52 protein-coding genes and 1 pseudogene (1 of these 53 running past the window's edge) are annotated in these 57,671 nt (G+C 45.0%); 37 read left to right on the forward strand and 16 right to left on the reverse strand.

What is annotated here, in order from left to right:
* The first annotated feature begins 370 nt into the window (after nucleotides 1-370).
* The 4 genes from lon (at nucleotide 371) to dapE (ending at nucleotide 7,233) form a co-directional block, all read left to right on the forward strand.
* Complete coding sequence (gene lon, locus NO989_RS12585) at nucleotides 371-2,722, forward strand: endopeptidase La (protein WP_039228334.1); 2,352 nt, start codon at nucleotides 371-373, stop codon at nucleotides 2,720-2,722.
* Between the two features lie 322 nt (nucleotides 2,723-3,044).
* Nucleotides 3,045-3,317 carry a nucleoid-associated protein HU-beta gene (hupB, locus tag NO989_RS12590; RefSeq protein ID WP_012518978.1) on the forward strand — a complete coding sequence of 91 codons (273 nt, stop codon included), beginning with the start codon at nucleotides 3,045-3,047 and terminating at the stop codon, nucleotides 3,315-3,317.
* Between the two features lie 313 nt (nucleotides 3,318-3,630).
* On the forward strand, nucleotides 3,631-5,523 hold the full coding sequence (locus NO989_RS12595; RefSeq protein WP_049586561.1) for a SurA N-terminal domain-containing protein: 1,893 nt from the start codon (nucleotides 3,631-3,633) through the stop codon (nucleotides 5,521-5,523).
* A 534-nt stretch (nucleotides 5,524-6,057) separates the two neighbouring features.
* Nucleotides 6,058-7,233: a succinyl-diaminopimelate desuccinylase gene (gene dapE / locus NO989_RS12600; RefSeq protein WP_239300804.1), complete on the forward strand. Its 1,176-nt coding sequence runs from the start codon at nucleotides 6,058-6,060 to the stop codon at nucleotides 7,231-7,233.
* 76 nt (nucleotides 7,234-7,309) lie between these two features.
* On the opposite strand, the gene NO989_RS12605 is transcribed toward dapE, so the two are convergent.
* The 3 genes from NO989_RS12605 to NO989_RS12615 all read right to left on the reverse strand — a co-directional run bounded on the left by NO989_RS12605 (nucleotide 7,310) and on the right by NO989_RS12615 (nucleotide 11,082).
* A complete protein-coding gene (locus NO989_RS12605) occupies nucleotides 7,310-9,097 on the reverse strand; it encodes a GNAT family N-acyltransferase (protein WP_371342680.1) in 1,788 nt (595 codons plus the stop codon).
* A gap of 166 nt (nucleotides 9,098-9,263) precedes the next feature.
* Nucleotides 9,264-10,073, reverse strand: coding sequence for a UDP-2,3-diacylglucosamine diphosphatase (locus NO989_RS12610; protein WP_371342681.1), 810 nt, complete (start codon nucleotides 10,071-10,073; stop codon nucleotides 9,264-9,266).
* Nucleotides 10,074-10,176: 103 nt separating this feature from the next.
* Entirely contained in the window at nucleotides 10,177-11,082 is a 906-nt protein-coding gene (locus tag NO989_RS12615) for a LysR family transcriptional regulator (RefSeq protein WP_371342682.1), read from the reverse strand.
* Between the two features lie 119 nt (nucleotides 11,083-11,201).
* On the opposite strand from NO989_RS12615, the pseudogene NO989_RS12620 reads away from it, so the two are divergent.
* From NO989_RS12620 to NO989_RS12635, 4 genes and pseudogenes are all read left to right on the forward strand, one after another.
* Nucleotides 11,202-11,736 (forward strand): annotated as a pseudogene (locus NO989_RS12620) (bile acid:sodium symporter family protein).
* A 127-nt stretch (nucleotides 11,737-11,863) separates the two neighbouring features.
* Nucleotides 11,864-12,694: an SDR family oxidoreductase gene (locus tag NO989_RS12625; protein ID WP_371342683.1), complete on the forward strand. Its 831-nt coding sequence runs from the start codon at nucleotides 11,864-11,866 to the stop codon at nucleotides 12,692-12,694.
* A gap of 183 nt (nucleotides 12,695-12,877) precedes the next feature.
* Entirely contained in the window at nucleotides 12,878-14,008 is a 1,131-nt protein-coding gene (locus NO989_RS12630) for a phosphotransferase family protein (RefSeq protein WP_371342684.1), read from the forward strand.
* Nucleotides 14,008-14,760, forward strand: a complete 753-nt coding sequence (locus NO989_RS12635; RefSeq protein WP_039216949.1) for an SDR family oxidoreductase — start codon at nucleotides 14,008-14,010, stop codon at nucleotides 14,758-14,760. The genes NO989_RS12630 and NO989_RS12635 overlap by 1 nt, the downstream gene beginning before the upstream one ends.
* Nucleotides 14,761-14,933: 173 nt before the next feature.
* Here NO989_RS12635 and rpsT read toward each other — a convergent pair whose 3' ends face one another.
* Nucleotides 14,934-15,197, reverse strand: a complete 264-nt coding sequence (gene rpsT / locus NO989_RS12640; RefSeq protein ID WP_014950134.1) for a 30S ribosomal protein S20 — start codon at nucleotides 15,195-15,197, stop codon at nucleotides 14,934-14,936.
* A gap of 450 nt (nucleotides 15,198-15,647) precedes the next feature.
* Here rpsT and murJ point away from each other — a divergent pair, with 450 nt between their 5' ends.
* The 11 genes from murJ (at nucleotide 15,648) to NO989_RS12695 (ending at nucleotide 30,312) form a co-directional block, all read left to right on the forward strand.
* The gene (gene murJ / locus NO989_RS12645) at nucleotides 15,648-17,207 is read left to right on the forward strand and encodes a murein biosynthesis integral membrane protein MurJ (RefSeq protein ID WP_371342685.1); all 1,560 of its coding nucleotides are present in this window, start codon (nucleotides 15,648-15,650) and stop codon (nucleotides 17,205-17,207) included.
* A 120-nt stretch (nucleotides 17,208-17,327) separates the two neighbouring features.
* On the forward strand, nucleotides 17,328-18,248 hold the full coding sequence (gene ribF, locus NO989_RS12650) for a bifunctional riboflavin kinase/FAD synthetase (RefSeq protein WP_014950132.1): 921 nt from the start codon (nucleotides 17,328-17,330) through the stop codon (nucleotides 18,246-18,248).
* Nucleotides 18,249-18,517: 269 nt separating this feature from the next.
* Nucleotides 18,518-21,337 (forward strand): isoleucine--tRNA ligase, encoded by a 2,820-nt coding sequence (ileS, locus tag NO989_RS12655; protein WP_371342686.1) that lies wholly within the window; start codon nucleotides 18,518-18,520, stop codon nucleotides 21,335-21,337.
* Nucleotides 21,330-21,878, forward strand: a complete 549-nt coding sequence (lspA, locus tag NO989_RS12660) for a signal peptidase II (protein WP_136782298.1) — start codon at nucleotides 21,330-21,332, stop codon at nucleotides 21,876-21,878. Before ileS ends, lspA begins: the two co-directional genes overlap by 8 nt.
* Nucleotides 21,879-21,892: 14 nt before the next feature.
* Nucleotides 21,893-22,360: an FKBP-type peptidyl-prolyl cis-trans isomerase gene (gene fkpB / locus NO989_RS12665; RefSeq protein ID WP_014950129.1), complete on the forward strand. Its 468-nt coding sequence runs from the start codon at nucleotides 21,893-21,895 to the stop codon at nucleotides 22,358-22,360.
* A 2-nt stretch (nucleotides 22,361-22,362) separates the two neighbouring features.
* Nucleotides 22,363-23,307: a 4-hydroxy-3-methylbut-2-enyl diphosphate reductase gene (gene ispH / locus NO989_RS12670; protein ID WP_014977011.1), complete on the forward strand. Its 945-nt coding sequence runs from the start codon at nucleotides 22,363-22,365 to the stop codon at nucleotides 23,305-23,307.
* 394 nt (nucleotides 23,308-23,701) lie between these two features.
* Complete coding sequence (locus tag NO989_RS12675; RefSeq protein WP_080589202.1) at nucleotides 23,702-24,352, forward strand: pilus assembly protein PilV; 651 nt, start codon at nucleotides 23,702-23,704, stop codon at nucleotides 24,350-24,352.
* Entirely contained in the window at nucleotides 24,349-25,206 is an 858-nt protein-coding gene (locus NO989_RS12680) for a PilW family protein (protein WP_014950126.1), read from the forward strand. Before NO989_RS12675 ends, NO989_RS12680 begins: the two co-directional genes overlap by 4 nt.
* Nucleotides 25,203-25,766: a PilX N-terminal domain-containing pilus assembly protein gene (locus tag NO989_RS12685; RefSeq protein WP_371342687.1), complete on the forward strand. Its 564-nt coding sequence runs from the start codon at nucleotides 25,203-25,205 to the stop codon at nucleotides 25,764-25,766. Before NO989_RS12680 ends, NO989_RS12685 begins: the two co-directional genes overlap by 4 nt.
* Nucleotides 25,767-25,774: 8 nt before the next feature.
* Nucleotides 25,775-29,845: a PilC/PilY family type IV pilus protein gene (locus tag NO989_RS12690; protein WP_287498903.1), complete on the forward strand. Its 4,071-nt coding sequence runs from the start codon at nucleotides 25,775-25,777 to the stop codon at nucleotides 29,843-29,845.
* A 2-nt stretch (nucleotides 29,846-29,847) separates the two neighbouring features.
* Nucleotides 29,848-30,312, forward strand: a complete 465-nt coding sequence (locus tag NO989_RS12695; protein WP_014950123.1) for a type IV pilin protein — start codon at nucleotides 29,848-29,850, stop codon at nucleotides 30,310-30,312.
* Nucleotides 30,313-30,394: 82 nt separating this feature from the next.
* Here NO989_RS12695 and NO989_RS12700 read toward each other — a convergent pair whose 3' ends face one another.
* From NO989_RS12700 to NO989_RS12715, 4 genes are read right to left on the reverse strand one after another with little or no spacing between them, the layout of a single operon-like run.
* The gene (locus NO989_RS12700; RefSeq protein ID WP_039228309.1) at nucleotides 30,395-30,655 is read right to left on the reverse strand and encodes a hypothetical protein; all 261 of its coding nucleotides are present in this window, start codon (nucleotides 30,653-30,655) and stop codon (nucleotides 30,395-30,397) included.
* A 47-nt stretch (nucleotides 30,656-30,702) separates the two neighbouring features.
* A complete protein-coding gene (locus tag NO989_RS12705; protein WP_371342688.1) occupies nucleotides 30,703-31,674 on the reverse strand; it encodes a hypothetical protein in 972 nt (323 codons plus the stop codon).
* Nucleotides 31,661-32,299 carry a potassium:proton antiporter gene (locus NO989_RS12710; RefSeq protein ID WP_371342689.1) on the reverse strand — a complete coding sequence of 213 codons (639 nt, stop codon included), beginning with the start codon at nucleotides 32,297-32,299 and terminating at the stop codon, nucleotides 31,661-31,663. Before NO989_RS12710 ends, NO989_RS12705 begins: the two co-directional genes overlap by 14 nt.
* Entirely contained in the window at nucleotides 32,293-32,847 is a 555-nt protein-coding gene (locus NO989_RS12715) for a prepilin-type N-terminal cleavage/methylation domain-containing protein (protein ID WP_168463235.1), read from the reverse strand. The genes NO989_RS12710 and NO989_RS12715 overlap by 7 nt, the downstream gene beginning before the upstream one ends.
* Nucleotides 32,848-32,925: 78 nt before the next feature.
* On the opposite strand from NO989_RS12715, the gene NO989_RS12720 reads away from it, so the two are divergent.
* Nucleotides 32,926-33,318 carry a type IV pilin protein gene (locus tag NO989_RS12720; RefSeq protein WP_278347043.1) on the forward strand — a complete coding sequence of 131 codons (393 nt, stop codon included), beginning with the start codon at nucleotides 32,926-32,928 and terminating at the stop codon, nucleotides 33,316-33,318.
* 38 nt (nucleotides 33,319-33,356) lie between these two features.
* Here NO989_RS12720 and NO989_RS12725 read toward each other — a convergent pair whose 3' ends face one another.
* Complete coding sequence (locus NO989_RS12725; protein ID WP_039228301.1) at nucleotides 33,357-33,902, reverse strand: GspH/FimT family pseudopilin; 546 nt, start codon at nucleotides 33,900-33,902, stop codon at nucleotides 33,357-33,359.
* A 413-nt stretch (nucleotides 33,903-34,315) separates the two neighbouring features.
* Between NO989_RS12725 and nadE the strand changes: the two genes are divergently transcribed.
* Nucleotides 34,316-35,152, forward strand: a complete 837-nt coding sequence (gene nadE, locus NO989_RS12730; protein WP_014950116.1) for an ammonia-dependent NAD(+) synthetase — start codon at nucleotides 34,316-34,318, stop codon at nucleotides 35,150-35,152.
* A gap of 2 nt (nucleotides 35,153-35,154) precedes the next feature.
* Complete coding sequence (locus NO989_RS12735; RefSeq protein ID WP_371342690.1) at nucleotides 35,155-35,493, forward strand: P-II family nitrogen regulator; 339 nt, start codon at nucleotides 35,155-35,157, stop codon at nucleotides 35,491-35,493.
* Between the two features lie 84 nt (nucleotides 35,494-35,577).
* Here the strand turns inward: NO989_RS12735 and NO989_RS12740 are convergent, their stop codons facing one another.
* Together NO989_RS12740 and NO989_RS12745 are read right to left on the reverse strand one after the other, a co-directional pair.
* Nucleotides 35,578-36,063: a peptidylprolyl isomerase gene (locus tag NO989_RS12740; protein ID WP_014950114.1), complete on the reverse strand. Its 486-nt coding sequence runs from the start codon at nucleotides 36,061-36,063 to the stop codon at nucleotides 35,578-35,580.
* 59 nt (nucleotides 36,064-36,122) lie between these two features.
* The gene (locus NO989_RS12745) at nucleotides 36,123-37,169 is read right to left on the reverse strand and encodes a folate-binding protein YgfZ (RefSeq protein ID WP_371342691.1); all 1,047 of its coding nucleotides are present in this window, start codon (nucleotides 37,167-37,169) and stop codon (nucleotides 36,123-36,125) included.
* Between the two features lie 187 nt (nucleotides 37,170-37,356).
* Between NO989_RS12745 and NO989_RS12750 the strand changes: the two genes are divergently transcribed.
* The 3 genes from NO989_RS12750 to NO989_RS12760 all read left to right on the forward strand — a co-directional run bounded on the left by NO989_RS12750 (nucleotide 37,357) and on the right by NO989_RS12760 (nucleotide 39,011).
* On the forward strand, nucleotides 37,357-37,608 hold the full coding sequence (locus NO989_RS12750; RefSeq protein WP_014950112.1) for a succinate dehydrogenase assembly factor 2: 252 nt from the start codon (nucleotides 37,357-37,359) through the stop codon (nucleotides 37,606-37,608).
* Between the two features lie 121 nt (nucleotides 37,609-37,729).
* On the forward strand, nucleotides 37,730-38,125 hold the full coding sequence (locus tag NO989_RS12755) for a hypothetical protein (protein ID WP_014950111.1): 396 nt from the start codon (nucleotides 37,730-37,732) through the stop codon (nucleotides 38,123-38,125).
* A gap of 13 nt (nucleotides 38,126-38,138) precedes the next feature.
* A complete protein-coding gene (locus tag NO989_RS12760; RefSeq protein ID WP_039228294.1) occupies nucleotides 38,139-39,011 on the forward strand; it encodes a MaoC/PaaZ C-terminal domain-containing protein in 873 nt (290 codons plus the stop codon).
* 313 nt (nucleotides 39,012-39,324) lie between these two features.
* Here NO989_RS12760 and nadB read toward each other — a convergent pair whose 3' ends face one another.
* Nucleotides 39,325-41,010: an L-aspartate oxidase gene (nadB, locus tag NO989_RS12765; protein WP_278347039.1), complete on the reverse strand. Its 1,686-nt coding sequence runs from the start codon at nucleotides 41,008-41,010 to the stop codon at nucleotides 39,325-39,327.
* A gap of 197 nt (nucleotides 41,011-41,207) precedes the next feature.
* Between nadB and rpoE the strand changes: the two genes are divergently transcribed.
* The 10 genes from rpoE to NO989_RS12815 all read left to right on the forward strand — a co-directional run bounded on the left by rpoE (nucleotide 41,208) and on the right by NO989_RS12815 (nucleotide 50,696).
* The gene (gene rpoE / locus NO989_RS12770; RefSeq protein ID WP_012518957.1) at nucleotides 41,208-41,786 is read left to right on the forward strand and encodes an RNA polymerase sigma factor RpoE; all 579 of its coding nucleotides are present in this window, start codon (nucleotides 41,208-41,210) and stop codon (nucleotides 41,784-41,786) included.
* Nucleotides 41,787-41,885: 99 nt separating this feature from the next.
* Nucleotides 41,886-42,467, forward strand: coding sequence for a sigma-E factor negative regulatory protein (locus NO989_RS12775; protein ID WP_014976995.1), 582 nt, complete (start codon nucleotides 41,886-41,888; stop codon nucleotides 42,465-42,467).
* A 124-nt stretch (nucleotides 42,468-42,591) separates the two neighbouring features.
* A complete protein-coding gene (locus NO989_RS12780; RefSeq protein WP_014950107.1) occupies nucleotides 42,592-43,776 on the forward strand; it encodes a MucB/RseB C-terminal domain-containing protein in 1,185 nt (394 codons plus the stop codon).
* An 18-nt stretch (nucleotides 43,777-43,794) separates the two neighbouring features.
* Nucleotides 43,795-44,256, forward strand: a complete 462-nt coding sequence (locus tag NO989_RS12785) for a SoxR reducing system RseC family protein (protein WP_131137719.1) — start codon at nucleotides 43,795-43,797, stop codon at nucleotides 44,254-44,256.
* Between the two features lie 322 nt (nucleotides 44,257-44,578).
* Entirely contained in the window at nucleotides 44,579-46,375 is a 1,797-nt protein-coding gene (lepA, locus tag NO989_RS12790) for a translation elongation factor 4 (protein WP_014950105.1), read from the forward strand.
* A complete protein-coding gene (gene lepB, locus NO989_RS12795; protein ID WP_014950104.1) occupies nucleotides 46,375-47,277 on the forward strand; it encodes a signal peptidase I in 903 nt (300 codons plus the stop codon). The genes lepA and lepB overlap by 1 nt, the downstream gene beginning before the upstream one ends.
* Nucleotides 47,277-47,963, forward strand: a complete 687-nt coding sequence (gene rnc / locus NO989_RS12800; protein ID WP_318488075.1) for a ribonuclease III — start codon at nucleotides 47,277-47,279, stop codon at nucleotides 47,961-47,963. The genes lepB and rnc overlap by 1 nt, the downstream gene beginning before the upstream one ends.
* A 19-nt stretch (nucleotides 47,964-47,982) precedes the next feature.
* Complete coding sequence (gene era / locus NO989_RS12805; protein ID WP_014950102.1) at nucleotides 47,983-48,894, forward strand: GTPase Era; 912 nt, start codon at nucleotides 47,983-47,985, stop codon at nucleotides 48,892-48,894.
* A 226-nt stretch (nucleotides 48,895-49,120) separates the two neighbouring features.
* Nucleotides 49,121-49,759, forward strand: coding sequence for a pyridoxamine 5'-phosphate oxidase (pdxH, locus tag NO989_RS12810; protein WP_283626536.1), 639 nt, complete (start codon nucleotides 49,121-49,123; stop codon nucleotides 49,757-49,759).
* A 115-nt stretch (nucleotides 49,760-49,874) separates the two neighbouring features.
* Nucleotides 49,875-50,696, forward strand: coding sequence for a TatD family hydrolase (locus NO989_RS12815; protein WP_318488074.1), 822 nt, complete (start codon nucleotides 49,875-49,877; stop codon nucleotides 50,694-50,696).
* A 17-nt stretch (nucleotides 50,697-50,713) separates the two neighbouring features.
* On the opposite strand, the gene NO989_RS12820 is transcribed toward NO989_RS12815, so the two are convergent.
* Nucleotides 50,714-51,430 (reverse strand): hypothetical protein, encoded by a 717-nt coding sequence (locus NO989_RS12820; RefSeq protein ID WP_014950099.1) that lies wholly within the window; start codon nucleotides 51,428-51,430, stop codon nucleotides 50,714-50,716.
* Nucleotides 51,431-51,548: 118 nt separating this feature from the next.
* Here NO989_RS12820 and serB point away from each other — a divergent pair, with 118 nt between their 5' ends.
* Entirely contained in the window at nucleotides 51,549-52,532 is a 984-nt protein-coding gene (serB, locus tag NO989_RS12825; protein WP_318488072.1) for a phosphoserine phosphatase SerB, read from the forward strand.
* A 171-nt stretch (nucleotides 52,533-52,703) separates the two neighbouring features.
* Here the strand turns inward: serB and NO989_RS12830 are convergent, their stop codons facing one another.
* A complete protein-coding gene (locus NO989_RS12830; protein ID WP_014950097.1) occupies nucleotides 52,704-55,229 on the reverse strand; it encodes a PilZ domain-containing protein in 2,526 nt (841 codons plus the stop codon).
* Between the two features lie 190 nt (nucleotides 55,230-55,419).
* Between NO989_RS12830 and radA the strand changes: the two genes are divergently transcribed.
* Complete coding sequence (gene radA, locus NO989_RS12835; protein ID WP_014950096.1) at nucleotides 55,420-56,787, forward strand: DNA repair protein RadA; 1,368 nt, start codon at nucleotides 55,420-55,422, stop codon at nucleotides 56,785-56,787.
* 108 nt (nucleotides 56,788-56,895) lie between these two features.
* Here the strand turns inward: radA and NO989_RS12840 are convergent, their stop codons facing one another.
* Together NO989_RS12840 and ettA are read right to left on the reverse strand one after the other, a co-directional pair.
* The gene (locus NO989_RS12840; RefSeq protein WP_014950095.1) at nucleotides 56,896-57,303 is read right to left on the reverse strand and encodes a PilZ domain-containing protein; all 408 of its coding nucleotides are present in this window, start codon (nucleotides 57,301-57,303) and stop codon (nucleotides 56,896-56,898) included.
* A gap of 210 nt (nucleotides 57,304-57,513) precedes the next feature.
* A protein-coding gene (ettA, locus tag NO989_RS12845; protein WP_014950094.1) for an energy-dependent translational throttle protein EttA crosses the window boundary here: on the reverse strand, nucleotides 57,514-57,671 show its end. The gene runs 1,510 nt beyond the window's last position; 158 of the gene's 1,668 nt are visible here — the last part of the coding sequence; its start codon lies off the right edge, out of view — the gene reads right to left on this strand; the stop codon is at nucleotides 57,514-57,516.

A 57,671-nucleotide genomic window follows, 5' to 3' on the forward strand; every position in this document is an offset into this window, starting at 1 on the left:
CTTAAATACAAAACGCCCGATGAAATACATCGGGCGTTTTAACCGAAATAAGTGTCAACCTATTTCAGGACTAGTCAACAGCCAAGGTTTCAGATCTCGCAGTCTAATCTGATCTACGTTTAACCAAAGGGTATACCTTGAAAGTGGGTGATATTTGAGCGGTTAAAACAAATCTCGCTATCCTTTCTACTAGATTTTTGAGTTTAGTATTGCCATTCGAGGCAAAATCGATAATGGTTATACTAAGGTCAACAGGCCCTAGAGCAGGGAAGGTAAGGTTAAGGAATTAACGCACTTTAATAAGTTTCGATTGAACTTTGCTCTTGCATCCCCATATAAAAATGACATTTCAAACTAATTGAGAACAAGTATGACAGTTGAGCGTGAAAATCGCATTGAAATTCCTGTGCTTGCCTTGCGGGACGTGGTTGTTTACCCGCATATGGTCATACCCCTATTTGTTGGGCGTGAGAAATCAATTCGTTGTCTAGAAGCGGCAATGGATAATGACAAACAAATTTTTCTAGTAGCACAAAAAGACGCTGGCGTAGATGAGCCTGAAGCGGACGACATCTATACCGTCGGTACTATTGCTACTATCCTACAACTTCTAAAGCTACCCGACGGTACGGTTAAAGTGCTGGTAGAAGGTAGTGTACGCGGTGAAATTGAAAGCTATAAGCAATCAGAGCCGTTCTTTGTTGCTAATGTAGACAAACTAACTGATGAAGAGATTGATGAGAGCGAACAAGAAGTGCTTATTCGCTCTGCCGTTTCTCAGTTTGAAGGCTACGTAAAGTTAAACAAAAAAATTCCACCAGAAGTACTGACATCACTAAATGGCATTGAAGATGCGCCTCGTTTAGCCGACACCATGGCTGCACATATGCCTCTTAAGCTTACTGAAAAGCAAAAAGTGTTAGAGATGCAGGGCGTCAATGAGCGTCTTGAATATCTGATGGCGCTGATGGAAGGCGAAATTGATTTGCTGCAGGTCGAAAAGAAAATTCGTACCCGCGTTAAAAAGCAAATGGAAAAGAGCCAGCGCGAGTACTATTTGAACGAGCAGATGAAGGCTATTCAGAAAGAGTTGGGTGAACTGGATGACGCACCTGATGAATTTGAAGCGTTATCTAAAAAGATAGCCGACGCTAAAATGCCTAAAGAAGCGGAAGATAAAGCGAAAGCTGAACTTCAAAAGCTTAAGATGATGTCACCAATGTCTGCAGAAGCTACCGTGCTTCGAAGTTACATTGAATGGCTGACTAACGTGCCGTGGAACAAGCGCTCGCCAGTGAAGAAAGATCTTTCCCGCGCAGAAGGTGTGCTTAACGAAGATCACTACGGCCTTGAGAAAGTGAAAGAGCGCATTCTTGAGTATTTAGCCGTTCAGCAGCGTGTTAAGAAGCTAAAAGGCCCAATTCTGTGTCTTGTTGGTCCTCCAGGTGTAGGTAAAACCTCATTAGGCCAGTCGATAGCTAAAGCGACAGGTCGCAAATATGTACGTATGGCACTAGGTGGCGTGCGTGACGAAGCTGAAATTCGTGGTCACCGTCGTACTTACATTGGTTCATTACCAGGTAAGCTAGTTCAAAAAATGGCGAAAGTAGGGGTTAAAAACCCGCTCTTCCTACTTGATGAAATCGATAAGATGTCATCAGATATGCGAGGCGACCCTGCGTCAGCGCTGCTTGAAGTACTAGATCCAGAGCAAAACAATAGCTTTAGTGATCATTATCTGGAAGTCGACTACGACCTGTCAGACGTTATGTTCGTAGCCACCTCTAACAGCATGAATATTCCAGGCCCATTACTTGACCGTATGGAAGTGATTCGTCTATCTGGCTACACAGAAGATGAAAAACTCAACATTGCAAAGAACCATTTAATTGGTAAGCAAATGGAACGCAATGGGCTTAAAGCGAAGGAGTTGGAAATTACCGATTCTGCCGTTATCGGTATGATTCGATACTATACCCGTGAAGCCGGGGTTCGTAGCTTAGAGCGCGAAGTGTCGAAAGTATGCCGTAAAGCCGTGAAAGATATTTTGCTTAAGAAAAGCAAAGACAAAGTAGTAGTAACACAGGATAACCTTAAGGACTATCTTGGCGTTCAACGCTTTGACTACGGTAAAGCGGACAAAGACAATCAAATTGGCCAAGTTACAGGACTTGCTTGGACGCAGGTAGGTGGTGACTTACTGACCATTGAAACAACGTCGGTTCCGGGCAAAGGCAAAATGACATCAACGGGTTCGTTAGGTGATGTCATGCAAGAGTCTATTAAGGCTGCTATGACGGTGGTAAGAAGTCGTGCAGAAAAGCTTCGCATAAACGATGACTTCTACGAGAAACGTGATATTCACGTGCACGTACCTGAAGGTGCTACGCCGAAAGATGGCCCTAGCGCAGGTATTGCTATGTGCACTGCACTTGTCTCGTCACTTACGGGTAACCCTGTGAAGTGCGATGTAGCCATGACCGGTGAAATCACCCTACGTGGTGAGGTGCTTGCTATTGGTGGACTTAAAGAAAAACTATTAGCTGCGCATCGAGGCGGTATTAAAACTGTCGTTATTCCAAAAGATAACGAGCGTGATTTGGAAGAAATTCCAGACAACGTGAAGAAAGATTTATCAATCCATCCGGTTAAGTGGATTGATGAAGTTCTTGATATTGCACTGCAGGAACCTGTAGAAAGCGTCAAGGTGGTTAAAAAATAACTTAATCGACGGGCTACAATCCTTTGTTTTTAAAGGCGTGTAGCCGTTTTTTTGCTATAAAATTGCAATAATTGAACAAAAAATGCGCATTGAGCGAAAGAAAACCTGATTTTTTTAAAATTAGGGCTTTCAAGTCGCAAAAGTTGTGTTACCTTTAAGTGGTATTCGCTTGAAGCCTTGCCACAAAAGGGATTGCAGCGATTCATTAATAAAGTTAATTATTTGTGACTGAAGCTTGATGTTAACAATCAAGCTTGCTATAACGTTCAAGCAAAATCGTTTTGGACAAACAGTATAATAACAATCGAAGGGGATCATAATTGTGAACAAGTCTCAACTTATCGACCAAATCGCTGCTGGTGCAGACATTTCTAAAGCAGCTGCTGGCCGCGCTCTTGACGCATTCACTGACTCAGTAACTGCGGCGCTTAAAGACGGCGACCAAGTTGCACTAGTAGGCTTTGGTACTTTCTCAGTTCGCGAACGTTCAGCTCGCAGTGGCCGCAACCCACAAACTGGTGAGACTATTCAGATTTCAGCAGCGAAAGTTCCATCTTTCAAAGCTGGTAAAGCACTGAAAGACGCTTGTAACTAAGCACAAAAATTATAGAAAAAGGCGATGGCTAGTCCATCGCCTTTTTTATTTCTAAAACAAAGAATTCAATATTGGGGTCAGAGTAATGACTTTGACCCCAATATTTTAAGAGTAGAAATAACCCTACGAGGCTTGATGAGTTTTATACATGTCCTCGCAACGTTCGAACTTAACGAAAGACAGTACAAATAGTGTGTTTTGGTCGTTTATATTCGGCAGCATTGGGTTATAATCAGCGCTTATTTTATCTCGTACTCACGGATTTGTGATGGTTTGAGGTAACTGTAGTAAGCAACGGAGTTGAAGAACAATCATGCTAGAAAGAATCAGAGAAGGTTCTCAAGGCCCATGGGCGATGGCGATTATCGCGCTTATCGTTTTAAGTTTCGTATTCGCAGGTGTAGGTAGCTACCTAACATCATCAGGTACTACTGCAGTAGCTACTGTTAATGGCGAAGAAATTTCGGCACAAGAACTAGAGCGTGCATATCAGAATCAGCGTGCACAAATGGAGTCACAATACGGCGAAAGCATCGCACAGCTTTTCTCTAGTGAGCAATACCTCGCAGATTTCAGAAGAAATGTACTGGACAGACTTATTGCTGAAAAATTAATTCAGCAACAAGCGACGGACATGGGATTGCGCGTAAGTGATAAACAAATTCGCGAAACCATAACACAAATGCCTGAATTCCAGTTTGGTGGTCAGTTCGATAACGAACGTTTCCAAGCCATTCTTCGTCAAAACGGTTTTCAAGTAGCCGATTTCCGTGATTATCTGCGCGTTCAAATGACACAAAACCAGTTGGCTGCAGCGCTAACGAATTCTTCATTTGCGTTGGACGGTGAAGTACAGCAAGCGAATGCGCTACAGCGCCAAACTCGTGATGCGAAATACGTGCTAGTGAGCTCTGATGAATTTGCCGGCTCAATTGAAGTGACAGATGCGGATGTTGAAGCTTTTTATAATAACAACATCGCCTCTTTCGATACTGACGAGCAGGTTAAACTTGCTTACGTTAAGTTAAGTGTCGATGACTTGAAAGATCGCGTTTCGGTTGATGAAGAAGCGGTTCGCACGTACTACGAAAATAACCTGGGAAGCTACGGCAAAGAAGAAGAGCGCCGTGTTTCTCATATTCTTATCGAAGCGGGCGATGATGCCGATGCAGCGAAAGCAAAAGCAGAATCATTAAAAGCAGAACTCGACAACGGTGCAGACTTTGCGGCTCTTGCAGAAGCAAACTCTGATGACACATTCTCTGCCGAAAACGGTGGTGACTTAGACTTCATTACACCAGAAATGATGGACCCAGCGTTTGATGAAGCAGCTTTTGCTTTACAAAATGTTGGCGATGTATCCGACGTAGTTGAAACCGAGTTTGGTTTTCACATCATCAAGTTAACAGACTTAAAAGAAGCACAAGTTAAATCTTTCGATGAAGTAGCGGGTGAGATTCGCGATACGCTTCTTTATGACGCGGCTATGGAAAAGTACTTTGAGCTTCAAAATACGTTAGCTGAAATTGCGTTTGAAGTACCTGATACGCTAGAAGATGCAGCGAACGCGGTTGATTTGCCTGTGCAAGAGTCAGTGGTATTTAGTCGCAACACCGCACCTGCTGATCTAAGCTTCCCTGGTTTACTGGACGTTGCTTTCTCTTCTGAACTTATTGATGAAGGGCTTAATAGCGATATTATAGAACTAGACGACGAAACCGTTGTTGTTGCGCGTGTTATTGAGCATCAGCCTCAGCGTACTCAATCTCTTGAAGAAGTACGCGAAGGCATCGAAGCCTCTGTTAAGGCTGAAAAGTCAAAAGAAGCTGCAGAAGCTTGGGCGTTTGATATCGCACAAAAAGTGCGTGCTGGAGAAAGCGTTGAAAGCGAGCTAGCTGAAAAGTCTGTGTCTTGGGAGACAGCAGCTGCTGTTCCGAGAGCGGGCGGTACACTTGCACGTGCACTCGTTGACACGCTTTTCTCTCTTGCCCTTGAAGGCGAAGATAAAGTTGATGTTGCAACAACGGTAAACGGTGACGTTGCTGTTGTTATGCTTGAAAACGTTAACGCAGCACCAGAGCTTGAGAATGAGTTGGGTGAAAGCCTGAAGCAGCGCCTTGCTCAGGTACAAGGCCAGCGCGTTTATCAACAATATATTGATGCGCTTCGCGCAAATGCAGAAGTGACTATCTCACAGACGCTATAAGCACTGCTGCGTAAAAGCTGTCGCTGCGACTAGCAGTGACACCGGTAATTACTAAAAAGCCAGCCTCTTTCATAGATGCTGGCTTTTTTTATACAACACAGTGATTGGGTGTTTGTTTGAAGTGCGTTAGTTCGTTAAGAACAGCATCAGTGTATAAAATGCCGCAATAACACCAGATAACACGAATATGTACAGAAACCCTTGCTTGCCTTGCTCCAGAGTGTATTTGTTGGCTTGTAAATAGCCAAACCAGAGTAGTGACAAAATAAGGGGTATTAAAACAATGATTTTTAACACAGTAATGCCTTTCTTTAAGTTATGTTCTAGTTATAACAACGCGCGTTGATTTAGACAAATCTTAACGAGCCAGTCCTAGTCGCCAACTCACCCATTGTCGCCTTCCTTGTTATCACCCTTTATTATTTTTAGCTTCAGGTTACTTTGTCCGCTGTCATGGCATTGTCGTAAATCTGTTATTGCCGTGTCACTTTACATTTGTGTAATAGACTCACGTTTCATAAAGGTTTCTTATACATGTCAATTCAGCCTTTACCTTCCATAGCGCCAGCTCGCAGTATTTATTTTGCCGAAGTGCTTATGGCAAGAGCGTCGATTACCCCACAGGACGCTGGTTGCCAAAGTTACCTGATATACAAGCTCGAAAAACTCGGTTTCTTTTGTGAGAAATACACAATTAATGGAGTGAGCAACCTCATCGCGAGGTGGGGGCAGGGCCCGAATCACTTTGCATTTAGCGGCCATACTGATGTTGTGCCCCCAGGTCCTCTTGATAAGTGGAAGTCACCGCCTTTTAGTCCCGTAATTAGCAAAAATAAATTATATGGACGTGGTGCTGCCGATATGAAAACAGGCATCGCAGCCATGCTAGCGGCAACAGAGCGAACCATTGCCTCGTTAGATAAGGAAAAGGTCTCTTTCTGGTGGCTAATCACCAGTGATGAAGAAGGGGAGGCGGAGTGGGGCTCTAAATGGATAGCTGAGTATTTGGCATCTAAAAATGTCCAGCTTGATATGTGCCTAGTAGGTGAACCTTCTGCATCTGCATCAACCGGCGATACGATTAAGATTGGACGCAGAGGCTCACTTTCCGGCACTATCCATATTGCAGGAAAGCAAGGTCACGTGGCTTATCCAAAGACAGCGGTAAATGCTATCCACAAAGCGAGTAACGTGATTAATGCGCTAACACAGTACCCATTTGACGAGGGGAGTGATGATTTCCCTGGTACTTCGCTTCAAATAACACATATGGACACGGGAAGCTTCACTGATAACATAGTGCCTAGTGCTGTTCGTATAGAGTTTAATGTCAGATATTCGTGGCAGTTTAATCAAAACAGTTTATCGGTATTGCTGCGCAGTATTATCAATAGTATTGATACAGAAGCCGAAGTTAGCTTTTCAAGACCCTGTGAAGCTTACTTGAGCAAGCCTAACAGTAATGCGGAGCACTGCTTAATTGCCTGCGTAGAAAAAGCGATAAAGGGCGCTACAGGGCGTTACCCTGTTATCAGTACATCTGGTGGTACTTCTGACGGGCGTTTTTTTGCTAGTGAGCACACACAAGTAGTTGAAGTGGGTGTGCCAAACACCACCATTCACCAAATAAACGAACACATTCATGTGTCTGATTTGCTCACTCTTGAAGATATTTATACCGACATTCTTAAGTATGTTGGCGAGCGATAACGACTTCTGAAATTTTCAGTAAAGCGGAAGGCCGTAGAATGAGAAAGGGAGCGTTTGTCATATGCTCCCCCCTCGCTTAGGCTGTGGCTTTAAGCTGAATATCGGTTAGATAGCGTTTGCGCTTTTTCTCAGTAAGTGTTTGCATGTCAACCACCACCAGTCCGTCGATACAGTCGTTAAAATCTGGGTCGACATTAAAGCCTAAAAATGCCACCCCGCCGTCTTTAGCCACTTCAGAATACTGCTTATACAGCGTTGGTACGTTTACGCCCATGTTAGCCAGTAAATGCTTTAGCTGCGTAAATTCTGCCTTGTAATCGTTACCTGTAAATTGATGTAACGCGTCGTTCGCCACTTGATAAGGTCGCTTGCAGGTCGCTTCGCCAAACTTGGCAGGGAAGTACGTGGAATAGAATTGTACTAATAAATCTTTAGCGGGTTCAGGGTAGGCATTACTGAGTGACACCGCACCAAACAGATAGCGATACTTTGGGTAGCGGCTTAAAAATGCCCCGATACCAAACCACAAATAATCTAAACTACGCTTTCCCCAATAGCGAGGCTGGACAAAGCTTCGCCCTAGCTCTAAGCCTTCTTTGAAGAGTTTATCGTTGTCCTTACCGTAATTAAATAAGGTCGCAGAGTAGAGCCCGGTAGGGTGGTCTGGCGCTGTCAAAAGCTCAGCATCGCCAAAGCGGTAGGCACCCACAATTTCTAAATCGTTGTCATCCCAAAGTACAAGGTGATAATAGTGGGAGTCGTATTGATCGATGTCTCTACGCTTGTTGGTACCTTCGCCCACGGCTCGAAACGCCACTTCGCGCAGGCGGCCAATCTCTCGCATAATCGGTGAACAGCTTTTGTGTTGGTATAGGTAAATAGATTTTCCGTCGCCAGTTTCACCTAAATGTTCGCAGTCTCGCATAGCGCGGGCCAGTTCTTTTCTGTCTTCTGGCATGGCAATAGAAGCCTGGGTTTCAAATACGCCTTTCTTGTTACTGCCAATGCGATACAGATGGCGCTTAAACAGCTTTACCTGCTCTTTTAGCGGTATATTGGTTTGCTGGTACGCTTCAAATGGAATAAGTTCGCCAATGCGCATAGGTAAATGCTTCTTACGCTGTTTGAACATCTCTTTAACGAGCAGCGCGGTGGCTAATGGCTTGTATACCATGGACACGCCGTAAAAAAGCGGGCTATTTTTCGCGTCTATATAAACCGGCAATATCGGTGCTTTTGCTTGCTTTGCAATGCGTAAAAAACCTGTGTGCCATCTGGTGTCGCGAACACCTTGTGGGCGTAATCGAGACACTTCACCGGCAGGAAAAATCAATATGGCGCCGTCGCTGTTAAGGTGTTTTTGAATTGCCGATAAATGCTGTTTTGGTGTGCCTCCCTGCATATTGTTTACAGGTAACAGCATATCGTGAAGCGGTTCAATGGCCATAAGCATTTCATTGGCGACCACTTTCAAGTCGTGACGTACTTCACTAACCAGCTTTATAAGCGCAAGTGCGTCGAGTGAGCCAATCGGATGGTTAGCAATAATCACCACTCTACCTTCACTTGGAATGCGTTCTTTTTCTACATCGCGGGTGGAGTAGCTGATATTAAAATATTCCAGCACTTGCTCTACGAAATCGATATCTTCGTAATGCGGATAGGCTTCACCAAATTCAGTAATTTCACGTTCGTGAAGAAGGTGCCTTAAGACGAATGACAGCGACTTAAATAGAATGGGGTTATTTGCTACTTGAGGGTAATGCTTGTTCAGTACGTCGTTTACAGTAAACATAGAACCTGTTTCTCTTCCGGTTTTGGCGAACAATAGCAGGGCAATGTGACGCTTTTCACACAGTTTCATGGCAGTTATTTGACAGTGTTAAAAAGTTGTAACTATGACCTGTTAACCTATGATGTGGGGCACAGGTCAGCAGGCCCTAACCTTGATGGATGGGTTTGGAATTCACCTGTTGCTTGGTGAGTAGTAAAAGTCAGGGGCCGTTACAGCCCCATTTGTGTAATGCCAGCTATGCTGCTTCTGAGCGAGAGGTTTTGGTTGTAATTGGTGTTACGGTAGCTGACTCTAATGAATCAAGGTAATGAATAAGAGATAAATTACCGTTCACGTCTTCTGACAGTGCACTGCAGTTTTCTATCCAGTCCCCATCATTAATGTAGTGAATGCCGTTTTCAAAGCTGCTTTCAAAGCTGCTTTCAGGATGGTGAATATGGCCACACACTACACCGTCGAGTCCCATTTCATCGGCGCGCCTACAGCATGCTTCTCGATAACGAGCAATGGCTTCATTCGCACCCTTAATGTGCTTTTTAATATAGCCCGCAAGTGACCAGTATTCGCGCTTGCGCCAAGCGCGTAGGCGATTAAACTCTCTATTTAGAAAAAGCAAAAGGTCGTAACCTTTATCGCCAATCCACGCATGGAATTTGCCCATAGTCACATCGCCATCGAACTGATCGCCATGTAAGACTAAATAACGCTTTCCTTGTGCGGTGGTGTGTACCAACTCTCGCTCTATTTCTATATCACCGAAGGCCATACCAGAATAAGACTGAATTGGCTCATCATGGTTTCCGGGTAAGTACACCACACGCGTACCATCTTGGCTCATTTGCATGAATTTATGCATGACTTGATTGTGGGCCTTTGGCCAGCGAAATTGCTTGGTCATTTGCCACATATCAACAATATCACCCACCAAATAGAGGGTATCTACGGTTATGCTATCCAGAAAGGAAAGTAAGTATTCAGCTTTGCAGTCGCGATTACCCAAATGGATATCTGAAAGCCAAAGTGTTCGATAGTGTGTCTTTTTCATAGCGGTTTCCCAAAGCGATGCCTTGGATCGTCACTATAGGTTTGCAAATTGACACTACCGTGACGCTTGCTTGACCATTGTGTTACAGCAACACAAATACGCGCTATAACCCCAACTTACTCGCCACGTCTAAAAGCCTACCTCGCATCCATACATTCACTAAGTCTTCATCGGCGTGTTTGTGCCAGTACATGTGTACGGGGAGTGGGGGGACGTCAAATGGAAGGGGCAGGATTTCGATATCGAATTTATTACTGAATTGTTGGGCGAATCGCGTTGGCATGGTCAGCAAAAGATCGCATTGGCTAACTACGTTAACGGCGGCAAAGTAGTGTTCACACTGCAATGCGATGTTGCGATGTAAATTGTGCTGAGCAAGGGCTAGATCTACCGTATCTAATTTAGAGTCTTTTAAAGATACAAGCGCATGCTGTGCAACTGAGTAGCTCTTGATACTCGGGTTATCTACGTAGCTATTGCTAGGCGCGCATACCACGACAAACGTTTCTTCGCAGATAAACTGTGAACGAATGTCACGGCTGGTGGGAACTAATGCGTCAATTACGATATCAAGCTCTTTAGCGGCTAACGCGGGAGCAAGCTCGGGCCAGGTAACCTGTCTGCTATTCACCGTGATATTGGGAGTATGTTTAACAAGCTGAGGAATAAGCACGGGAAAAAATATAGATTCTAAAATATCTCTTAAGCCAAGGTTCACCTGACGGGGTTTATCACTTATATCAAAGCCCACTTTACCTTTTAACGTACTTTCAAGGGTTTCTATTGATTTCACAACCGATGCAATAATGCCTTGGCAAAATGGGGTAGGCACGACTTGTCGTCCATGACGAATAAACAGCGGATCATCAAATTTCTCTCGCAGACGACCTAAGGCGTGACTCACCGCAGGCTGAGTGATATGCAGTGCGTTGGCGGCTTTCGTAATGCTGCCCTGATCGTAGACCGCGCGCAGCACAACAAACAAATTTAGGTCTAATTTTCCATGCATATCATTTATGGGTTTCCATAATAAGGCATCATTTTTATTTATTATCAAACAGGGTACACTGGCTTAAATGTTAATAAAAGGTTTCTTTTATAGAGGCTTCTTTTGTAAGGGGCGTGTGCATGCAGGCATCTGTACTTACCGAGGTGTTGTTACCTCTAGCGTTGGCATTTGTTATGTTTGGTATGGGGCTAACGCTAACCCTTGCAGACTTTGCCCGACTACTTAAAGCACCTAAAGCAGTAATAACGGGTTTTATAGGGCAAATTATATTGCTGCCTATGTTGGCGCTAGGACTGTGCTTTGTTTTTGGTCTACCCGATTATATTGCGGTTGGTGTCATGGTTTTAGCGGCATGCCCAGGCGGCACGACCAGTAATTTAATCAGCCACATTGCAAAAGCAAATCAGGCCCTTTTAGTAAGCTTAACCGCTATTTCTACCATCGCTCACGCTGGCCATTGAAATAGGCGTGCAAAACGCGGCGCTTGCAATGCTGATATGTATTACCTTTTTAGATGCACCTGATTACGCGATTGCACCTGGTGTATATGGCGTAGCAATGTACATCGGGCCCGCACTATTGGCCCTGTGGGCAAAACGAAAAATGCGTAACGAACAGCCATCAGTGCCACTGCAAAAGACGGAATCAGTTTGATTGGATTGATAAGGCGGTCAATTCGAGAGAATAGTGAAGTACTGATTAGCGCTCAACACAATAAAGCGCAACTAAACATAAACGCCGATACAAGAATAATGAAACAAGAACAGTTAGGAAACACATCATGCGCGTATTGATTACCGGTGGCGCTACCGGCTTAGGTCAGGCCATTGCCCTTAAGTGGGCGGAAAAGTGGGCAGGCAAAGACGAGGGGTTAGATATTTGCATTGCCGACATTAACCAAGAAAGAGGCGAAGAAACAGTAAATACGCTATTCGCCCAAGGTGCCAATGCGTTTTACATCCATTGCGATATAACCTCTGAAAATGATGTTCAAGCGTTAGCGAACACTTTGGAAACTCGCTGGGGCGGTGTTGATATCGTATTTAACAATGCGGGTGTTGCTTCTGGTGGCAGCCTTTTAGATGAGAGCATTGAGCAATGGCAGTGGGTGTTTGATATTAATGTGTTAGGCATGGTGAGAGTCAGTCGTGCCCTCTTACCTATAATGCGAGAGCAAGGCGGTGGCTATTTCATTAATATTGCATCGCAAGCAGGGCTAACGCCTATCCCTTACATGGGAAGTTATAACGCGGTTAAAGCCGCAGTTGTGTCGTTTTCTGAAACCATGAAGTTGGAATTAGCACCTGACAATATTGACGTTAGTGTAGTTTGTCCAAGCTTCTTCAAAACGAATTTAGATGAGTCGATGCGAAGCAGCAACCCAGCGTCGCACAAAATGCTCAATAAGTTCTTTGCCAAAGCAGACATGACGAAAGAAGACGTGGCTGAGTCCATATTTCAGCAAGTCGATAAAAAGCAGTTTCTTATTCTTACCCATAAACTGGGTAAACGCGCTTTCCTGTTAAAGAAGCTGCTGCCAACCCAGCGTTATATCAAAAATATGCTCAATCAAACGAAGATGATGAAGCGTGCAATGGAAAAGCAAATTTAAAGCAAATTTAAAGCAAAATTAGGTAAAACGGAAACGCGCTCACCTCTGTTTGTCGCCAAGCTATCTGAAGATAATTGTCGAGCTGCTTTTGTACAGGCACAAACAGAAGTATCTTCTAGCCAAAGATTGTGAGTTAGCACTTTGAATAGGCCCTTTGTAACAGAATTAAAAGAAGAATGAGAGATGCAACAACAGGTCGTAGATAAAGCCGACAGCGTGCGTGCGGGCGAAGAGCTAGACGTGAGCGCTGTACACAATTGGCTTAAGGGAAATATTAGTGCCTCCAGTCCATCATTGGAGGCCACGATACAAAGTAGCGATAACTTGCCTCAAGTCACCCAGTATTCTGGGGGCGCTTCTAATTGGACGTACTGCTTGGACTATCAAGGCAGTAAACAAAACCAGAGCGAAAAAACGTCGTTAATTTTGCGTCGCGCACCAGCAGGTACTAAAGCGAAAGGAGCTCACGATATGGGGCGGGAGTACCGGTTACAGCATGCGTTAAAGCCTGTTTATCGCTATGTGCCAGAGATGCTTGGACTTTGTGAAGACGAGAGCGTTATAGGCACAGAGTTTTACGTAATGGAGAAGTTTACCGGCGTGATACCACGTAAGAACTTACCCAAAGGCTTAAACACGTCTGAGCAGCAAACCAAACAGCTCTGCACTAATGTACTTGATAGCTTAATCGAGCTTCATAAAGTGGATTATAAGAAAGCGGGGCTTGAGCACTTAGGTAAAGGTGCTGGCTACATAGAACGCCAAATAAGCGGGTGGAGCGAACGCTATAGTAAAGCAAAAACCTGGAATGTCCCCTCGGGTAAAAAAATAATGCGCTGGCTAGAAAACCACATGCCCGCTAATGAACGCATTTGTATTACCCACAATGACTTCCGATTCGACAACGTGGTGTTAAAGCCAGATAACTATACGCAAATTATCGGTGTGTTGGACTGGGAACTGGCGACCTTAGGCGACCCGCTTATGGACTTGGGTAATACCTTGGCGTATTGGGTACAACCGGATGATGACTTTTTGGCCCAATCAACGCGCCGCCAGCCTACTCACTTACCCGGTATGCTAACTCGAAAGCAGGTGGTTGCGTACTACTGCAAAGAGATGGAAATAGATGTAGATGATTTTACCTTTTACGAGGTATACGGGCTTTTCCGTTTAGCCGGTATTGCCCAGCAAATCTACTATCGATATCACCACAAGCAAACCAATAATCCAGCGTTTAAAAACTTTTGGATCTTCATTCATTACTTAATGTGGCGTTGTAATAAGGCCATAAAAGCATCAGGAAAACGATAATGACAACAAGACGCAATATTCTGATCACAGGCGCAAGTTCAGGCCTAGGCAAGGGAATGGCGATTGAGTTTGCCAAACAGGGTTGTAACCTAGCCCTATGCGCAAGACGCTTTGAGAATTTAGAAAAATTGAAAGACGAATTGCATTCAATTAACCCAAACATTGATGTGTATATTCGCTCGCTGGATGTCAATGATCACGATGCGGTTTTTGAAGTATTCGACGCATTCAAAGCCGACATGGGAACCCTTGATAGAGTCATTGTAAACGCAGGCATGGGCAAGGGCGCGTCTATTGGCACTGGGTATTTCCACGCTAACAAGCAAACGGCGGTGACTAACTTTGTGTCGGCGCTAGCACAATGTGAAGCGGCAATGGCTATCTTTAGGGCACAAAATAGTGGTCATCTTGTGACGATTTCATCTATAAGCGCGGTGCGCGGGTTTAGACGCGCCATGACTGTATACGCGGCAACAAAAGCAGGGCTTACATCAATGACCGAAGGCATTCGAATGGATGTAATGAATACGCCAATTAACGTCACCTGTATTCACCCCGGTTTTATTCGCAGCGAAATAAACGAAAAAGTAGAGAAAGTACCGTTTATTGTTGATACCGATGTGGGCTGTCGTGCGATGGTCAATGCAATCAATAAAGAAAAAGCGAATGCGTTTGTGCCAAGCTGGCCTTGGGCCATCCTTCACTGGATCATGCGTATTGCACCGGCAAGCTCAATAAGAAAAATGAGCTGATAAGCGGATAGCTGGGATGTGAACACACCGCAAAGACTGTAACAGAGCTCGCCTAGAGGTGGGCTTTATGCCTTTAAGTCTAAATTTGAAATCAGTAACCCATGCTAATTAGCGTCGATTACAGATACAAAAAAAGCGCCGAAGGGCGCTTTTTTAACTACTAATCGTAAAGATTAACCTAGTGCTTTGATTTGTGCAGCTAGACGGCTCTTATGACGAGCAGCTTTGTTCTTGTGAATCAAGCCTTTAGTAGCCATTCTGTCAAGTACTGGAGTAGCAGCAGTAAGTGCAGCTTGTGCCGCTTCTTTGTCACCGCTTGCAATTGCAGCGATAACTTTCTTGATGCTTGTACGAGTCATTGAACGACGGCTAGCGTTGTGCTGACGACGCTTTTCGGCTTGGATTGCACGCTTCTTAGCAGACTTAATGTTAGCCAAGGTGTAACTCCCAAAATAAATTCATGTCAAAAACGAGGGTGCGGATTGTGCCTACCAAACGCCCAAATGTCAAACGATTTAAAACTTAAATCGTTCCGCGTTAAAACGCGCAAGCTATTGAACACAAAGTATGCTCAACACGTTGCACATTCTTTGCGACATTTCTCTGCGACATTTTTTGAAAGAGATTCGTAGTGATATTCTTTCAAGACATTTCAGCGATAGACATGCATAAACGACAGCACCCCATACCGGGCGCGGATTATAACAAGAAAGTTGTTAAAGATGCACAACTATTTTGAAGAAATCGTTTCGCCTGCGATAGCCTTTGGTTATTATGGCTCGCTTGCAACCTAGCGTTGCCGCTTTGCGGTTAGCAGACGCCTTTGACTATCTTTCAAATGGCTGATGCTATTCAGCCTATTCTTTACCTCTTATTGGAAGTGTGACGTGTCACGGAAGTTAATAAAATCTGGTCTTATCGTCAGTATTATGACCTTGGTCTCGCGAATATTAGGCTTGGTACGTGATGTTGTTGTTGCCAAGCTTATGGGCGATGGGGCAGCCGCTGACGTATTTTTCTTTGCTAACAAAATTCCTAATTTTCTTCGTCGTCTATTCGCTGAAGGCGCATTTGCGCAAGCGTTTATTCCGGTATTAACCGAAGTCCACGAGAATGACGATAAAAAGCAACTCAGAGAGTTCGTTGCAAAAGTCAGCGGTACATTAGGCGCTATTGTTTTTGTAGTTTCTATTTTAGGGGTAATAGCATCTCCTGTTTTGGCGGCTTTATTTGGTACAGGCTGGTTTGTGGCGTGGCTCGAAGGGGACGAGGCCGGAGATAAGTTTGTGCTCGCGTCGACCATGTTAAAAATTACCTTTCCTTATTTGGCGTTTATCTCTTTGACTGGGTTGGCAGGGGCGATACTCAATACGCTCAATAAGTTTGCGGTTGCTGCCTTTACCCCTGTTTTACTTAACGTATGCATTATTGCATGCGCAATATACTTAGCACCTACGCTTGAGCAACCCGCATACGCGCTAGCGTGGGGTGTGTTTATCGGCGGTATTGTACAGTTCTTGTTTCAACTACCGTTTTTGTTCAGGGCAGGGCTCTTGGTAAAGCCAAAGTGGGGCTGGCATGACGAAAACGTGGTAAAAGTACGCACCCTGATGATCCCTGCCTTATTCGGTGTGTCAGTAGGGCAAATCAATTTGTTGTTTGATACTTTCATCGCCAGCTTTTTAGTTACCGGTTCTATTAGCTGGTTATACTATTCAGACAGGCTGCTTGAATTTCCCCTAGGGTTGTTTGGTATTGCCATCGCAACAGTCATTTTACCTACGCTATCCCGAAACCATGTCAGTAATAACCCCAAAGCGTTTGCTGCGAATATCGATTGGGCGTTTCGCATGGTGTGTTTATTAGGCATACCTGCTGCAGTGGGACTTGGCGTGATGGCAAGGCCTATTCTGACCGTTATTTTTCAGCGCGGCGCGTTTACCGAAGAAACCGCCATTATGGCGTCTTACTCGCTTACCGCGTACTCGTTTGGCTTGCTCAGCTTTATGCTGGTAAAAATTCTCGCGCCAGGGTTTTACTCCCGCCAAGACACCAAGACGCCAGTGAAATTTGGTATTTGGTGTATGGTCGCAAACATGGTGTTTAACCTTATTTTAGCGATTCCGTTTGGTTATGTAGGGCTTGCTGTCGCTACCAGTATGTCAGCTACGCTTAACGCCGCTTTGCTTTATATAACACTGCATAGACAAGGTGTATTTGCGTTAAGCCGCACATCGGTTTTGTTTATTGCCCGTGTGGTTATTGCAAGTGCTGCCATGGGCGGGCTTATTTATTATCGCGATCAAGGCTTAGCTTTCTTTGAATTGTCTCTTTCCGCCCAAATGGTAGAGGTAGGAATAACCATTTCGCTGTCGGTTATATTGTTTGTGACCACCATGGTGGTGCTGGGCATGCGACCCAGACATTTCAGAAGCGGCGGCGATTAGTATTCAATAGATGCGAAATAGAGCATGGAGCCAGAATGGCCCGTGTGCTTGGTATTGTGCTCGCGGTCGGCTATAATCGCGAGCTTTGATTTTCTAGCAGTTAAAAGGTAGTGGCTAACAGTGGAATTTATCCGCGGGCTAAACAATGTAAAACCGCACCATAAAGGGTGTGTGCTCACTATTGGCAAGTTCGACGGCGTACACCGTGGTCATCAAGCTGTGTTGGCTAACGTGCTTGAAAAAGCGAAATCGCTATCACTTCCTGCCACCGTAATGGTGTTCGAACCTCAGCCTGAAGAAGTCTTTATGCCTGATAAAGCACCAGCGCGTATAAGCCCTCTTCGCGAAAAGTACGAGTTGCTGCGCCAACAAGGTGTCGACAGACTGCTTGCTGTGCGATTTAACGCGGAGTTTGCTAAGCAAAGTGCCGATACCTTCGTTCACGATTTATTGGTGGACAAACTGGGTGTTAAATTTCTTGTTGTTGGCGACGATTTCCGTTTTGGCAATGGCCGCAAAGGGGATTTCGAAATGCTCGAGGCGGCAGGTCGCCAATACGGTTTCGAAGTAGTAAGCACCCACAGTTTTACCATGCATGCCCATCGAATAAGCTCTACCGCGGTGCGAGAAGCGTTGGCTGACAGCGACTTCGGTTTGTCTACCGAAATGCTAGGGCGCCCGTTTGCTATTCACGGTAGGGTGGTTCACGGCGAGAAAAAAGGTCGCACCATTGGTTTTCCCACCGCGAATGTCATGCTAAAACGCCAAAAAACGCCAATTCACGGCGTGTTCGCAGTTCGTGTCGACGTAGATGGAAAACACTATAACGGCGTTGCGAACATTGGTACCCGTCCTACTGTTAACGGGGTAAGAAACCAGTTAGAAGTCCATATTTTTGATTTGTCATCTGACCTTTACGGCAAGCCCATTACGGTGTTTCCGATGGCAAAAATAAGAGATGAAATTAAATTTGATTCTTTTGAGGCGTTGAAAGATCAAATTCAAGCAGATGCAGCACAAGCGCGTCTGTTATTAGCATAGTTAAACGTGATAAAGTCACGAAAAGTTTCTGCGCATATTAATTTTATTGAGCTTGATTTTTTAAACGTGGATCCTTGTTCGCGAAACGCGTAAGTAAGTCGCTGTGCTAGAACATATAATGTCAGCCTTGCGCTAGTAAGAACGACACACAGTTTTACGTTGAACCTTTTACATTCAGCGTTTTAATTTGAACATCGCAAAATGAATATCGCCTTCACAATGTGTTAGTGCATTGGGTGAAAATTAAGGTAACCGGATAATACAATTTTATGAGTGATTACAAAGCCACACTGAACCTTCCAGAAACTGCGTTTCCTATGCGCGGTAACCTTGCTCAGCGCGAGCCGAAAATGCTTAAAGACTGGCAGGAAAAAGGGGTATACAGCAAAATTCGTGAAGCGAAAAAAGGCAAAAAGCCATTTATTCTTCACGATGGCCCTCCTTATGCAAATGGCGATATTCACATTGGTCACGCGGTTAACAAAATTCTCAAAGACATTATTGTAAAGTCGAAAAACCTTTCTGACTTCGATTCTCCGTACGTTCCTGGATGGGACTGTCACGGTTTGCCGATTGAATTGATGGTAGAAAAGAAAGTTGGTAAGCCAGGTAAGAAAGTTACTGCGGCTGAATTTCGTCAAAAGTGTCGCGAATACGCACAAAAGCAAATTGACGGCCAAATGGCTGATTTTAAACGCTTAGGTGTGTTTGGTGAATGGGATAACCCATACAAAACGATGGACTTCAAATCTGAAGCCGACATCATTCGTGCATTAAGTAAAATTGTAGACTCTGGTCACTTAGAAAAGGGCTTCAAACCTGTTCACTGGTGTACAGATTGTGGTTCGGCACTTGCTGAAGCAGAAGTGGAATACAAAGACAAAGTATCACCGGCAATTGACGTTAAGTTCCCAGTAGCTGATGTGGCTGCTATTGCAGAAGCGTTTGGTGTGTCTGAAGATGATTTAACCACACACAAAGCAGGTGTAGTTATTTGGACTACCACACCGTGGACACTGCCAGCCAACCGTGCAATCAGCTTACACCCAGAGCTTACCTATGCGATTGTTGAAGTTCAGCCTTCAAATGAATGGCTAGTGGTAGCGCAGGACCTGCTTGAAAGCTGCATGAACCGTTACGGCGTTGAAGATTTCCGTGAAGTGGCAACCTGTACTGGTGCTGCTCTTGATAAGCTTAAAGTTAGTCACCCATTCTTAGACCTTGAAGTTCCGTTAATTCTAGGCGACCACGTTACGACTGAGTCTGGTACAGGTTGTGTACACACAGCGCCAGCTCATGGTGTTGACGATTTTAACGTGGGCAAGCAATACGATATCGAAGTGTACAATCCGGTAGGCAACAATGGCGTGTACCTTGAAAACACACCGCTGTTTGCAGGTCAGTTTGTATTTAAGGCCAACGATGAAATTATAGAAACGGTTAAAGAGAAGGGTAACCTTGTCCTAAACGTAAAATACGAGCACAGCTACCCGCATTGCTGGCGCCACAAAACGCCAATCATCTTCCGCGCTACGCCTCAGTGGTTTGTAAGCATGGATAAAAAAGGCCTTCGCGCTGAATCACTTGAACAAATTAAGCAAACCAAATGGATCCCAGACTGGGGCCAAAACCGAATTGAGAAGATGGTTGAAGGTCGTCCAGACTGGTGTATCTCACGTCAACGTACGTGGGGCGTGCCTATTCCTTTGTATGTGCACAAACTTACCGGTGAAATCCACCCAGAGTCTGCGGCGTTAATGGAAAAGGTGGCACAAGAAGTTGAAGCTAAAGGCATTCAAGCGTGGTGGGATCTTGATGATGCAGCCCTGCTTGGTAGCGAATTAGACAACTATGAAAAAGTGACCGATACCCTAGACGTTTGGTTTGACTCAGGCGTGACGCATTACTTCGTTGTAGACCGTCGCGATGATATCCCGGCCTCTGCCGATTTATATCTTGAAGGTTCAGACCAGCATCGTGGTTGGTTTATGTCTTCGCTTATGTCATCAACTGCCATGCACGGTCACGCGCCTTATAAAGAAGTGCTAACACACGGCTTTACGGTAGATGCCCACGGCAGAAAAATGTCGAAGTCGGTAGGTAACGTTGTGGCGCCTCAGGAAGTCACTAACAAATTAGGCGCAGACATCCTTCGTCTATGGGTAGCATCTACTGACTATCGCGGCGAGATTGCGGTATCGGATGAAATCTTAAAGCGTGCTGCAGATGGCTACCGCCGCGTACGTAACACTGCACGCTTCTTGCTAGCGAACCTGAACGGTTTCTCGGTTGAAGATGCGGTTGCAGAAGAAGATATGGTCGCGCTTGACCGCTGGATTGTTGCTCGTGCTAAGGCTCTTCAAGAAGAGCTTATCGAAGCGTATGACAACTACGACTTGCTGGTAGTGTCACAGAAGCTTACGCACTTCTGCTCAATTGAGCTGGGCTCATTCTATTTAGACGTGATTAAAGACCGCCAGTACACCGCTAAAGCAGATGGGCTAGCCCGTCGTTCATGCCAAACGGCCATGTATCATATCATTGAAGCATTGGTTCGCTGGATGGCGCCTATTACCAGTTTTACTGCACAAGAAATCTGGGAAACGCTACCAGGTGAGCACAGCGAGTTTGTATTTACTGAAACCTGGTACGAAGGTTTTAACAACTTCACGCAAAGCGATACGTTTAACGATGCCCTATGGCATCAAGTGCTAAGCGTAAAAGATGCCGCAAACCAGGCCATGGAACAGGCGCGTAAAGATGGCGAGCTAGGTGGCTCACTGGAAGCGAGTATTTCGCTTTATGCTACCGAGTCGTTGTACAACGTACTCGCAAAGCTTGAAGACGAGCTACGCTTCGTACTTATTACATCAGGCGTTACGCTAACGAAAGTTGACGGTGCACCGTCTGATGCGAAAGCCACAGACGTAGAAGGTTTATGGTTGAGCGTTAATAAAGCAAGCGGTGAAAAGTGTGTTCGCTGCTGGCATCACCGTGAAGATGTAGGCTCACATGAAGGCTACGAAGAGCTTTGTGGTCGCTGTGTGACAAACATTGACGGTGATGGAGAAGAGCGCCACTATGCTTAAGCTTTTTCGCGAAACAGGCTTGCGTTTTTTGTGGATAAGCGCAATTGCGTTTATCCTCGACCAATGGAGTAAGTACACGGTTATCGACAGTATGTCCTTGTATCAGTCGATACAGGTATTGCCGTTTTTTAACTTTACTTACGTACACAATTACGGCGCCGCATTTAGCTTTTTAGAAAATGCAGGTGGCTGGCAGCGCTGGTTCTTTACTGCCATTGCTGTTGTAGTAAGTGTAGTGATTTTGTGGTGGCTGAAGCAGTCACCCCGTTCGCAAAAAATGCTGCCCGTTGCGTTTGCCTTTATTCTAGGTGGTGCATTAGGCAATGTTTACGACCGTTTAGTCCATGGTTATGTCATCGACTTTTTAGATTTTTACGTAAACAATTACCACTGGCCAGCGTTTAACATTGCCGACAGCGCAATATTTATAGGCGCGGCTTTACTTATTATCGACATGTTTAAAAATGGCGATAAAAAAAGCGAAGGCAACGGTGCAGACGCGCAAACAAGTGCGGCAGACAGTAGCGAAACCATTAAGTAGTATTCGGAAAGGTTATGACAGACTCATTGATAATTGGTGCTGATAACGAAGTTATTCTTCACTTTGATTTAAAGCTAGAAGATGGCTCTGCCGCTGACAGTACTCGTGTAAATAACAAACCTGCCAAAATGGTGATGGGTGACGGTAGCCTTACGCCGAATTTTGAAGCGTGTTTACTAGGGCTTAAAAAAGGTGACAAAAAGTCATTTAAATTAGGCCCTGAAGATGCATTTGGCCAGTCTGATCCGAATAATATTCACTATATGGATAGAAGCCGCTTTGGTGCAGATTTGCAGGTTGAGGAAGGCATGATTTTAGCGTTTGCTCAGCCTGACGGTTCAGAGATTCCGGGGATTATTCGAAGTGCTGCTGGAGACTCTGTTACGGTAGACTTCAATCACCCGCTAGCAGGGCAAACGGTTATCTTTGACGTTGAAATTATTGATGTTAAACCTGGCGTGTCAGCACAAGGTGGAAACTAGTTATGCAAATTCATTTAGCTAACCCTCGTGGCTTCTGCGCGGGCGTTGATAGAGCTATCACCATCGTTGAACGCGCGCTTGAAATGTTCGAGCCGCCCATTTATGTACGCCACGAAGTGGTACACAATAAATTTGTGGTAGATGGGCTACGTGAGCGTGGTGCGCTATTTGTTGATGAGCTTCACGAAGTACCAGACGACAGCATAGTAATATTTTCTGCCCATGGCGTATCGCAAGCGGTAAGAAAAGAAGCGGAAAATCGCGGTTTAAAGGTCTTTGATGCCACGTGCCCCTTAGTGACGAAAGTACATATGGAAGTTACCCGCGCTAGCAAAACGGGCACTGAATGTATCTTGATTGGTCATGCTGGTCACCCTGAAGTAGAGGGCACCATGGGTCAGTACAGCAACGAAGATGGCGGTATTTATTTAGTTGAATCTGAAGCTGATGTGGCAACGCTTGAAGTTAAAGATCCGACCAATCTTTATTATTGTAGCCAAACTACGCTGTCTGTTGATGATACCGCCGATGTTATTGACGCACTTCGCGCTAAGTTCCCCAAAATCAATGGTCCGAGAAAAGACGACATTTGCTATGCCACGCAGAATCGCCAAGACGCGGTGCGTGACCTAGCCCAAGATTGTCAGGTTTTACTGGTTGTTGGGGCACAGAATAGCTCAAACTCGAACCGTCTTCGCGAGTTGGCTGAAAAAATTGGCGCAAAAGCGTATTTGATTGCTGACGCTAATTGCATTCAAGAGGAATGGCTAGAAGGTGTAGAGCATATTGGCGTTACTGCAGGCGCGTCTGCACCGGAAGTGTTAGTGCAAGGTGTGGTAAACAAGCTCAAAGCGTGGGGTGCTGTTTCAGCTTCTGAGCGTGCTGGACGCGAAGAGAATGTGGAATTTGCTGTACCTAAAGAGCTGCGTGTTAAGCAGGTCGTTTAATTTATCCGCACTATCAAAATAAAAAAACACCGCACTTAGTTGCGGTGTTTTTTTATGCTTTTGTCTACTGGAAATTCAACAAGTTGCGAATGGATAATAATACCTTTAGAACAGGGTATTTTAACATGAACAGGCTACACGGTTCGGCTTTAAGGTAGCGCCTTTTATACCGTAAACGTACATTGTAAAGCGGTGTTATAGCTCGCTTACCTTTTAGAGCCGGTTACTTTAAAGATAAAATGGTTGAACAGTCTGCCCTGTACTTGCTTGCTAGAACAGGTCACAGAAAATTATACGTTTTAATAACCATTGATACCCAGTGTTATACGCTTTTGTCTTACTATACTACATTGGTGATAACACCAATTTGAATGTTAGGTATATGGCAAAAAAGATGATTGCTGAAAAGGTGATAATGAAGCGAGTGAAGGGAAGTCATATTCGCGCACAACACGGTGCAGGTCTTATAGAGATCTTAATCACCTTATTTATATTAGCTGTGGGCTTACTGGGTGTTGCTGCGCTCCAGTTTACGGGCTCTTTTGCCAATAAAGACGCAATAAGCCGAACTCAGGCCGAGATGGTGGCAGCACAAGTTGCAGAACGATTGAGAGCCGCTGCTCGCCCAGCAACAGTGGGAGACGGCATGGTAGTCAACAATGCGTACTTCTCTAGCGATACCTATAATTTTGCCACGTTAAGTTGTTCTGGCTCGTCTCACCCTTATCACTGCTACTGTCTGGCAAGGCCGGCAGGGATCCCAAATTGCGAAGGCCAGGCCTGTACTGAAGCACAGATGGCTGAGTACGATGGTTGGGCGCTATCGTGCTCAGCAGTACAAACCAATCCTCAAACTAAAGTGTCGGTATCGTGTGACGACAACAATACGGCAGATATTTACAGCTGTAGTGCAGGTTCTCGTGTAGAAGTGTTGTTGACGTGGCCTGTCGCTTCTTCGGGAAATCAGACCTATACCCTTAATGCGCGATGTAACGAATCTGAAGGTGACAGTAACGCATGTGTGTTTAAGGACATTACATTATGAATGCACGTCGCCACCGCCCACAGCAGGGTTTCTCCCTTGTCGAGTTAATGATTACGTTAACGCTGGGGTTAGTGATATCAGGCGCGATTATTCAAGTGCTCGTCAGTAGTAGCGTGACGAATAAGCTCAATCAAGCCGTGGCTCAAGTACAAGAGTCAGGCCGCTTTATCATGGCTCGCCTCTCTGCAGAATTCTATGAAGTCGGCCGTTATGATCAGATAGTCGCGGATGTGGATACATCCGTTGATATCGTTGCCGAAGCGGCCTATGTGGAAAATCACCCCATCGCTGTAGCAGGGGATTTCGCTACCAACGCGACACTAGGCAGTATACAAACCTCTAGTGGCGGCAGTGATAAGCTGGTTGTGAGCCTACTAAGTGACGAAGATTGTACTGGAAACCAGCACGGCTATGGTGGTCTCGAGTTTCACGTTGTTAATCACTACTTTGTAAGCGGCAGTACACTTAAGTGCACGGGATATGATGGTCGGGTACTTCGTGGCCTAAAGGTGCAGACAGTGTCGCCCCTTACCGTAACATTGCTCGATAACGTCGAAAGTTTCCAAGTGCAGTTCGGCGTTTCAAGCAGCATTACCAATTCTCAAGGGCAAGCTGTTTCGTATGTAACCGCAGATGAAATTGAAGATTTAAGGGCGCTTAATCAACAAGTTGTGTCACTGCGCTGGGCGCTAATGCTTAAAAGCTATCAAAATGAAGTGAGACAAACACAGTCTCAGAAATATGCGCTGTTAAACGAAGCATCTAAAACGATGGACACGGCCCATTATTATCAAGTGTTCTCAAAAACGTTGGCACTTCGAAATATGAAAAATTTTGTCAGGAGTTCGCGATGAAACAACAAGGCTTAGTGATGGTATTCGCACTTCTTGTGTTGCTTTCAATCACTGTTTTAGGGGTAAGCGCGGTAACCAGTAGCTTGTCTCAGTCTAAAATGGCAGTGTCTATGCAGCAAAGTGGTTTGGCTTTTGATGCTGCTGAAGCAGCGATCGCGGGCGTTTTCTTTGAATCTGAAGATGAAACTTTACTTACCGACCCGAATAAGACAGACCCGCTCTCGGAAGCTCGGCAGGGTAACGTGTTTGACCCTGAAGCAGATTCAATGAGCTGTTTCGATGACGGGGAGTGGACTGAAAGATATATGACTGAAGGCGGCCTTGCTGTTGGTGACAGACATGTTGTGGATGGCACGTATCAAAGTGAGGCCTCGTCAAAGAGTTGGTCGCGCACTGCCTTTATCAGAGAGCAGGCTTGTCGAGGCTCGAGTAACGTGATTGGTGGAAGCAACGTCAATTGCCATGTATTCATTATCAGAGGATGTGGGAAAGTGGCGGGTAAATCTTCTGTTGTGGCGAACAGCTTGGCTGCCTCTGTATTTGGCCCTGCGTCTCAATAGGTATTAATATGAAGAAACTCTCGACTTACCTTGCCTCAATTACACTATTTAGCTGTATCGGTTTCTCTGCGTTTGGTGACGACCTTGATATTTACCTAGGCAACGCAAATAACGCCGTAACCTATAACCCGAATGTGCTGTTTATCATGGACTCATCGGGAAGTATGGGATCTTACGATAACACCAGCCAAACTCGAATGTTGCGCGTACAGAATGCACTAAAAGAAGCGCTCGGTTCGGCGACTAATATTAACGCAGGTTTGATGCGTTTTTCGGATTACGGTGGCCCAATCCTCTATCCGGTTCGCAATATAGATGAAGCGGTAAGACCTGAAATTATCATTTCAACCAACGACGACGATCACGACGCACATGAAATAGACGGTAGCGTTACCACTGACAGCAATGACCTTGTATTAAGCAGCGGTACCCAAACCGTAACCTCTGGTCTGCGTTTTACCGAGTTAAACATACCTCAAGGCGCGACAATCGTTAATGCCAGTATTAGGTTTACTTCAGAAAAATTCAATGTGGCGGGTACATCCCTTGTTATATCAGCTGAAGCATCGGCATCAAGTACAGCCTTTGCTTCGTCTTCGAACAATTTGAGTGCGCGAACGAAGACCGCGGCTAACGTTGAGTGGGCAACCGACAATAGCTTTCCCGCCTCAGGCGAGGTGATAACCACACCTGACATAAGTGCAGTCATTCAAGAAGTCGTCGATTTATCGGCATGGTGTGGCGGCAAGAACCTTAATATTTTAATAGAAGGCTCTAGCACCGATTCAGCAAGCTCTCGTGAGGTAAGAGCCAGTGACGTAGGCCAAAGTGGTGCGCCACAGTTGGTGGTAACTTATGATGACTCTACCGCTACGGGCTGTGTTCAAGGCGAAGCAATTTATCAAGTAGCCAGTTCACGAGATAACTTGGAAGAGAACGTAAACGGCTACCCGAATACCGGTAGTGAACTGACCTTCCACCCATCTTACAATGATTACATAGGCGTTCGATTTCGCAATGTGAACATTCCTCAAGGGGCTGTAGTAACAGAAGCGTATCTTGAGTTTACTGCTTACAGTACGGTGACCTATGGTAACCCGAGTATGCGTATTAGGGGCGTAGCTGATGATGATGCGTCTGATTTTCATCCAGACCGTCGTAACCGCTTACGAAATTTGCCTAAAACATCGGGTATTACTTGGTCCATGCCTGATTTTTACAACAATTATACCTACCGTACGCCTGACGTGAGCAACATTGTTAAGCAAATTGTTGATCGTTCAGGGTGGCAGTCAGGTAACGATATGGCATTTGTTCTTGATGATTTTGTGTCGTACCGCGGTGCGCATACGTATAACAACTCGCCATCTAAAGCACCGAAGCTTATTGTGAAGTTTAACGGCTCGGCGACACCTGGCGCTTCAGCAACGGTCCGTGAACATTTGATCAGCAAAATAGATGAGCTTAGCGCCAACGGTCTAACCCCTATAGTAGACACATTGTTGGAAGCGGCTAACTATTATGGCGGTAGAGACGTAGATTATGGGCGAAAACGTGGGGAAAGTGACGTTAGCAGCTCTGTGCGAAGAAGTACTCGTGTGAGCCACAGAAGCTCTTATATAGGTGCAGATTCAATTTTGCCTTCGGGCTGCTCGGAAGACAACTTGTCAGACAGCGACTGTATCACTGAGCAGATCCCAACACCGGCAAGTTACATTTCGCCAGTGTCTGACCTACAGTGCCAAACGAACAACCACATTGTTTTATTGTCCGACGGTGAAGCGAACAACAACCACAGTGTTTCGAAAATTCAGACGTTACTTGGTAAAAGCTGTACCGGAAGTAGCGGTGAGAAGTGCGGCCTAGATTTAGTGAGAAATATCAGTGAAGCGTCAACGTCAGTAATAGGCCCAAGGGTTATTACACACACCATCGGGTTTGCGGCGAACAATAACGCCAACAACTTCCTTAATCAGCTTGCTTTGCAAAGTGGTGGTGGTTTCTATCAGGCAGATAACAGTACGGATTTGCTCGAGGCGTTTAATACTATTTTGCGTTCTGTAAAAGATATTAATGCAACCTTTGTGTCGCCTGGTGTGGCGGTTAACCAGCTAAACCGTCTAACCCATAGAGATGAATTATACTTCGCATTGTTTAAGCCGAGCGAAGGGGCGATTTGGCCTGGGAACCTTAAACGTTATCGCTTAAGTGGTGATGAAATTCTCGATAAAAACAGCCTAAATGCGGTGGATAGCGTTACGGGATTCTTCGCTGAAAATGCACACAGCTATTGGTCAACCCTTGCTGACGGCAGCGAGGTGAGTGAAGGTGGAGCAGCCAGTCGCTTGGGCGGGAACCGAAATATATACGTGTTCAATGATACGGGTAGCATTGTAAGAAGTGCCAATGAATTACACGAAAACAATACGAATATAACGAATGCTGACCTTGCCATTCAGGATGAAACTGACGCGAATGCACTAAGAGATGCCATCTTAAAGTGGACTCGAGGCGTGGACGTAAAAGACAGTAACGGCGATGGAAGTACAACTGACTATCGCTCTCAAATGGGCGATCCCATTCACTCTCAGCCTATAATTGTTAACTACGGTACTGACGACTCGGCCATTTTTGTCGCCACCAACCAAGGAATGTTGCATTCATTCGACACTTCAACAGGCGAAGAGAACTTTGCCATCATGCCTAAAACATTGCTGCAGAATCTACATCATTTTTATAAAGACACATCATCGCTAGAGCACAAATATGGCTTAGATGGTGACATGATTCTAAGAACAGTTGGAGACAACAAGTACCTTTATGTTGGTATGCGCAGGGGGGGACGTAATTATTATGTCTTTGATGTGACGCAAAAGACCTCACCCACGCTGAAATTCAAAATTGAAGGCGGGGCGGGGACGCTGACAAAGTTGGGCCAGACGTGGTCGAGACCAACAATCACTAAAGTGAACATGGGCGGACAAGTTAAAAATGTCATGATTGTTGGCGGTGGCTACGATGACGCACAAGATGATCGTGCTATTCGAGCAAATGATGTCGTTGGCAATGCTGTGTTTATGTTCGACGCTGATACTGGCAGCCTTTTGTGGCATGCAAGTAATGAAGATGCGGATTTAAACTTAACGAATATGACATACAGCGTTCCAGGGCGAATTTCAGTTATTGATAGGGATAACGATGGGTTTGCGGACCATATGTATGTGGCCGATATGGGCGGCCAGTTATTCAGGTTAGACATCTATAATGGAAATTCAGGTACGAATTTTATAAAAGGCGCGCGCATTGCCGACTTCGGTGGCGACACAGCAGAAACCAACCGACATTTCTACTATGGGCCAGACGTAACAGAGATAGCGCTAGGCGATGAGTTGTATTATGGCATAGCCCTTGGCAGTGGATGGCGTGCATCTCCGCTAGATACCGTAGTTGAAGACAACTTTTATATGCTTAAAGACAGCGGCGTATTTAACCGTGATGTAAATGGGAATTACACATTTATGCAAACGGTTTATGAGAGTGGAATGTACAACGCCACGAGTCATGCCTTAAATAGTAGTGACGAGGGGGAGCGTGAGTTGGCTTCACAGGACTTTGCTAACAAGGCTGGGTGGTATTTGAATTTAACCACTAACGGTGAAAAGGTACTGTCTTCTCCGCTAATTATCGATTACAAGGTGTTCTTTACGACCTATGTTCCGGCGGTGAGTAGTACCAGTGCATGTGCTCCGCCCACGGGTAATAGTCGCGCTTATTTAGTCAGTATGTTTAATGGCAACGCCGTCACAGATGTAAATAATGACGGAGAAGTTAACGACGCTGACCGCTCAGCAGAATTAAAACAAACTGGCATCGCACCAGAGACCAAAATTCTTATAGAAGATATTGTGAGTCCAGTGGTTTGCTTGGGTACTGAATGTGTCTCAGCAGTGATTGACGTTGATGAAGATGGCAACGACGAGGCATGTACTAACGCATTTGAGTGTTTAGCTGAAAATATTTACGGAAGATTCGAGCGAATTCAGCGTGGTAGTTGGCACTCAGAAACAGAGAGGGAATAATTGTGAAGCATAAAAAAACAGAGAGCGGATTTTCATTAATTGAGCTTATGATAGTTGTGGCGATAGTGGGCATTATTGCCGCCATTGCATACCCTTCTTACCAAGGTGTTATTGCCGATGGATACCGCGGCACAGGGCAGGCTGACTTGTTGGGGTTCGCATCTGCAATGGAACGTCATCACAGTGGTTCTTTCAGTTATGAAGGTGCGGCAAGTGGTGGCGCAAACACCGGCGCGCCAGCCGTTTTTTCTACTTATTCTCCGTCTTCTGAGCCCCAAGCAAATCGCCGTTATAATTTAACTATACAAGCGGCCAGCGCAACAGCTTATGAGTTGAGGGCAACGCCAGTCAGCGGCACAGGTCAAGCATCAGATGGCACGTTGTTTTACTTCAGTGATGGGAGAAAGGGTTGGGATAAAAATAACAATGGATCCCTTGAGTCCGATGAATATTGCTGGTCATGCTAATTATTAATACTGGTAGATATTCGTTAAGCGATTAATGCCACAGGTCGTTTTGACGCCTTAAAAAAAACGTGGCGTTGATGTGCTATTGGGCTGAAATTACCAGTAATGACGGTTCACCAAATATTGCGATGTCATCCCAACGTTGGTCAACCGGGTCGTTAACTAGAGCGAGTCGATCCGAATTCAATGAGCCATTGTGCTCAGCGTTTTCATCCAAAGTCACTTGAAAAAGAAGCCTAGAATCAATGCGAGTGGCAAGTAGATAGGTGGTAGTGCTTGTTAAAATAAGCAGTGCCAGCAACACTTCAATTAAAATACTTCCTGTATTTTTCAATTTAGGCATCTTTGAGGATCCTCTATTTCTGGTTTTTCGTTTACCTAATATTCAGCTCAATCGTTTGTTGAGTTATTCCTATACCATGAACCCGGGATAGGGATAATTTTAGCGAGTGTAGTGTGCGATTGAAGGTTTTTTAGCACCGTGGTGGACGGTGTTAATGGCCCATCAAGATTCGTGTTCAAGGGGTGGTTGGATACGTAAGCGCCTTTTATAGATGCCTCAGGCGAAACATGCAAAGTGTGCGTATATGGCGTGGTGGAAAGCATAACTATCAAACCATGGAATTGCGTATCAGCGTGAAGTGAAAGGTCGCCATCCACTATCAGTAGCATTAAAGGCTGGTTTTCGTCTGAGTGTGCTATATCTTCGTTATCCAATTGGCAATCTCCCTCTATCCAGAATATACTGGCAGGCGGAAGGTCCACACAATCCTGTTTGGCAACGCTTTGAGGAAAATACGTCGCGCTCAGGTGCTCTATGCTTCGATTAAAAAGCCATTCGGTAAGCTGATTGTCCCATGATAATTGTTGAGTTGAAGTAGGTAGCCTTAACAGTGACGGATAGCGCAGAAATTTAGCTGTGTAAATCATATTACTTTCGTCTTGGGAAACCCGCACGTCAAAGTGTTGCAAAGGCTGCTGTTCTTCACCAACTAAATCGGTCTGCTCAATAAGTATCGTTGCATTGGATGTGTCTATCCTATTCAACGTTTGCGAGGCCGAATGACTTCGTAACAACGTGGCGATTTCTTTGACTTGCTGCATGTGTGTAACATGTGCCTTCTCGGTATCCCGCTTTGTCTTTTCAATCGTATAAAATTGTTGAACCTGCTGTGATGTACTTATAGCTGAGAAGGTAATAGCGCTTAATAATATGGCCACAATTCCCAACACGGCGATGCCTTGCTGAAAACGAAGCGGTGCAGTAGCGCGTGTAGGTACAACCCCTACATGGCTTGTTCTAAACTCAGTTTTTCTGTTGCCTCTTTGAGGCCACTGCAATTCGGTATTAGTCGTAGGCATTGACAGCCTCAACTATGAACGTTCTGGCGCTTTTGACGGTAGGATCAACTTTACTGTGCAACTCTATTTCAATTTCATAGGCACTTCCCCAGCTACTGCTGTGCCTTCGGTTAACCGTGAATTTGGTGGCAACGGTAGTTTGCGTATCGGTTAAGTCGTACCAACCCCTTTGTATACAGGAATGTCCTGCTACTCGGTACTCGATGGCATTGTCGTGCAATCGGTATCCAAAAAACTCCCCCTGAGCCTGCGATACCACGCCGTCCTTGTTCTTATCATAAGAAAAGGTAACACAGCTATTTTCAGGTTCATTTGCGCGGTGGCCAGTGGTTATTTCGAATACCGTATTTTCGATTGTGGTCGCACCGAAAGGTGATAGGGGGTTAGGGGAGTAAACAAAACCCGCTTTGCTTAGGTGTTGTGTAATTGTACTTTGTAGCGCACGTATGTCGTCTTCTACGCTGGTAGCGTGTTGAATTGATGAGTATGCAATGTGCGACCGCGCCGCTTGAGTTGCAACAGCTGAAATCACTATACTTGCCAAGCTACAGGCCACCAGCAGTTCGGTGAGACTATATCCACAATACGGCTTGATTGCGCCACGACGCATTACATGTTTTAGCATGGCGCTATTCCAGAAATAGACGGAACGCTACATAGCTTTACCCGTCCCAATGTATTAATAACTAACTTTGCCCTGAAACGCTGGCTTGAAAGCGTTAGCGTCGTATTACTCGCAAAATTGAGGGTACCGTTTTTATTGAACGCGACAATCTTGTCCTCATTATTGGTTGTGCTCAATTCTGTATTCCACCGCGAAGGCAGTGACAAGAAACTCGACTCAGTCAAGGCACAGCTTTGGCGGGTGGCGCAAGAGCACGAGTTTTCTTCGCTCACGAGTACACAGCTATTATGTTCAATTTGCGCAATCAGGAACATGTTCTTTTTGTTTATTAATGCTTTCATTCTCGCCTGTTTTGCGAGTGAGGCTATTCCGGTGGCAGCATGTTTAAAGGCATTTCGCTCATTCCATGCATCAAATGAAGGAATAGCAATTAACGATAGGAGACTGATTACTGCCAGTACAACTAGCATTTCTAAAAGCGTAAACCCATTCAATCTCCGTTGTGGAATGCTTAGCTTGTTGTTGGATGTGTAAGCGTGAAAAGCCATGCGTAAGTCCAGTTACCCTGCTTAGTTCATATTGGTAATCTCAATGTACCGAAATTCAATTAGAGAGATAGCTGTACCATGGAAGGGAATGATAAGGCGTACATACAACATCATCTGACTGAAGGGTTTTCGCTTGTAGAAATACTGGTTGCAACGGCTATAGCAGGCATATTGTGCGTTGCGAGTACGTCGGCAATTACCGCTAGCAAACAACTAAGTCAGCTCAACAAGGTCAAAGCGTACCTTCTGTCTGCCCAAGCAATTCAGTCGCGAAGTTGGCTACTTACAGGCGAGTACGTAACGCACGATGCGTTGCCACCCTCTGGAATAGCCAGCGTACGCATCTCACAAACCATCAGCGACACGGGAATGTATGAAATTAGTGCTACACTGACATCTAGAGCCTCTACGGACAGCTGTAGAGTAATAAAAATACGTGAAGACGCACTGACGCCCACAGAATGTTGGTAAGAAAATGCTCGAAACTTAACGATACGAAAAGTGAACGGTTAGCTACAGCTTAACTCATTACCTTCTAGGTCTTCTTTTTTGCCGTTGTCATCACTGTCTACGGCAACAGATATTCTTCCGTAAAGCGATAATAAAAGTGCTGATGCATAGTTTGCATCGTTGTTATTGGGACATAAGGTGATGGTTGCGGCACGGTCTATCCCGCCTTGCTCGTCGAAGATAAGGCTGCCGGTTATACCGGAGATGGTATTGGCATTACTAAGTGGATCGCTTGCTACAATTAAGACCTCATTGTTATCCCGGCCGCCGTTTCCATTTGCATCTATAAACACCATTTTTGCATTGCGCCAACTCGACGTGCAGGCTGTATAGTTTTGCGTAGGGCAGAGCACTACGTTGGTTTGTTCGTCTACCGCAGAAAAGCGAGCGCGTTGAACCACTGCACTTAAATTGTTTAAGTCAGAGGTAATTCTATTTTTGATTACGATATTTTGAATGCCAGGCGCAACTGTGGTGAGAATAATGGCAAGAATAGCGACGGCAACAAGCATTTCTAGAAGGGTTAATCCTTGCTGTCTCGACATTATGGATAGTCGTGCTGTAAGCCTAGTGTTTGTCATAAACGGTATTCGATTCCACGCGTTGCTATAAAGAGAAACAGGCGGGTTTGCTTTTGCGCCGCCTTTCTCCAATGTAATGTTGTAGCGCCATAATTTTACGCTACTTACTCATATTTTAGGGTAAACTAATTTGAGTTGGCAAAGGTATGTTTTACCGCGCAACCGCATATTTGGCCATACGCCTTACGTTTAATGGCTTGTCGTTCTGCTGTGCTTGAATCTCAACTTAATAATAAATAAATTGCTGACCTTAAGTGCTGCACAACTGCAATACCAGAAGAGTAAATCCAAATAGATGCGCGGATACCACTAACATCTGCGGTCAGATTGTCGTAGAATCAAGTTCCAGGACGCCCCAAAAATACGTGGATATAATGATGCAAAAACAAGCAGTTATTGATGAAATGAAAGTGCTGCCTGAAATTGACGTAGAGTACGAAGTCGCACGTCGAGTCTCGTTCATAAAAAAGCAGTTACTTACTTCTGGTTTAAATTCGCTGGTACTGGGTATTAGTGGCGGCATTGATTCATGCACATTGGGTCGGTTAGCTCAATTAGCAGTAAATGAATTAAACGATGAGCACCACGAAAAATACCAATTTATCGCGGTTCGTTTACCTTATGATACCCAAGCCGATGAAGACGATGCACAGAAATCTATCGACTTTATCCAGCCCTCTCATTCTCTTGCAGTGAATGTAAAACCTGGCGCAGATGCTATTCATGCGTCTACTTCACAAGCGCTTGCCAGTGCTAACCTTCTTCCCGACAATGAAGCGAAACAAGACTTTGTGAAAGGAAATGTTAAAGCACGTACTCGTATGGTTATCCAGTATGAAATTGCTGGGATGGTTGATGGCCTCGTTTTAGGTACCGATCATTCGGCTGAAAATATTACAGGGTTTTATACCAAGTATGGTGATGGTGCATGTGACCTTGCGCCGTTGTTTGGTCTCAGTAAGCGCCAAGTCCGTGCAGTGGCAGCCCATTTGGGTGCACCACATAACGTCATCACTAAAGCGCCAACTGCTGACTTGGAAAGCCTGTCTCCGCAAAAAGCCGATGAGCAAGCATTGGGCATGTCTTACGACCAAATTGATGACTTTTTGGAAGGAAAGCCAGTTTCTGCGGAAGTGGAAGAGAAATTGCTCTATATTTATGAGCGTACACAGCATAAACGTGTGCCAATTCCAACAATTTACGATGAGTTGTAGTCATGAAAAAAATTGAAGCTATCATTAAACCGTTCAAAATGGACGATGTTAGGGAAGCGCTAGCTGAAGTCGGTATCGCAGGGATGACAGTGTCAGAAGTGAAAGGGTTTGGTCGTCAAAAAGGCCATACTGAACTTTATCGCGGTGCTGAGTACCAAGTTGACTTCCTACCCAAGATCAAAATTGAGCTTGTATTGGACGATGACCGCGTTGAGCAAGCGGTTGAAGCTATTCAAATGTCAGCTAAGACAGGCAAAATTGGCGACGGGAAAATCTTCGTTTACAACGTTGAGACCGCCGTACGAATTCGTACCGGTGAACAAAACGAAGACGCGATTTAATTAAATGGTGTTTATTAAAAAAAGGAGCCAATGGCTCCTTTTTTAATATATTGAGTATTTATTAAAGCTTAATAGCAACGTGACTTAGTGGTCGTGACCACAACCGCCTTCACTGTGTACATGACCGTGCTCAAGCTCTTCTTTCGTTGCTTCTCGTACGTCAACAACAGTTACGTCAAAAGTTAGCGGAATACCGGCAAGAGGGTGGTTACCGTCAACAACAACCTCTTCGTCAGTTGTTTCAATGATAATGACCGATTGCTCACCTTGTGGCGTAGTTGCGCGGAAAGACATACCCACTTCAACATCCATACCGTCAAACATTGAGCGTGGTACAGTTTGTACAAGTTCGTCAGCACGTTCACCGTAAGCTTTTTCAGGGTTTACTGAAACGTTGAAGCTATCTTCCTTCGATTTACCAATAAGTGCATCTTCTAGTCCTTCAATTAAGAAGCGACGGCCTAGTAGTACTACTAGTGGCGATTTCCCTTCTGAAGAGTCTAGCGTTGTGCCGTCTTCGGTAGATACGGTGTAGTGTAGCGTTACAACGCTGTCAGAAGTAATTGTCATAACAAATCCTATCTTGGCCCTTTAATAAAGGGCAATAAATGTAATGCAGTAAAAACTGCTTATCGACGTTTTTTCACAATATTGCTAGCTTTCTGCTCAATACTGTACGGCAAAGTATTAGGGTAACAGGTAATGGCGTTATTATCAGCCAATCTGTGTAAATCTTCGCTGGTGGTATCGTTATTGAGCACTGCAATAAACCAGGTTTCATTATCAAGCGATGCAACATTGAGTATTTTGCCCGCTATACGCCAATTTTCGCCCAACTGCTTTTCTAATGCATCGCCAGGTTTAATATTTACGTTACCTTCAAGCTTAAAGCTGTAGGCGGCGCGTTTGTTTTTACCCAGAAAGCGGGTTCGCGCAACCACCTCTTGCCCCATATAGCAGCCTTTATCAAAGTCGATACCGTTGAGCGCCTGCACATTAATCATCTGGGGCACGTATTCCGCCACTGCGTCGCCTTGCACTAAAGCGTGTACGCTTTGAATTTGTATAGCGTCAAACACGGTTTGGGGATAGCAAGAAAGGGTTTGCGCCTCTATTAACGAATTTATTTGCTTTGCGCCATTATCATCTAAAAGAACAATAATTCCTTTGCAGCTAGTATTGGCAAAATAGGCGACGCCGTGTTCGCTCTCGACCTTTTCAAGAGAACCATTGTCAGGAGTATCGCTCTCACGAAGGCGTTCCACTTCGTTTTCGGAGAAAAGCTGGCTTAACGCTGCCTTTACTTCGTTAGTTTTCACTGCATCAAGCGAAATAAAATAAGCGCTGTATGTTTGTGTGTCGTCGAGAATATCAACCTTAGAGAACACACCATACTTATTAAGCTGTGCTAATGAATGACTACCCGCATCTTCATTGGTAACCAACAATAATTTGTTTTGGTGGCGAGTTACGTACCCGGTAGACCACGTTTTGCCTTTATTATCACAATGGGCGAAATGCCTGGCAGTATTCTCGGTTAGCTTATTAATGTTGACCGTAATTTGCCCTTGCAGGTAACTGTCGGCCTGTTCTCCTTCCAAAGAAATTATCATGGCATTTGAAAGCTTGACCACAAATTCACTTGGAAGACTTTGTAATGATGCGATAGATGTCATATTCACCACTGTAAAATTCGCTGTATGTACTCAAGGTATGGTAAAACCACCAATATTCAAGGGCAATACATGGGAATGTGCGCAGATTAAGTTCTATTTAGTTTGCCTATCTGACCAAAAGAGCAGTGATCCCCACGCATAGGGCATGGTATTATTGTTAGCGAATAAAAAACGGTATGAAAGACATATGTTTGAACCAAAAAGATTAGCGCGATTAAAGTGGGCGTGTCGCAGAGGCATGCTAGAATTAGACGTACTTTTACTTCCTTTCGTGGAAGAAGCCTTCGATTCTTTAAGTTATGAAGATCAAGAAACATTTGAACGTTTACTTACCAGTGATGACCCTGATTTGTTTGCATGGATCATGGGACACCAAAAGTGCGAAGACCCTGAACTAGCCGCCATGGTGGCGACTATCGTCAACCGTGTCAAAGTATAGAATTTGCATTACGCACAATAGGTTTAGAAGGTTATTTGGGGAAGTATGCGTTGCTGTTTGTCTTTTCGCAGCATTGTGCAGCCTTCCTCAATACTTGTGGTCTTGGCTGAGCTTCTCAAAATTGATAGCGCTTGTTGCTGTTGCAACCACGTTAGTTATTTTCTGGCGTCTTTATGACGCGTTTAGTAACAAAATTTCTGCTACTCAATACGCTCTCTCTTTGACCAGCGATGGTATTATCCGGGTTGTTGACGACAGCACGCTCCCACTGGATTTGCAAAGCATGCCAAAAGGTAGCTTGTTAGTTGATGCTCAGGTCGACGGCACATCAATGAACATTCATCATTCTTCCCAGCTCTTTACTTGGGGGCTGTGTATCAATGTGCTGCGCCAAAAACGCAGATGGTTTGAAAAAGATCATAGCCATCTCGCTTGGATCTTAAAAGGTGAGTGCTGCGAAGCAGACTATCGCCGGTTGGCTAGAGCCATTATCTTGGCCCGAAAAGCAACGCCTTAAAGGAATTAAAAAGATGTTTCGTGAGTATACCAAAGCGTTATTTAAACGCGTTGACGCCAGGCAGCTTATGCAGTTTAAACCGCCTACGTTGCCTCAGCGCATCTATACCAAAACGCTCAATGTCGACAATGTGCACTACGCTTCTTTTTGTCAGGAAGTTGACTGGCCGGCAAATGAGCATGTCCATCCACTTTATTTGCAGATGCTTTCCTTACCATTGCAAATGCAGTGTTTGCTGGACAAACAAAGCCCATTTCCATTGCTTGGCCTTATCCACGCCGCTAACAAAGTATCGGTAATAGACCATTGCGATTTAAGCGAACCCTTTGAATGTCGCGTGCGCTTTCACGATGTGAGACCGCATAACCGAGGTTGGGAAGTAGATGTAATGTTAGAGGCGCTGCAGGCAGGGAACCTGGTTTACAGGGCGATAAGTAGTTACTTAGTGAAGGTGAAAGCCGTTCATGTAGCTCCACTTGGTGCAAAAAATGACTTACATGACGATTGTGAATTAGAGAATAGGGCGCTCATTGGCGAAATTAGTGCTTCGGCTAATACAGGTCGCCGCTATGCAAAGCTTTCTGGCGATTATAACCCAATCCACTTGTCTGCAATATCTGCCAAAGCATTTGGGTTTAAACAGCCTATAGCGCACGGCATGTGGACATTGTCACGCGCTGTGTCGGCGTTTGTAAGTCATCAAGACTTCAGACAATCTATGAGCGTAAAAGAAGTAAATTGCCGCTTTAGAAAACCCGTGTTTTTGCCCTGTGACATTCATATTCAACAACACTGTAAAACAGATAATAGTGTGCTAATAGACGTTACCGATAGTAATGACAGCCTTGTGCACTTATCGGCTAGTTTAGTGTTTAATCAGGCCTGAATTAATGTTTAATCAGGTGCAGATTAGCAAAAGATAAGCGGGAGATAACCTAAGGTTAATACCAATCTGCATAGATCATTGCTCACTCAGAAGGCGCTGGCAAGTTTCCTAGTAAAGCGTCTGAACTTGAAAGGGAACAGACTGGTATAATACTGTGGACGGTGAAAAGAGAGCATGCTGTGATGCTCTCTTTTTGTTTGACGTGTTTTATTGAGCGCTAAATGATGCTGTGTGAATGTATTGTCCAGTTATTAAAAAAAGGCGCATTAACATTAGCGCCTTCTTTAGACTGATACAGATCTTACTTTATGCACTAGTCGGCATCGGCGAAGCTGTCTTGAGTAATTAGCGAGCCAACGTCAGCGCCTGACAGCTGTTTTCTGGGAATAAGTATTGTAGGAACGGGGTTGTCTAACTGTTCAGGATAGTCCAAATTAAAGTGTAACCCTCTGCTTTCCTTTCGCTCCATCGCGCATCGCACAATGAGTTCTGCAACCGTAACAAGGTTTCGAAGCTCTAGCAGGTTATTACTTACCCTGAAGTGTGAGTAATACTCAGTAATCTCTTGCTCTAATAGCTTAATGCGGCGCATGGCTCGTTCAAGGCGCTTATCAGTGCGTACAATACCTACGTAATCCCACATAAACAGCCTAAGTTCGTGCCAGTTATGTTGAATGATGACTTCTTCGTCAGAGTTAGACACTTGGCTCTCATCCCAAGGCGCAATAGACTCTTCACAGTCTGCACTGGGAAGATTTTTAATAATATCTTCCGCTGCAGCGCTGGCAAAAACCACACACTCAAGTAAAGAGTTAGATGCCATGCGGTTGGCGCCATGCAGACCTGTGTAGGCCACTTCACCGATTGCGTATACATTATTCAAGTCGGTTTTGGCATTAAAGTCGGTCATCACTCCGCCACAGCTGTAGTGCGCAGCAGGCACGACTGGGATAGGTTCACGGGTTATATCGATACCAAGCGAGCGGCACTTTCGATAAATATTAGGGAAGTGCTTAACGATAAAGTCAGCAGGCTTATGACTGATATCCAAGTACATGCAGTCAGCGCCCAATCGCTTCATTTCATAATCGATTGCGCGAGCGACTACGTCGCGCGGCGCAAGATCGCCACGCTCATCAAATTTGTGCATAAAGCGGGTACCGTCGGCGTGGCAGAGGTTTGCGCCTTCGCCGCGCAGCGCTTCTGTAATCAAAAAGTTACGTGCCTGCGGGTGGAATAAGCAAGTCGGATGAAATTGATTGAATTCCATATTGGCCACGCGACAACCCGCTCGCCATGCCATGGCAACGCCGTCACCGCTCGACACATCGGGGTTCGATGTATACTGGTACACCTTGCTACCACCGCCAGTCGCTAGCGCAACGAAAGGGGCGCGAATTACTTCAACGTGCTCTTGTTGTCTATTCCAAACATAAGCACCCACCACGCTGTTCTTTTCTTCCTTTGAAGGAATGAGATCAATGGCGTTATAGCGCTCAAATATGTGAATGTTTGGATGGGTCGATACCGCGTCGTTTAATGTAATTTGAAGCGCTTCGCCTGTGGCATCTGCAGCGTGAAGAATTCGCCGGTGGCTGTGTCCACCCTCGCGGGTAAGGTGAAAGCGCTCCTCACCAGATTCACTTTTTTCTGTATCAAACGGTACACCGTAGCTGATAAGCCACTCAAGTGACGCCTTTGCTCGTTCTGCAGTAAATCTTACGGCTGGCTCTTCGCAAAGCCCAGCACCTGCAGCAAGCGTGTCTTTTACGTGTGCGTCTATGGAGTCTTGTTCATCGAATACTGCGGCAATACCACCTTGTGCATAGCGGGTAGAGCCTTCATTGCGGTCACTTTTACTAAGTACAATAACCTGACAATGGTCGGCAAGCTTAAGCGCTAAGCTCAATCCTGCCGCGCCACTCCCAATAATCAATACGTCACAACGGTGTTCTATTGCATTTGATGTGGAAGTTAGTGAAGACGATACAGATTTCATGTATTTTTATATCAATTCAAACGAGCAAAGGTTCGGCAAGTCTAAAGGATGAGTAGCAAAACACAATCATTCTTGCCCCCTGGCCTAAGCATTTTTTAAAATATTTAATGCTTTTACAGAACTTTTGTAAAAAGAACGCGTCTATACACATGCTTGTTAGAGCTATTGTGTAGTTGAAGTAGGGAGTAATGGCTCGAATGAGCGAGCAGATAACCGACCAACAACTGGTCGAAAAAGTACAGCGTGGCGATAAAAATGCGTTCAACTTGTTGGTAACTCGTTATCAACATAAAGTGATGCATCTCGTTTCTCGCTATGTGAAAAATACCGGTGACGTTGCTGATGTAACGCAAGAAGCGTTTATCAAAGCATACCGTGCCTTACCTAATTTTCGTGGCGACAGTGCATTTTATACTTGGCTTTATCGCATTGCGGTAAACAGTGCCAAGAACTATCTTGTATCTCAAGGTCGCAAGCCGCCTGCAAGCGATGTCGATGCTGACGAAGCAGATTTCTACGAGGGTAGTGATGCATTAAAAGAGCAATCTACACCCGAGCGAAGCCTGTTATCTGAGGAAATTGAAGAAACCCTGTTTAAGGTAGTTGAGAAGCTGCCGGACGATTTACGTATGGCGATAACGCTGCGTGAAATTGAAGGGTTGAGCTATGAAGAAATCGCGAACGTAATGTCGTGTCCTGTGGGTACGGTGAGATCCCGTATTTTTAGGGCTCGCGAGGCGATTGATAAAGTTATTCAACCGTTGTTAGAAAATTAAAAAGAAATAAAATCAAAAAAAGATGAACTTTCTTTTTTCCACGATGACTAACAGCTGTGTTAGGGTAGTTAACGATCACTTTGATCTGGAAATGAATATATGACGCAACAGCAAGAAAAATTGTCCGCATTCATGGATGGTGAGATAGAAGGCAATGACATCATCGATGCGATTAAGCAAGATGAAGCGCTTCAGGCCAAATGGCAACGTTACCATGTGTATCGCGGTGCAATGCGAAAAGAAGCAAGTGTTGCTCCACAGTTGGACATCACCGCAAGCGTAGCAGCTGCGCTTGAAAACGAGCCAGCTATAGTCGCACCTAAACGCTCGCGCTGGCAGTCGATACCATTGATTGGCAATGTTGTTCCTTTTGCGAAGCAGTCAGGCCAGTTTGCAGTAGCTGCGTCGGTGGCAGTGGCAGTTATCTTTGGTGTTCAATACACTAATCAAGAAGCGCCTACCGAGCCATTTATGACAGCGCCAACGATTGCTCCTCAAGGTGGATTGTCTCCAGTGAGTTTGGAACAAACCAGAACGTTACCACGTAACGACATGAATGAAATGCTTGAGAAGAAGCGCAAAATTAATGCATTGATTGCTGATCATGAGCAGCAAATAAAGCTTAAGCAAGCGCAAGAGGACGAAGGTGAAAGCGAAACAAGTGGACCAGAGCGCCCATAAGTTATCGCAGCCAGTCAACATTAGTTGGAATGTGCTTTCGCAAGTAAATTGCGACTGACATACATTTCATATTTTAATCATACCAGCATATACTGCTGGTATGTTTGTTTTAAGGCAGGAAAAAATGCGCTGTAGTTCTATCCTTGCACTTTTTTTCATTTCGGGCGCGGCTATTCAGCCCACTATTGCCCAAACTACTTCGCTGAGCGAAGAAACGAAAGCTCCTATTGCCCCAGTCCAAAACGTGAATGATGGCGACGTTGAATTAGACGCTAACTCAGAATCAAACACGAGAGCTGGCCGACTAGATGAAGCTGATCAAGAAGAAGCAGTGCGAGAAGACGTGATTCAAGAGCAACTTGAACAAAGTCGAAGCGAGCAAAATGCATCTGCTTCTCGCACACGAGAGCCTCAATCGGCCAATCAGTGGCTAGCTGAACTTCAAAACATTATAACCAATGCCAATTTCCAAGTGTCTTTTGTGCAAACTATTGCAGGAAAGGAAACCGTTCCATATTTATGGCGCCACGGGATTATGGAAGATGGCTCTGAATTAGAGCAGTTAAATCTTCAAAATGGACCAGGCCGCGAGCTTATTCGTGTGAACGATGTGGTGAGTGTATTTGAGCCAGATGTACAACCCTATAGCTTGCGTTCAAAGCATATCAACGGCCCAATACCAAGCGTATTATTGTATCATCCTGAACAGCTTGCCGAAGCCTATGAGTTCGTCGCTGTGGGAAGAGCGCGGGTGGCAGGACGTTCAGCGCAACAAATTCGAATAGTCAGCCGAGATAACACGCGATTTGGTTATCAACTGTGGCTGGATGAGTCGTCTGGTATGTTGCTCAAACTGAATATGCTTGATTTGCAAGGGGCGCTATTAGAGCAGATTCAGGTCACGGCATTTGCGATATCGCCAGAGCCTGCTGATTATTTCTCACGAATTAATTCTGCGTCGTTACCCGCGCCCATGGCGCTGAGCAATACGCCAAATCGTGCACACAAATGGGATGTCACCTATTTGCCGGCTGGCATGCGAGAAATAAAGCAAGATACAAGACGATTGGCCTTAACAGGACAGATTGTAGAATATAAACTCTTTTCAGATGGATTGGTTGACGTATCTGTGTATGTTCAGCCTGCGGAAGATGCGTTAGGTGAAACGCTGGCGCTGCGCAATGAAGTGAGTACGTTCTTAACGTTAACAGACGGCAAAGCCCAGGTGACAGTGGTGGGAGAAATACCTTTGCAAACCGCTAACGCTATTGCTACGTCTTTACGCCCCGTCAGCAGTGTAAGTGAATAACCGCGCAATTGAGTAACAATGATAAGAGAAACCGCCACCGTAGTTGCCGTTAATGGCGATACGGTCACCGTAGAAGCAGCGATTAAATCGACCTGTAACGCATGCCAAGCACAAAGTGATTGTGGTACCGGCGTTATTTCTCGTGCGCTTGCACCGAAAACGCAGCAGTTGACGCTGCGCACTCCCATGCCTGTGCGGGTTGGCCAAGAAGTGACTGTAGGCATACCGGAAGCAGGTATTTTAAGTGCATCGGCTTGGTTGTATTTACTACCGCTCATAGCGTTTATCGGGGCATATTCGGTGTCTATATCATTACTTAGTAGTAACGGATTTACTCACGAGTTATGGGCCATGCTGCCAAGTGGGTTAGTAACCTTCTTTACCTATAAGCTAATTGCTTACAAGTTGCGTCGTGTAGAACGTACGAAATATCAACCTGTCCTATTGGGTCAACAAGATCACAGTGCAGTAGAACATTGATTTTTTGAAGGGCTTTACGCTGCTCAATGGTTTAATACGGGACTGCTCCATACATGCCGTTTTATACGAGGCCAATTTATACGAGATTATAGTGTTAACTCACGCTCATCAATGTAGCCAAGTTTTGAGATAGGCCGAGGAAGTCACGTCAGGTTGCCACTTCCATTCGTTATGTTTCTTGAAAGTAATAAATTTTCCACCACGCCAATTCGCTTTTCGCGCAAGAAATGGGTAAAATCCGCACGCGCTGCGTATAACCCTTTAAGCAAGGCAAGCAGCATTTTTTGTTTAATGAATTTTTCTGCAGGTAATTTCCAGCATTATGCAACAATCGCACATTCGTAACTTCAGTATTATCGCCCACATCGACCACGGTAAGTCTACGCTGTCAGACCGTCTAATCCAGCATTGTGGAGGGCTAACAGACCGTGAAATGGCTGAACAGGTTCTCGACTCAATGGACCTGGAAAAAGAGCGCGGTATTACTATCAAAGCGCAAAGCGTAACGCTGAACTACGAAGCGCGCGACGGTGAAACTTATCAGCTTAACTTCATCGACACTCCCGGACACGTTGACTTTACCTATGAAGTATCTCGTTCTCTTGCTGCCTGTGAAGGTGCGCTTTTGGTTGTTGATGCAGGTCAGGGCGTAGAAGCACAGACATTGGCAAACTGCTATACCGCCATCGAGATGGATATGGAAGTGGTGCCTGTACTAAATAAAATCGACCTGCCTCAGGCTGAACCAGACCGTGTTGCAGAAGAAATTGAAGATATTGTTGGTATCGATGCGCTGGACGCTGTGCGCTGCTCAGCAAAAACCGGTATCGGTATTGAAGATGTACTTGAAGTTATTGTAAATAAAATTCCGCCGCCAGAAGGTGACCGCGAAGCGCCACTTAAGGCGTTGATTATCGATTCTTGGTTTGACAACTATCAAGGCGTTGTTTCACTGGTACGTATTGTCGAAGGTCAGTTGACCAAGAAAGACAAAATTCAAATTATGTCAAACGGTCAAACGCATCAGGTTGACAAAATTGGTGTATTTACGCCTAAGCCACTCGATACAGGCACATTAAGAGCCGGTGAAGTAGGCTTTATCATTGCAGGGATTAAAGATATCCAAGGCGCGCCTGTGGGCGACACCATTACCTTGGCTCGCGAGCCAGCTGATGCAATGCTACCGGGCTTTAAAAAGGTTAAACCTCAGGTTTATGCCGGTATTTTCCCAATAAGCTCAGACGATTATGAAGATTTCCGTGACGCCCTGGCGAAATTAAGCCTGAACGACGCTTCACTATTCTATGAGCCAGAAAGCTCTGCAGCGCTAGGTTTTGGATTCCGTATTGGTTTCCTTGGCATGCTGCACATGGAAATCATTCAAGAGCGTTTAGAGCGTGAATATGACTTGGGTCTTATCACTACTGCGCCTACCGTAATATACGAAGTAGAAACGACCAAGGGCGAAACCCTTACCGTAGATAGCCCAGCTAAATTGCCTCCGGTAAATGATATCGCTGAAATTCGTGAGCCTATGGTTGAAGCCAATATTCTTGTGCCACAAGAGTATCTAGGCAACGTAATTACACTTTGCGTTGAAAAGCGCGGTATGCAAACCAACATGACATACCACGGTAAGCAAGTGGCGGTAACTTATGAACTGCCAATGGCAGAAGTGGTGCTCGATTTCTTCGACCGTTTGAAATCTACGAGCCGTGGTTTTGCATCGCTTGATTACAACTTTAAGCGTTTCCAGACATCAGACATGGTGCGTGTTGATATTCTTATTAACGGTGAACGTGTAGACGCGTTAGCAGTAATTACACATAGAGAAAACTCTCAAGGCCGTGGTCGTGAGCTGGTCGAAAAGCTTCGCGAGCTTATTCCACGACAAATGTTCGATATCGCTATTCAGGCGGCTATCGGTAACCATATTGTTGCAAGAAGTACAGTTAAACAGCTACGTAAAAACGTAATCGCGAAGTGTTACGGCGGTGACGTAAGTCGTAAGAAGAAACTACTTCAAAAGCAGAAAGAAGGTAAAAAGCGAATGAAGCAAGTGGGTAATGTTGAATTGCCACAAGATGCGTTCCTTGCAGTATTAAAGGTGGGCAAATAATGGCGAATTACTTCTCCTTGATTTTGGTGGCACTCACCTTAATAACAGGATTAATTTGGCTAGTGGATAGCCTAGTGTTTGCACCAAAGCGAAAAGCACGTTTACAGGCTGCGGCAACCGCAGAAGGAGCGGGCTATGGAGAAGATCCTCAACTGCCGTACCTTGTTGATACTTCGCAACAGATTTTTCCTGTAATCGCTTTCGTATTGGTATTGCGTTCGTTTTTATATGAACCATTTCAAATTCCTTCAGGCTCAATGATGCCCACTCTGTTAGTGGGTGACTTCATTTTGGTTGAAAAGTTTGCCTATGGCGTGAAAGACCCGGTTTTCAGAAGTAAGCTGATTGAAACTGGCGTTCCAGAGCGTGGTGATGTGGTGGTTTTCAAGTACCCTGAAGAGCCTTCAATAGACTACATTAAGCGCGTGATCGGTTTACCTGGCGATACTGTGGTTTATCAAAATAAACAGGTTTATATCAAACCGAAGTGTGAGACTGGCAACAACTGTCCTAAATTGAAAGCCGTACCGCTGACGTTCCAAGAGCGTGGTGAGTTTGTACAGGACATGGCGCAGCTTATGCGTTACACCGAAGATTTAGGCACGGTAGAGCACGACATTTTACGCCACCCAGTACGCGAGATTTCGCCGGTTAATTTTTATACCCAGCCTGGAACGCGCAGCAATGAGTGGATTGTGCCAGAAGGTCAGTATTTCGTGCTAGGCGATAACCGTGACAACAGCCGCGACAGCCGTTTTTGGGGTTTTGTGCCAGATGCAAACTTGGTTGGCAAAGCGGTGGCGATTTGGATTTCATTTGAATTTGAGCGCAGTCCGTCAGACTTCCTTCCAACTTGGGTACCAACAGGTGTTCGATTTGAGCGAGCAGGTGGCATTCATTAATGCAGGGAATTGATAAATATCGTCGTCTGTACAAGGCGATAGGCTACACATTTACCAATGAAGCTCTATTGGAACAAGCACTTACTCATCGCAGTGCGGCTAAACAGCACAATGAGCGACTAGAATTTCTGGGTGACGCTATTTTAGGCATGATTGTTGGGGAAACGTTGTTTAAGCGATTCCCAACTGTGCCAGAAGGCAAACTCACACGAATGCGCTCTACTTTGGTTAAAGGAGACACACTGGCAGAACTTGCAAAGGAAGCCAGTGTGGGTGAACTACTTAACTTAGGGCCCGGTGAGCTCAAAAGTGGTGGTCATCGCAGAAGTTCGATTTTAGCCGATGCAGTTGAAGCTATTTTAGGGGCTATTTACCTCGATTCCGGTATGGACGAGGTACGAGGCGTTATAGACCGTTTATGGGAAACCCGCATTAACAAACTAGACCCTAATGCCCACCCTAAAGACAGCAAAACTCGTCTTCAGGAGTTTTTACAAGGTCGTAAACAAGCGCTACCAACCTATGAAGTGCTGTCTATTTCAGGGAAAGATCATGCTCAGACTTTTGAAGTTAGCTGTCGGGTAGAAAGTCTACCAGAAGCGGTAGTGGCGTCTGGCAATAGCCGTCGAAAAGCAGAACAAGAAGCTGCTCGTTTAACATTGGAGAAGCTTGATGACAACGCATGATGAATCGAATTTGCCAGAAATGCCTGATATTCAAACTCGCTGTGGCCTAGTTGCCATAGTAGGTCGCCCTAATGTGGGTAAATCGACCTTGCTCAATCGCTTGCTAGGTCAAAAAGTAAGCATTACGTCGCGTAAGCCGCAAACCACGCGCCACCGCATTCTCGGTATAGATACCGATGGTGACTATCAAGCGATTTACGTTGATACCCCTGGACTTCACCAAGACGAAAAGCGCGCGATTAATCGCTACATGAACCGCGCGGCATCAAGCTCTTTGGCTGAGGTTGGTCTTGTGCTTTTCGTTGTTGAAGGCGATCGATTCAACGCCGAAGATGAAATGGTATTAAGTAAGGTTAAACAAGCAAACCTTCCTTGCTATCTCATCGTAAACAAGATGGATAAGGTTGAAGATAAAGAAAACTTTATGGTTCACCTTAAAAAGCTTGGCGAAAAGCACCCGTTTGAGCACATGATCCCTATCAGTGCTAAACAGGGCCGAATGGTTGACGAAATTAGAGAGTTAGTGGCCAAGTCGCTACCTAAAAGTGAGTTTTTCTTCCCGGAAGATTACATTACTGACCGCTCAAGCCGCTTTATGGCTGCTGAAATCATTCGCGAAAAGCTTATGCGCTTTACCGGCGATGAACTGCCTTACTCTACTACTGTGGAAATTGAGCAATTCAAAATGGCAGACAATGGTGTTTATCGTATCAGCGGTCTGATTTTGGTAGAGCGTGAAACCCAAAAACGCATGATCATCGGCAAAGGCGGAAAGCATTTGAAAACCATTGGTGAGCAAGCGCGTAAAGATATGGAAAACTTGTTCGACAACAAAGTATTTCTAGAACTTTGGGTGAAAGTGAAACAAGGCTGGGCAGACGATGAACGTGCTCTGCGCTCTCTAGGTTACGGTGACGACAGTAACTTCTAGTTCACGCTAATATTATCTTTATAACGCTAGTTAGCTGTAACTGGCGTTATATTAGCACGTTATATTAGCAAAGATAGTGAGTCAGCATTTTCGCCAAGTGGTGTAGCTGATGGCTTGTGGACAACTACCCCAGTTAGATGCGCTTATGTGGGCATTTACACGGTGGTTTATTTACTCGGTTTCAACACCTCTAGCAGGCACAACAACTTCTTTTTAGGAGCGGTATATGGCAATTTCAGATATGCGCAGGCAGTACTCAAAGGGCAGTTTGAGTGAGTCAGATATTACTTCAAGTCCATTTATCATGTTCGATAAATGGTTAAAAGACGCCATAGACGCCGGAATTCCTGATCCTACTGCAATGACGGTTGCCACCGTCGATGCCAGCGGCCAACCCTCTCAGCGTATCGTTTTGTTAAAAGATGTCAGTGAAAAGGGCTTTGTGTTTTTCACTAACTTAGGCAGCCGTAAGGCACAAGAGTTAGCGGTAAACCCTAAAGTGTCGTGCCACTTTCCCTGGTTTTTTATGGAGCGTCAGGTTCGCGTATGTGGCAGCGTTGAAAAGCTTTCTGTTTCTGAGAATGCTGCTTATTTCTTTTCGCGACCGAAAGACAGTCAGCTAGCAGCGTACGCGTCAAAACAAAGCAAACCTATTGGCAGCAGGGAGCTACTACTGACCCAGTTTAAGCAATTAAAAGATAAGTTTGCTAACAAAGAGCTTCCCGTGCCGGACTTTTGGGGCGGTTTCAGGATCGTGCCTCATCAAATTGAGTTTTGGCAAGGTGGAGAAGATAGGCTACATGACCGCTTTGAATACAACAAAACTGAAGATGGCGGGTGGGTAACACAGCGCCTTATGCCGTAGGGAATAAGTTCACCTTTCGTTCCCGCTAAAGTACTTCTCTAGAATGTGAGCCCGCTTAACTATTGAGCTTGTAGATAGCGTGCGGCGAGATAGGTAACAAGGAGGCATCTAAGCCGTGATTGATAGTCATTGCCATCTCGACTTACTTGCACAAAAGAAAGATCTTCGAGTAGCGTTAGAGAGTGCCAAAGCAGCAGGGCTTACCCGCATCATGGCGCCTAGCATTAATCCCGAATCTTGGCAGGCGTTACAAGCGCTCAATGAACGCTATGAAGGCCTTTTATCTATTGATACTGCGCTTGGACTCCATCCTTATTTTTTAACTGGCAGTGAGCTTGAAAAGCCAGAGCAAACACTCAAGAAGAGTCTTCGTCAACTTGAGGACGCTACGGCTAACTTGCACCCTTCGGTAAAAGCTTTGGGGGAAACAGGTATTGATGGGCATATAAGCGTGCCATTAGCGCTTCAAAAGGAAGCGCTACATAACCATTTGAAACTTGCCGATAAAGTATCGTTACCCGTAATTTTACATCACAGAAAAAGTCATCATCTGCTAGTTGAAGTATTGAAGCAAACCAAATACCAAGGTATAGGCGTTGTACATGCTTTTTCAGGAAGTATTGAAGCGGCCAAAGGGTATATTGAAAGAGGGTTTTACCTAGGTGTAGGCGGTACGATTACCTATGAGCGTGCTCAAAAAACACGAAACACCCTTGGTTTTTTGTTAGAACACCATTTTGATAAATTGCTTTTAGAAACGGATGCCCCTGATATGCCCATGTGCGGTAGACAAGGAGAAGCAAACGAACCTCGTTATTTATCAGATGTCGTTGATGTTATAAGCGACCGCTATGGCATGTCACATAAAGAAATAGTGTCCACCACCACAGTGAACTACACTCGACTATTTAATATTGATGCTGGAAGTGAAGCATAGACTTCCAAACTAGCTATCTAGCGCTTCTCTTTATTTCTTTTTGATTCGATTACCTGAATAAACCATGGACGAGATTTATAAAAGGCCCGGGTTAGGTAAATACCTAGCATGAGCGCTAAAAAGACGAGAATACACGCAATAAGAGCAAGCTGGTAACGCAATGTCAGTGGACTCTCGAGGACAGCCTGCGTGTTCATGTGAATATTCACATAACCTAGTAAATTTTCATTATCGTCAGTGATAACGCCAACATAGGTTAGCGGCGTTACACTTTGCGACTGACTCATCGACACCACACTGGCAATTTGAGGCAAAGGAGCAATATACCTCCCGTCCTTATCAAACACAGACAAGGCAAGAATGTGTGGCTCGTCGACCAAAATAGAGGCGACACTTTCAATATACTCCCGTTGAGTGAGAGTATCAGATAGCGCGGAATCTACATTGTTCTCAGTTTCCTGATTCGAAAGTGCGTCAGCGATAAAGGCAGGTTGTAGCAGTTTTGCATACTGCCTTGCTATGCTCTCACCAGAGAAGCGAGTTTGAACGGTAAGCCAGTCGTTTTGGTATTGTTGGAATAACAGAAGCAATACCACTATCAAAGCAAACACCGCACTCACTACTATTGTGTGGAACAATCGCTTTAGAACTGTGTACAACGAATGCGAGTCATTCTTTGTTTGTGAAGCTGCTTTGCTTAGCCCGTCTACCAATTCGCTTTTCCATAAAGTCACGAGGGTTGCCTAACAGTAGGATAATTCGAAATAATTTAAAAGGAGATATTTTATTAGTTAGCCTAATTGGTTAGCATTAGAGCACCATTTGCCAATCACCGCAGTTTCTGTGTGCGTTATGAAAGACACTCTTCTTAATAATATCGATAATGACGATATCCATTTAGCTTCTTTTTTGTCTCATGTAGTTAGCAATAGTCACAACGACAGTGCGTATTCACATACGTTAACCGTTATTGGTCAAGCTGTAACACCTTATCTACTGCACAGCGTTTTAATTAAACTCAACGATGTGTTTACTCCTTCTAGCGCTGCTTTCCATCATTTACACAAGCAAATGGGGGATGATGTAATAGAAATTAGAGGTGCTTTGCAAAACACTGAGCTTGAGCAGATTAAGCCACTGCTGGGCGACGTATCCAAGGCATATAATGTTGATGTTGGTTTGCAGGGCTCTCGCCCCTCATTGTCTGAGCCAGGACTACTGGTCATGGACATGGATAGCACTGTCATCGCGATTGAATGTATCGATGAAATAGCTAAATTGGCGGGTGTTGGCGAGCAGGTGTCAGAAGTTACCGCTAAGGCAATGCGTGGAGAAATTGCGTTTAATGATAGCTTAACGCATAGGGTGGCGTGCTTGGAAGGCGTGCCAGTTAGTCACCTTAATCAAATTCGTGACAGCATACCTATCATGCCCGGCATTCAAGCCTTGCTCACTCACTTGAAACAGTACAATTGGAAATTAGCGATCGCCTCAGGTGGGTTCACCTTTTTCGCTGACCACCTAAAAGCAAGGCTTGGACTCGATTTTGCCATTTCTAACACGCTTGCGGTGAAAGACGAGCAGCTGACTGGAAAAGTAGAGGGTGAAATTGTCAATGCAGACGTTAAGGCGCGAACCGTAAACGCCCTTGCCGAGAAGTGGCAAATTTCAGCCAAACAAACCGTTGCTATGGGTGATGGAGCTAACGATTTGGTAATGATGGCTGAATCAGCGCTAGGCGTGGCGTGTCACGGTAAGCCACTGGTTAATGAAAAGGCGGATGTGGCAATCCGCATTGGCAGTTTACATAGCCTTCTGTATTTTCTAGACAAGTAGTTAACGAGAGTCTGTAATACAAGTGCTAGTTTTGGGGCAATAAAACTAGCGCTTCACACTTTATCGATTACCTTTCACCAGCCACAAGTTTCCAAAATCTTGTGATTAAAATTCTCCCGTGATGGGTTTTAACCTACGGGCTCATTTAAATTGATAGGCTTTGCGATTTCACTACGCGTTGCGCGCAATGGCCTTAGGTTGAACCGCACTTTTTAACGTTTTATTGGCCGTGATGTCTTCCACTGTAAAGCCGTATCTTATAAGTACTTCATCTGTGACATCGACCAGGTGAGAGCACGCTGCAATACTCCACATTTTCTTCTCTAGCTCACGGGCCCGGTGCATGGCGTACATGGTGACATAATTGATTTCCGTTTGCAGCATAGTCATGTCTGGCTTGCCGGTTGTGGTTAGCATGACATGAATAGCCACGAACTGGCCGCGAACCATAGCTTCTCTAATAAATGCTCGGCGCTGCTCGTTATTTTCGAATTTATCGGAATAGCGAGGAATGATCGCCATTCGCGGCTCTTTTTGTGATGCATCGAATGAGATAAATAATTCCTGTCGCAACGGCATATTTTCAAGCTTAACGGCCTTAATGCCACTTTGTACAAAAGGTATATCTTGTTTTCTGTCTCTAAAGAGAAACTCTAAATTCACTTGCCCACGTTCGGCGTATTGCGTGGTTAGGGTGGTTATGCGTTCGTCCTGCTTTCCAACAATACAAGCCTGTGGAGTGTAGCGAACACCTTCCTTACTCATTAAGAAGGATAGGGAAGTAGCGTTTCGCGCATTAATACATCGAAGCGCCTGTCCCATGCCTGGTACTTCTTCTTCGTCGTTCTCTACTTTAAGGCTGCCTTTGTTCTTTTTAATCAGTTCTTCAAAGAAGTTTCTAGCACTTTTGCCTTCGTCGCCCGGCATAGTTTTTAAATGAAGAATGTTCTTGTCGACATTGTGATAAATGATTTCGTATTGCAAATGCATGACATCAAAGGAACTGGCAATTTCTTGCAGACGAGGGAAAGCGACTTCTACTTTGCCCTCTAAATTACCTTTATATTCTTTGCTCAACTCTATACGAAGTCCAAGTCCATGCACCGAAATATCTTCGCTGATCCCTTTGTGCACCAGTTCTTCATTATTGAAGCGAGCTTCAATTTGGGTTCTCAGCTGATAGCGACTTTCAATGCGTTGCTCTTCATATTTAAACCTGACAACCTGAACATTCGAAGGAGCGCGATTGCGCGGATGCCCAAAATTTCGCAGATGAGAGAGGTTTTCTCGATTAAACTTAAACTCGTTGTAGGTCTCTTGCCCTGTTACTGAGGTTACATCGGTTACGTGTGCCAAGAATCGCAGGTTTTTCAGCTTTGACATTAGTCGAGCCGATGGCGGAGTGTTCAGTTTTTTAACTTTATTACCGACAGAATCCGGAATGGAAAGCGGAATATGGGCCTGCTCAGGGTCAACCTCTGTTAAGGTTATTTTAAATACACGCCAACTCGCTTTTTTAGAGCCAAACCCTAAAAATACTCGGGTTAGTACGTCTTTTTGCAAGAGTTCCTCGTAAGACGCTGAGTAAAAGTAGACCTTGTCGTTCTGCAAATGAGTAAAACTAAATACGAAAATCTCTCTTACTTCTTCTGACTTCTGCAATAAGCGCATAAGCCTTTCCTGGGTGAGTAAGAAGTTCAATCGACAGTTATCGTCTTCGTCTTGCCAATACTGTACGGTTTCGCGGTTCACTTCGTTAACCATAGCAAACCGGGGAACCAGCGTTTTATTAATGACGTCTATATACACCGGCAGCGTGGGGCTACGCGGCGAAAAGTACTGCTCACAAATTTTACTGGTAATCGCCTCAATCGTATTGCTCATATTAACTTTATATCGGCGTTTATTGCCGTGTATAAAGCTTTCTAAGAATTTGTCGAATGCGGGGCTTGGCTTTTCTTTATCTCGTTGCAAGGCAAGATAGTTAACATCGTTTTTAGTTATTATCTTTACGAGCTTATATGCAATGCCATTCTTTTTGTCCATGGCAAATTCATTCTCTAAGCCCCTAAAGAATATAAACAGCGTTTCTCCTTTTTTGAAAAACGCGTCTTTAGAGAGTTTTACCTGCAAGCCTTCAAGAGATATATCAACACTCAAACCGCGCATTGATTGATTGGCGCTATTAAATAACTCTACAGCCACAGCGAAGTTCATGCGTTCAGTGTTGCGCTGTCTGTAATCAAGCAGGTTTACGGTAGGAACTTTAAACTGCTCCAATACTGCCGAGCGCTTTTTGAGTTCAGGATTTTCTTTATCAGCGCGTTCTTGTGCGAGTTCTTTTTCGCGCATTAAGCGAAAGTTGTTTTCGGTGTTTTGTACCGCTTCGTAAACACCGTAAGTATATCGGCCAAATACCCTCAACTGCTCTTCAAACTTGTCAACAGCGACGTCATCCATGTAATGGCTACGTCCTTCGTGTACATATTTATTGCACTTTCCGTCAACATGACCACGCAAGTCTATGGTGCGCATACAGGGTTTGGCTAGGCGTTTCACTTCCATTTTGATGAGGAAGCGCTTTTCTTTCGGCACATCAGATGCAGTTTGAAGCAATACCTGGTTAAACTCAGGCTCATTAACCATGGGCTTTAGCTGTTCAATAATATCAGCATATTGCTTTAAATCTTGACTCATGAATGCGCAACTTTGTTGTTTAGTATCATTATTTTAGTTGTTATCGGCAAATCAGCAAAACTCATTAACCCGTAAAGTCGTTATACTTTTGTACCAGTTTTACTGGAGGAGAACTGACCTTAGGTTTGTGCTTATTTCACCGTTGTTAAGTGTTAGAATACTCTTTTTAAGCAATGGATAAAACTGGAATATGGCAAAACGTAAAACTGCTTATGTGTGTTCTGACTGCGGTGCAGAGTTCCCTCGCTGGCAAGGTCAATGTTCGGAGTGTAAAGCGTGGAATACGATAAGTGAGTTTGTGGTTGCAAGTGCCAAAAGTGTCGCACGCCAAACCACGTCAGGCTATGCAGGGCAAACCGCTGCCAAAATTGAGACATTAAATGCAATAGATCTCGAATCACTACCGCGATTCTCGTCAACATTTAAAGAGCTAGATAGAGTGTTAGGGGGCGGGATAGTCCCTGGGGCAGCTATGTTAATTGGTGGCTCGCCAGGTGCAGGCAAGAGTACGCTTCTGCTTCAAGTAATGTGTCAGATGGCAAAAAGTGAAACCGCGCTTTATGTCACGGGGGAAGAGTCGCTTCAGCAAGTCGCCATGCGAGCAAAGCGCTTAAATCTACCTGACGACAAGCTGATGATGTTAGCCGAAACAAACGTGGAAACTATCTGCGATTTAGCCCTTACGAAAAAGCCTAAAATTATGGTTATCGACTCTATTCAGGTGATGCATGTGTCAGACGTTCAGTCTGCGCCAGGCAGTGTGTCGCAAGTACGAGAAAGCGCGGCGTATTTAACGCGCTTTGCCAAGCAAAATCATATTGCTATGTTCATTGTTGGCCATGTAACAAAAGACGGTAACTTGGCGGGTCCGAAAGTTCTTGAGCACTGTATCGACAGCTCTATGATGCTGGAAGGAGAAAGTGATGGTCGCTACCGTACGCTTCGAAGTCATAAAAACCGCTTTGGTGCGGTAAATGAGCTCGGCGTGTTTGCCATGACAGAAAAAGGCCTTAAAGAGGTAAGCAACCCATCGGCCATATTCTTAAGTCGAGGTGACAATGAAACGCCAGGGTCTAGCGTTATGGTTATCTGGGAGGGCACCCGCCCGTTACTTGTAGAAATACAGGCGTTGGTAGACTATTCGCAGATGTCGAACCCAAGGCGAATCGCTGTAGGGTTGGATCAGAACCGTTTGTCGATGCTGCTCGCGGTTTTGCATCGCCATGGCAATGTGCAAATGAACGATCAAGACGTTTTTGTCAACGTGGTAGGTGGTGTAAGAGTATCAGAGACCAGTGCAGACTTAGCCTTATTATTGGCCATGATTTCAAGCTTTAGAAATCGCTCGCTGCCCAGAGATTTAATTGTATTCGGCGAAGTCGGGCTAGCCGGCGAGATTCGCCCGGTTCCTAACGGAACGGAACGCATTATCGAAGCAGCGAAACATGGTTTTAAGCGGGCGATCGTGCCAAAAGCCAATGCGCCTAAGCAAGCCATTAATGGTATGAAAGTGGTGCCGGTAGCGCGCTTATCTGAGGCGTTAGACGCGCTTGAGTAATGCGAAAGGCTGAACATTTAAGTAAAGTGTTGACGGTGCCTGTTAAATTGAAAGGCCTATTAAATGGGCCTTTCCTGCATTAAACGAGTGAAACGCGTTTTTTAAAGGTTAATGTGGCGCCTGATAAACCGCATCAACTAATGCATTCAGGTCTTTCTCTTCAATACTGGCGTCGTCGCTGTTTAAAGTAATTAAACGACGAAGGGCGCTAATGCTGTCTACATCCATTCGCTCAACTTTACAGCCTAATGAAACCCGTTCTTTTCTACTGTCGGCATGACGATACAACTGCGAAATAGAAAGGGTTATTACAGGACTGTCTTCATTTGCTTGGAAGGTAGCAGTGTAAGGGTCGTGACTGTCAAAAGGTAAGTGTGACAACGCCGTTTCGGTAGCTTGAAGTTTAATGCCTTGAAGCGATACGTCGCTGACTACCACATCAATACTAACGTCATTGTGTGCCAGTGTGCCATTTACATTCAGTGACACCCGTTGAAATTGGCGCTTATCCGTCATTTTTCAAATACCCAGTTATCATTAACGCTGTTATATCAGTCCGCGTAGATAATTGCCCACTGAGTGGGTAATGACCTATGCGGACTGGTATTAGTATTGGCTAATTTGCGTGGGTTCGCAATGAAAAGCGAACAAATAAAAAAGCCGCTATCAGCGATAGCGGCTTTAGGCGTAAAGCAGAGGTACAGATCTTACATCTCTGAATTTGTGTTATTTAGACATACGCTTATATTTAAGGCGGTGCGGTTCAACCACATCTTGTCCAAATTCTTGCTTCAACCAGCTTTCGTAGTCTGAGTAGTTACCTTCGAAGAAGTTGATGTTACCTTCATCGCGGTAATCCATAATGTGTGTTGCTACACGGTCTA

The sequence above is a fragment of the Alteromonas sp. DY56-G5 genome (assembly GCF_041414725.1).
In the GTDB taxonomy this organism is placed as follows: domain Bacteria; phylum Pseudomonadota; class Gammaproteobacteria; order Enterobacterales; family Alteromonadaceae; genus Alteromonas; species Alteromonas macleodii.

What these genes read in the sequence shown, in the direction of transcription:
- lon (WP_039228334.1), top strand. Translation starts at nt 371, where the DNA reads ATGACAGTTGAGCGTGAAAATCGCATTGAAATTCCTGTGCTTGCCTTG.
- NO989_RS12595 (WP_049586561.1), top strand. Translation starts at nt 3,631, where the DNA reads ATGCTAGAAAGAATCAGAGAAGGTTCTCAAGGCCCATGGGCGATGGCG.
- dapE (WP_239300804.1), top strand. Translation starts at nt 6,058, where the DNA reads ATGTCAATTCAGCCTTTACCTTCCATAGCGCCAGCTCGCAGTATTTAT.
- NO989_RS12605 (WP_371342680.1), bottom strand. Translation starts at nt 9,097, where the DNA reads ATGAAACTGTGTGAAAAGCGTCACATTGCCCTGCTATTGTTCGCCAAA.
- NO989_RS12610 (WP_371342681.1), bottom strand. Translation starts at nt 10,073, where the DNA reads ATGAAAAAGACACACTATCGAACACTTTGGCTTTCAGATATCCATTTG.
- NO989_RS12615 (WP_371342682.1), bottom strand. Translation starts at nt 11,082, where the DNA reads ATGCATGGAAAATTAGACCTAAATTTGTTTGTTGTGCTGCGCGCGGTC.
- NO989_RS12625 (WP_371342683.1), top strand. Translation starts at nt 11,864, where the DNA reads ATGCGCGTATTGATTACCGGTGGCGCTACCGGCTTAGGTCAGGCCATT.
- NO989_RS12630 (WP_371342684.1), top strand. Translation starts at nt 12,878, where the DNA reads ATGCAACAACAGGTCGTAGATAAAGCCGACAGCGTGCGTGCGGGCGAA.
- NO989_RS12635 (WP_039216949.1), top strand. Translation starts at nt 14,008, where the DNA reads ATGACAACAAGACGCAATATTCTGATCACAGGCGCAAGTTCAGGCCTA.
- ileS (WP_371342686.1), top strand. Translation starts at nt 18,518, where the DNA reads ATGAGTGATTACAAAGCCACACTGAACCTTCCAGAAACTGCGTTTCCT.
- lspA (WP_136782298.1), top strand. Translation starts at nt 21,330, where the DNA reads ATGCTTAAGCTTTTTCGCGAAACAGGCTTGCGTTTTTTGTGGATAAGC.
- fkpB (WP_014950129.1), top strand. Translation starts at nt 21,893, where the DNA reads ATGACAGACTCATTGATAATTGGTGCTGATAACGAAGTTATTCTTCAC.
- ispH (WP_014977011.1), top strand. Translation starts at nt 22,363, where the DNA reads ATGCAAATTCATTTAGCTAACCCTCGTGGCTTCTGCGCGGGCGTTGAT.
- NO989_RS12675 (WP_080589202.1), top strand. Translation starts at nt 23,702, where the DNA reads ATGATTGCTGAAAAGGTGATAATGAAGCGAGTGAAGGGAAGTCATATT.
- NO989_RS12680 (WP_014950126.1), top strand. Translation starts at nt 24,349, where the DNA reads ATGAATGCACGTCGCCACCGCCCACAGCAGGGTTTCTCCCTTGTCGAG.
- NO989_RS12685 (WP_371342687.1), top strand. Translation starts at nt 25,203, where the DNA reads ATGAAACAACAAGGCTTAGTGATGGTATTCGCACTTCTTGTGTTGCTT.
- NO989_RS12690 (WP_287498903.1), top strand. Translation starts at nt 25,775, where the DNA reads ATGAAGAAACTCTCGACTTACCTTGCCTCAATTACACTATTTAGCTGT.
- NO989_RS12700 (WP_039228309.1), bottom strand. Translation starts at nt 30,655, where the DNA reads ATGCCTAAATTGAAAAATACAGGAAGTATTTTAATTGAAGTGTTGCTG.
- NO989_RS12705 (WP_371342688.1), bottom strand. Translation starts at nt 31,674, where the DNA reads ATGCCTACGACTAATACCGAATTGCAGTGGCCTCAAAGAGGCAACAGA.
- NO989_RS12710 (WP_371342689.1), bottom strand. Translation starts at nt 32,299, where the DNA reads ATGCTAAAACATGTAATGCGTCGTGGCGCAATCAAGCCGTATTGTGGA.
- NO989_RS12715 (WP_168463235.1), bottom strand. Translation starts at nt 32,847, where the DNA reads ATGGCTTTTCACGCTTACACATCCAACAACAAGCTAAGCATTCCACAA.
- NO989_RS12720 (WP_278347043.1), top strand. Translation starts at nt 32,926, where the DNA reads ATGGAAGGGAATGATAAGGCGTACATACAACATCATCTGACTGAAGGG.
- NO989_RS12725 (WP_039228301.1), bottom strand. Translation starts at nt 33,902, where the DNA reads ATGTCGAGACAGCAAGGATTAACCCTTCTAGAAATGCTTGTTGCCGTC.
- nadE (WP_014950116.1), top strand. Translation starts at nt 34,316, where the DNA reads ATGCAAAAACAAGCAGTTATTGATGAAATGAAAGTGCTGCCTGAAATT.
- NO989_RS12735 (WP_371342690.1), top strand. Translation starts at nt 35,155, where the DNA reads ATGAAAAAAATTGAAGCTATCATTAAACCGTTCAAAATGGACGATGTT.
- NO989_RS12740 (WP_014950114.1), bottom strand. Translation starts at nt 36,063, where the DNA reads ATGACAATTACTTCTGACAGCGTTGTAACGCTACACTACACCGTATCT.
- NO989_RS12745 (WP_371342691.1), bottom strand. Translation starts at nt 37,169, where the DNA reads ATGACATCTATCGCATCATTACAAAGTCTTCCAAGTGAATTTGTGGTC.
- NO989_RS12750 (WP_014950112.1), top strand. Translation starts at nt 37,357, where the DNA reads ATGTTTGAACCAAAAAGATTAGCGCGATTAAAGTGGGCGTGTCGCAGA.
- NO989_RS12760 (WP_039228294.1), top strand. Translation starts at nt 38,139, where the DNA reads ATGTTTCGTGAGTATACCAAAGCGTTATTTAAACGCGTTGACGCCAGG.
- nadB (WP_278347039.1), bottom strand. Translation starts at nt 41,010, where the DNA reads ATGAAATCTGTATCGTCTTCACTAACTTCCACATCAAATGCAATAGAA.
- rpoE (WP_012518957.1), top strand. Translation starts at nt 41,208, where the DNA reads ATGAGCGAGCAGATAACCGACCAACAACTGGTCGAAAAAGTACAGCGT.
- NO989_RS12775 (WP_014976995.1), top strand. Translation starts at nt 41,886, where the DNA reads ATGACGCAACAGCAAGAAAAATTGTCCGCATTCATGGATGGTGAGATA.
- NO989_RS12780 (WP_014950107.1), top strand. Translation starts at nt 42,592, where the DNA reads ATGCGCTGTAGTTCTATCCTTGCACTTTTTTTCATTTCGGGCGCGGCT.
- NO989_RS12785 (WP_131137719.1), top strand. Translation starts at nt 43,795, where the DNA reads ATGATAAGAGAAACCGCCACCGTAGTTGCCGTTAATGGCGATACGGTC.
- lepA (WP_014950105.1), top strand. Translation starts at nt 44,579, where the DNA reads ATGCAACAATCGCACATTCGTAACTTCAGTATTATCGCCCACATCGAC.
- lepB (WP_014950104.1), top strand. Translation starts at nt 46,375, where the DNA reads ATGGCGAATTACTTCTCCTTGATTTTGGTGGCACTCACCTTAATAACA.
- rnc (WP_318488075.1), top strand. Translation starts at nt 47,277, where the DNA reads ATGCAGGGAATTGATAAATATCGTCGTCTGTACAAGGCGATAGGCTAC.
- era (WP_014950102.1), top strand. Translation starts at nt 47,983, where the DNA reads ATGCCTGATATTCAAACTCGCTGTGGCCTAGTTGCCATAGTAGGTCGC.
- pdxH (WP_283626536.1), top strand. Translation starts at nt 49,121, where the DNA reads ATGGCAATTTCAGATATGCGCAGGCAGTACTCAAAGGGCAGTTTGAGT.
- serB (WP_318488072.1), top strand. Translation starts at nt 51,549, where the DNA reads ATGAAAGACACTCTTCTTAATAATATCGATAATGACGATATCCATTTA.
- NO989_RS12830 (WP_014950097.1), bottom strand. Translation starts at nt 55,229, where the DNA reads ATGAGTCAAGATTTAAAGCAATATGCTGATATTATTGAACAGCTAAAG.
- radA (WP_014950096.1), top strand. Translation starts at nt 55,420, where the DNA reads ATGGCAAAACGTAAAACTGCTTATGTGTGTTCTGACTGCGGTGCAGAG.
- NO989_RS12840 (WP_014950095.1), bottom strand. Translation starts at nt 57,303, where the DNA reads ATGACGGATAAGCGCCAATTTCAACGGGTGTCACTGAATGTAAATGGC.